The sequence below is a fragment of the Pseudomonas sp. NPDC087612 genome, assembly GCF_044743505.1.
Classification (GTDB): domain Bacteria; phylum Pseudomonadota; class Gammaproteobacteria; order Pseudomonadales; family Pseudomonadaceae; genus Aquipseudomonas.
The window spans coordinates 56,616-114,286 of record NZ_JBIUWO010000005.1 but is presented as its reverse complement, the minus strand read 5'-3'; the positions used below and the strand labels follow the sequence as shown (position 1 = coordinate 114,286).

At 63.1% G+C, this 57,671-nt stretch carries 46 protein-coding genes and 2 pseudogenes (2 of these 48 cut by a window edge); 21 read left to right on the top strand and 27 right to left on the bottom strand.

Annotated features, from left to right (window positions below; translation table 11 throughout):
• The 10 genes from gcvT to arcD (ACIOVF_RS11670) all read right to left on the bottom strand — a co-directional run.
• Positions 1 to 427, bottom strand: the beginning of a protein-coding gene (gcvT, locus tag ACIOVF_RS11715; protein WP_401289576.1) for a glycine cleavage system aminomethyltransferase GcvT. Its footprint begins 698 nt before the window's first position; 427 of the gene's 1,125 nt are visible here — the first part of the coding sequence; the start codon lies at positions 425 to 427; its stop codon lies beyond the left edge, outside the window.
• A 28-nt stretch (positions 428 to 455) separates the two neighbouring features.
• On the bottom strand, positions 456 to 1,832 hold the full coding sequence (locus ACIOVF_RS11710; RefSeq protein WP_195885742.1) for an L-serine ammonia-lyase: 1,377 nt from the start codon (positions 1,830 to 1,832) through the stop codon (positions 456 to 458).
• Positions 1,833 to 1,932: 100 nt separating this feature from the next.
• Positions 1,933 to 4,788 carry an aminomethyl-transferring glycine dehydrogenase gene (gene gcvP, locus ACIOVF_RS11705; protein ID WP_401289573.1) on the bottom strand — a complete coding sequence of 952 codons (2,856 nt, stop codon included), beginning with the start codon at positions 4,786 to 4,788 and terminating at the stop codon, positions 1,933 to 1,935.
• A 9-nt stretch (positions 4,789 to 4,797) separates the two neighbouring features.
• Positions 4,798 to 5,181 (bottom strand): glycine cleavage system protein GcvH, encoded by a 384-nt coding sequence (gene gcvH / locus ACIOVF_RS11700; protein ID WP_045196405.1) that lies wholly within the window; start codon positions 5,179 to 5,181, stop codon positions 4,798 to 4,800.
• 274 nt (positions 5,182 to 5,455) lie between these two features.
• The gene (locus tag ACIOVF_RS11695; protein WP_093387118.1) at positions 5,456 to 6,964 is read right to left on the bottom strand and encodes a sigma-54-dependent transcriptional regulator; all 1,509 of its coding nucleotides are present in this window, start codon (positions 6,962 to 6,964) and stop codon (positions 5,456 to 5,458) included.
• Positions 6,965 to 7,057: 93 nt separating this feature from the next.
• Positions 7,058 to 7,423, bottom strand: coding sequence for a DUF5064 family protein (locus ACIOVF_RS11690; RefSeq protein ID WP_213602313.1), 366 nt, complete (start codon positions 7,421 to 7,423; stop codon positions 7,058 to 7,060).
• A gap of 54 nt (positions 7,424 to 7,477) precedes the next feature.
• Entirely contained in the window at positions 7,478 to 8,407 is a 930-nt protein-coding gene (gene arcC / locus ACIOVF_RS11685; RefSeq protein ID WP_093387115.1) for a carbamate kinase, read from the bottom strand.
• Between the two features lie 131 nt (positions 8,408 to 8,538).
• Entirely contained in the window at positions 8,539 to 9,549 is a 1,011-nt protein-coding gene (locus ACIOVF_RS11680) for an ornithine carbamoyltransferase (protein WP_045196413.1), read from the bottom strand.
• Between the two features lie 78 nt (positions 9,550 to 9,627).
• A complete protein-coding gene (arcA, locus tag ACIOVF_RS11675; RefSeq protein ID WP_045196415.1) occupies positions 9,628 to 10,884 on the bottom strand; it encodes an arginine deiminase in 1,257 nt (418 codons plus the stop codon).
• Positions 10,885 to 10,917: 33 nt separating this feature from the next.
• Entirely contained in the window at positions 10,918 to 12,345 is a 1,428-nt protein-coding gene (arcD, locus tag ACIOVF_RS11670; protein ID WP_045196417.1) for an arginine-ornithine antiporter, read from the bottom strand.
• Positions 12,346 to 12,787: 442 nt separating this feature from the next.
• Here arcD (ACIOVF_RS11670) and arcD (ACIOVF_RS11665) point away from each other — a divergent pair, with 442 nt between their 5' ends.
• Complete coding sequence (gene arcD, locus ACIOVF_RS11665) at positions 12,788 to 14,215, top strand: arginine-ornithine antiporter (protein WP_045196419.1); 1,428 nt, start codon at positions 12,788 to 12,790, stop codon at positions 14,213 to 14,215.
• Between the two features lie 15 nt (positions 14,216 to 14,230).
• On the opposite strand, the gene ACIOVF_RS11660 is transcribed toward arcD (ACIOVF_RS11665), so the two are convergent.
• The 9 genes and pseudogenes from ACIOVF_RS11660 to gap form a co-directional block, all read right to left on the bottom strand.
• On the bottom strand, positions 14,231 to 15,589 hold the full coding sequence (locus tag ACIOVF_RS11660) for a CoA transferase (protein WP_401289563.1): 1,359 nt from the start codon (positions 15,587 to 15,589) through the stop codon (positions 14,231 to 14,233).
• 49 nt (positions 15,590 to 15,638) lie between these two features.
• Positions 15,639 to 16,394, bottom strand: a complete 756-nt coding sequence (locus ACIOVF_RS11655) for a methyl-accepting chemotaxis protein (RefSeq protein WP_371128687.1) — start codon at positions 16,392 to 16,394, stop codon at positions 15,639 to 15,641.
• A 102-nt stretch (positions 16,395 to 16,496) separates the two neighbouring features.
• A pseudogene (locus tag ACIOVF_RS11650) lies at positions 16,497 to 17,567 on the bottom strand (HAMP domain-containing protein); the annotation flags it as partial.
• Between the two features lie 298 nt (positions 17,568 to 17,865).
• Positions 17,866 to 18,291 carry a YbaN family protein gene (locus tag ACIOVF_RS11645; protein ID WP_045196600.1) on the bottom strand — a complete coding sequence of 142 codons (426 nt, stop codon included), beginning with the start codon at positions 18,289 to 18,291 and terminating at the stop codon, positions 17,866 to 17,868.
• 60 nt (positions 18,292 to 18,351) lie between these two features.
• Positions 18,352 to 18,966: a biliverdin-producing heme oxygenase gene (locus ACIOVF_RS11640; RefSeq protein WP_093387105.1), complete on the bottom strand. Its 615-nt coding sequence runs from the start codon at positions 18,964 to 18,966 to the stop codon at positions 18,352 to 18,354.
• Between the two features lie 134 nt (positions 18,967 to 19,100).
• Entirely contained in the window at positions 19,101 to 21,695 is a 2,595-nt protein-coding gene (locus tag ACIOVF_RS11635) for a TonB-dependent receptor (protein WP_401289560.1), read from the bottom strand.
• A 119-nt stretch (positions 21,696 to 21,814) separates the two neighbouring features.
• Positions 21,815 to 22,777: a FecR domain-containing protein gene (locus ACIOVF_RS11630; RefSeq protein ID WP_045196429.1), complete on the bottom strand. Its 963-nt coding sequence runs from the start codon at positions 22,775 to 22,777 to the stop codon at positions 21,815 to 21,817.
• 93 nt (positions 22,778 to 22,870) lie between these two features.
• Entirely contained in the window at positions 22,871 to 23,383 is a 513-nt protein-coding gene (locus ACIOVF_RS11625; RefSeq protein ID WP_045196431.1) for an RNA polymerase sigma factor, read from the bottom strand.
• Between the two features lie 84 nt (positions 23,384 to 23,467).
• The gene (gap, locus tag ACIOVF_RS11620) at positions 23,468 to 24,469 is read right to left on the bottom strand and encodes a type I glyceraldehyde-3-phosphate dehydrogenase (RefSeq protein WP_401289556.1); all 1,002 of its coding nucleotides are present in this window, start codon (positions 24,467 to 24,469) and stop codon (positions 23,468 to 23,470) included.
• Positions 24,470 to 24,738: 269 nt separating this feature from the next.
• Between gap and edd the strand changes: the two genes are divergently transcribed.
• The 10 genes from edd to ACIOVF_RS11570 all read left to right on the top strand — a co-directional run bounded on the left by edd (position 24,739) and on the right by ACIOVF_RS11570 (position 36,538).
• Entirely contained in the window at positions 24,739 to 26,565 is a 1,827-nt protein-coding gene (gene edd / locus ACIOVF_RS11615) for a phosphogluconate dehydratase (protein ID WP_045196435.1), read from the top strand.
• Entirely contained in the window at positions 26,562 to 27,515 is a 954-nt protein-coding gene (locus tag ACIOVF_RS11610; RefSeq protein WP_401289553.1) for a glucokinase, read from the top strand. Before edd ends, ACIOVF_RS11610 begins: the two co-directional genes overlap by 4 nt.
• Before the next feature lie 40 nt (positions 27,516 to 27,555).
• Positions 27,556 to 28,254: a response regulator gene (locus ACIOVF_RS11605; protein WP_401289967.1), complete on the top strand. Its 699-nt coding sequence runs from the start codon at positions 27,556 to 27,558 to the stop codon at positions 28,252 to 28,254.
• Positions 28,235 to 29,692 carry an ATP-binding protein gene (locus ACIOVF_RS11600; protein ID WP_401289550.1) on the top strand — a complete coding sequence of 486 codons (1,458 nt, stop codon included), beginning with the start codon at positions 28,235 to 28,237 and terminating at the stop codon, positions 29,690 to 29,692. Before ACIOVF_RS11605 ends, ACIOVF_RS11600 begins: the two co-directional genes overlap by 20 nt.
• Positions 29,693 to 29,837: 145 nt before the next feature.
• Positions 29,838 to 31,097 (top strand): ABC transporter substrate-binding protein, encoded by a 1,260-nt coding sequence (locus ACIOVF_RS11595; RefSeq protein ID WP_045196441.1) that lies wholly within the window; start codon positions 29,838 to 29,840, stop codon positions 31,095 to 31,097.
• A gap of 135 nt (positions 31,098 to 31,232) precedes the next feature.
• Positions 31,233 to 32,141, top strand: a complete 909-nt coding sequence (locus ACIOVF_RS11590; RefSeq protein WP_401289546.1) for a carbohydrate ABC transporter permease — start codon at positions 31,233 to 31,235, stop codon at positions 32,139 to 32,141.
• Positions 32,134 to 32,979 (top strand): carbohydrate ABC transporter permease, encoded by an 846-nt coding sequence (locus tag ACIOVF_RS11585; RefSeq protein WP_401289543.1) that lies wholly within the window; start codon positions 32,134 to 32,136, stop codon positions 32,977 to 32,979. The genes ACIOVF_RS11590 and ACIOVF_RS11585 overlap by 8 nt, the downstream gene beginning before the upstream one ends.
• 5 nt (positions 32,980 to 32,984) lie before the next feature.
• Positions 32,985 to 34,139: an ABC transporter ATP-binding protein gene (locus ACIOVF_RS11580; protein WP_045196447.1), complete on the top strand. Its 1,155-nt coding sequence runs from the start codon at positions 32,985 to 32,987 to the stop codon at positions 34,137 to 34,139.
• A 54-nt stretch (positions 34,140 to 34,193) separates the two neighbouring features.
• Positions 34,194 to 35,540, top strand: coding sequence for a carbohydrate porin (locus ACIOVF_RS11575; protein WP_195885754.1), 1,347 nt, complete (start codon positions 34,194 to 34,196; stop codon positions 35,538 to 35,540).
• Between the two features lie 143 nt (positions 35,541 to 35,683).
• Complete coding sequence (locus tag ACIOVF_RS11570; RefSeq protein ID WP_045196451.1) at positions 35,684 to 36,538, top strand: D-hexose-6-phosphate mutarotase; 855 nt, start codon at positions 35,684 to 35,686, stop codon at positions 36,536 to 36,538.
• On the opposite strand, the gene hexR is transcribed toward ACIOVF_RS11570, so the two are convergent.
• Positions 36,531 to 37,391 (bottom strand): DNA-binding transcriptional regulator HexR, encoded by an 861-nt coding sequence (hexR, locus tag ACIOVF_RS11565; RefSeq protein ID WP_176794343.1) that lies wholly within the window; start codon positions 37,389 to 37,391, stop codon positions 36,531 to 36,533. The genes ACIOVF_RS11570 and hexR overlap by 8 nt on opposite strands.
• 213 nt (positions 37,392 to 37,604) lie before the next feature.
• Here hexR and zwf point away from each other — a divergent pair, with 213 nt between their 5' ends.
• The 5 genes from zwf to ACIOVF_RS11540 all read left to right on the top strand — a co-directional run bounded on the left by zwf (position 37,605) and on the right by ACIOVF_RS11540 (position 42,134).
• Positions 37,605 to 39,074: a glucose-6-phosphate dehydrogenase gene (zwf, locus tag ACIOVF_RS11560; protein WP_045196455.1), complete on the top strand. Its 1,470-nt coding sequence runs from the start codon at positions 37,605 to 37,607 to the stop codon at positions 39,072 to 39,074.
• Positions 39,061 to 39,774 carry a 6-phosphogluconolactonase gene (gene pgl / locus ACIOVF_RS11555; protein WP_401289538.1) on the top strand — a complete coding sequence of 238 codons (714 nt, stop codon included), beginning with the start codon at positions 39,061 to 39,063 and terminating at the stop codon, positions 39,772 to 39,774. Before zwf ends, pgl begins: the two co-directional genes overlap by 14 nt.
• 17 nt (positions 39,775 to 39,791) lie before the next feature.
• Entirely contained in the window at positions 39,792 to 40,466 is a 675-nt protein-coding gene (locus tag ACIOVF_RS11550; protein ID WP_195885758.1) for a bifunctional 4-hydroxy-2-oxoglutarate aldolase/2-dehydro-3-deoxy-phosphogluconate aldolase, read from the top strand.
• Between the two features lie 172 nt (positions 40,467 to 40,638).
• Positions 40,639 to 41,370 carry a monalysin family beta-barrel pore-forming toxin gene (locus ACIOVF_RS11545; protein ID WP_401289534.1) on the top strand — a complete coding sequence of 244 codons (732 nt, stop codon included), beginning with the start codon at positions 40,639 to 40,641 and terminating at the stop codon, positions 41,368 to 41,370.
• Between the two features lie 56 nt (positions 41,371 to 41,426).
• Positions 41,427 to 42,134, top strand: coding sequence for a monalysin family beta-barrel pore-forming toxin (locus ACIOVF_RS11540; RefSeq protein ID WP_045196460.1), 708 nt, complete (start codon positions 41,427 to 41,429; stop codon positions 42,132 to 42,134).
• 66 nt (positions 42,135 to 42,200) lie between these two features.
• Here the strand turns inward: ACIOVF_RS11540 and ACIOVF_RS11535 are convergent, their stop codons facing one another.
• The 7 genes and pseudogenes from ACIOVF_RS11535 to ACIOVF_RS11505 form a co-directional block, all read right to left on the bottom strand.
• The gene (locus ACIOVF_RS11535) at positions 42,201 to 43,553 is read right to left on the bottom strand and encodes a hypothetical protein (protein WP_401289531.1); all 1,353 of its coding nucleotides are present in this window, start codon (positions 43,551 to 43,553) and stop codon (positions 42,201 to 42,203) included.
• A 4-nt stretch (positions 43,554 to 43,557) separates the two neighbouring features.
• Positions 43,558 to 44,997 (bottom strand): DUF6384 family protein, encoded by a 1,440-nt coding sequence (locus ACIOVF_RS11530; protein WP_401289528.1) that lies wholly within the window; start codon positions 44,995 to 44,997, stop codon positions 43,558 to 43,560.
• The gene (locus ACIOVF_RS11525) at positions 44,997 to 46,136 is read right to left on the bottom strand and encodes a merozoite surface protein 3b (protein ID WP_401289526.1); all 1,140 of its coding nucleotides are present in this window, start codon (positions 46,134 to 46,136) and stop codon (positions 44,997 to 44,999) included. Before ACIOVF_RS11525 ends, ACIOVF_RS11530 begins: the two co-directional genes overlap by 1 nt.
• A gap of 158 nt (positions 46,137 to 46,294) precedes the next feature.
• Complete coding sequence (leuA, locus tag ACIOVF_RS11520) at positions 46,295 to 47,968, bottom strand: 2-isopropylmalate synthase (RefSeq protein ID WP_045196464.1); 1,674 nt, start codon at positions 47,966 to 47,968, stop codon at positions 46,295 to 46,297.
• Between the two features lie 311 nt (positions 47,969 to 48,279).
• The gene (locus ACIOVF_RS11515) at positions 48,280 to 49,104 is read right to left on the bottom strand and encodes a M23 family metallopeptidase (RefSeq protein WP_045196466.1); all 825 of its coding nucleotides are present in this window, start codon (positions 49,102 to 49,104) and stop codon (positions 48,280 to 48,282) included.
• A gap of 3 nt (positions 49,105 to 49,107) precedes the next feature.
• Positions 49,108 to 50,487 (bottom strand): exodeoxyribonuclease VII large subunit, encoded by a 1,380-nt coding sequence (gene xseA, locus ACIOVF_RS11510; RefSeq protein ID WP_045196605.1) that lies wholly within the window; start codon positions 50,485 to 50,487, stop codon positions 49,108 to 49,110.
• A 146-nt stretch (positions 50,488 to 50,633) separates the two neighbouring features.
• Positions 50,634 to 51,506 (bottom strand): annotated as a pseudogene (locus ACIOVF_RS11505) (LysR family transcriptional regulator); the annotation flags it as partial.
• 114 nt (positions 51,507 to 51,620) lie between these two features.
• On the opposite strand from ACIOVF_RS11505, the gene ACIOVF_RS11500 reads away from it, so the two are divergent.
• From ACIOVF_RS11500 to ACIOVF_RS11480, 5 genes are all read left to right on the top strand, one after another.
• Positions 51,621 to 52,391: a sulfite exporter TauE/SafE family protein gene (locus ACIOVF_RS11500; protein WP_045196607.1), complete on the top strand. Its 771-nt coding sequence runs from the start codon at positions 51,621 to 51,623 to the stop codon at positions 52,389 to 52,391.
• 18 nt (positions 52,392 to 52,409) lie between these two features.
• Complete coding sequence (locus ACIOVF_RS11495; RefSeq protein WP_401289522.1) at positions 52,410 to 52,967, top strand: sugar ABC transporter ATPase; 558 nt, start codon at positions 52,410 to 52,412, stop codon at positions 52,965 to 52,967.
• An 85-nt stretch (positions 52,968 to 53,052) separates the two neighbouring features.
• On the top strand, positions 53,053 to 54,522 hold the full coding sequence (guaB, locus tag ACIOVF_RS11490) for an IMP dehydrogenase (protein WP_045196472.1): 1,470 nt from the start codon (positions 53,053 to 53,055) through the stop codon (positions 54,520 to 54,522).
• A 126-nt stretch (positions 54,523 to 54,648) separates the two neighbouring features.
• Positions 54,649 to 56,226 carry a glutamine-hydrolyzing GMP synthase gene (gene guaA / locus ACIOVF_RS11485; protein ID WP_401289519.1) on the top strand — a complete coding sequence of 526 codons (1,578 nt, stop codon included), beginning with the start codon at positions 54,649 to 54,651 and terminating at the stop codon, positions 56,224 to 56,226.
• A gap of 132 nt (positions 56,227 to 56,358) precedes the next feature.
• Positions 56,359 to 57,671, top strand: partial view of a membrane-targeted effector domain-containing toxin gene (locus ACIOVF_RS11480; RefSeq protein WP_401289516.1) — the 5' portion only. Its footprint extends 1,276 nt past the window's final position; the window shows 1,313 of its 2,589 coding nt (coding positions 1-1,313); the start codon lies at positions 56,359 to 56,361; its stop codon lies off the right edge, out of view.

The window sequence follows — 57,671 nt, the reverse complement described above, 5'->3', positions numbered from 1 at the left end:
ACAGTGGCTGGATCTGGCACTGATCGCCGATATGTTTGCGCAAATGGGCCAGGTCTTGCTCTTTGCAGGCCGCGTTGACCACCAGGAACAGTTCGTCGTTGCCCAGGTTGGCGACCATCAGGTCATCGAGGATGCCGCCGTGTTCGTTGGTGAACATGGCATAGCGCTGCATGCCCACCGGCAGGTCGATGATGTCGACCGGCACCAGGGTTTCCAGGGCCTTGGCTGCAGCGGCGCCGCTCAGGCGGATCTGGCCCATGTGCGAAACGTCGAACAGGCCGGCCTGCTCGCGGCTGTGCAGGTGTTCTTTCATCACTCCCAGCGGGTACTGGACCGGCATGTCGTATCCGGCGAACGGCACCATGCGGGCGCCCAGTTCCAGGTGCAGGGCGTGCAGCGGGGTCTTGAGCAGTGTTTCGGTGGACATTGATGACTCCTTGGGGCTTGAGAGGGTGTCAGCATTCGATGATGTTGACGGCCAGACCGCCGCGGGCGGTCTCCTTGTATTTGCTTTTCATGTCGGCGCCGGTCTGGCGCATGGTGCGGATGACCTTATCCAGCGAGACGAAGTGCTGGCCGTCACCGCGCAGGGCCATGCGCACCGCGTTGATGGCCTTGACCGAACCCATGGCGTTGCGTTCGATGCAGGGCACCTGGACCAACCCGCCGATCGGGTCGCAGGTCAGGCCCAGGTTGTGTTCCATGCCGATTTCGGCGGCGTTCTCGACCTGCTGCACTGTGCCGCCCATCACTTCGCACAGGGCGCCGGCGGCCATCGAGCAGGCAACGCCGACCTCGCCCTGGCAACCGACTTCGGCACCGGAGATCGAGGCGTTTTCTTTATAGAGGATGCCGATGGCGGCGGCGGTGAGCAGAAAGCGCACCACGCCGTCGTCGTTGGCGCCCGGGATAAAACGCATGTAGTAGTGCAGCACTGCCGGGACGATGCCGGCGGCGCCATTGGTCGGCGCGGTGACCACCCGCCCGCCAAAGGCGTTTTCTTCGTTGACGGCCAGGGCATACAGGTTGACCCAGTCGAGCACCGACAGCGCGTCGCGCAGGCTCGCCTCCGGGTTGCTGCACAGCTGGCGGTACAGTGCGGCGGCGCGGCGTTTGACCTTGAGCCCGCCAGGCAAAATACCTTCGTTGCGGCAACCGGCAGACACGCAGTCCTGCATGACCTGCCAGATGTGCAACAGGCCGCTGCGGGTGTCGCTTTCCGGGCGCCAGGCGGCTTCGTTGGCCAGCATGACCTGGCTGATCGACAGGTGCTGCGCGGTACAGTGGCCAAGCAGCTCCTTGGCGGTCTTGAACGGATAGGGCAGCACGGTGCTGTCTTCGACGATGCGATCGGCGCCGGCGGCGTCCTCGTCGACCACGAAACCACCGCCCACCGAGTAATACTCGCGGCTGCGAATCTGCAAGCCGGCGGCGTCAAAGGCACGGAAGATCATGCCATTGGGATGGAAGGCCAGGGGTTTGCGGATCATCGCCAGGTGCTGCTTTTCAACGAAGTCGATTGCATGCTCGCCGAGGAGGTTGAGCCGGCCGCTGCTGCGGATGGCCTGCAGGCGTGCGGGGATGCTTTCGGTGTCGACGCTGTCCGGGTGTTCGCCTTCAAGGCCGAGCAGTACGGCCTTGTCGCTGCCGTGGCCTTTACCGGTGGCGCCGAGCGAGCCATAGAGCTCGGCCTTGACGCTGACTGTAGCGGCCAGCAGGCCGTCGCGACGCAGGCCTTCAGCAAAACGCGCAGCGGCGCGCATAGGGCCTACGGTATGGGAACTGGAGGGGCCGATGCCGATCTTGAACAGGTCGAAGACGCTTAGTGACATGGTCGTACCCTCGTTGTGATGAAGGCTATCGCGGGGCAAGCCCGCTCCCACAGGGAATGAGGGTCTCACTGTGGGAGCGGGCTTGCCCCGCGAAGAGGCCTCAGACGTCCTGATAGCTCTCGATCGACGGGCAGGCACACACCAGGTTGCGGTCGCCGAACACGTTGTCAACGCGGCCGACCGGTGGCCAGTACTTGCCTTCGACCAGCGACGCCAGCGGATACACCGCCTGCTCGCGGCTGTACGGGTGGCTCCACTCACCGGCGATTTCGGCGGCAGTGTGCGGGGCGTTCTTCAGCGGGTTGTCGTCCTTGTCCAGGCTGCCGCTTTCGACCGCGCGAATCTCTTCGCGGATGCGGATCATCGCCTCGCAGAAGCGGTCCAGTTCTTCTTTAGACTCGCTTTCGGTCGGTTCGATCATCAGCGTGCCGGCCACCGGGAACGACATGGTCGGGGCGTGGAAGCCGAAGTCGATCAGGCGTTTTGCCACGTCATCGACGCTGATGCCGCTGCTGTCCTTGATCGGGCGCAGGTCGAGGATGCACTCGTGCGCCACCAGGCCATTGCTGCCGGTGTACAACACAGGATAGTGCTCTTCCAGGCGGCGGGCGATGTAGTTGGCGTTGAGGATGGCCATTTGCGAGGCACGCTTGAGCCCGGCGCCACCCATCATGCGGATGTACATCCAGGTGATCGGCAGGATGCTGGCGCTGCCGAACGGTGCGGCGCAAACCGCGCCCTGCTTGTTGTCCATGTGCGCATGGCCCGGCAGGAACGGCGCCAGGTGCGATTTGACGCCGATCGGGCCGACGCCCGGGCCGCCACCGCCGTGGGGGATGCAGAAGGTCTTGTGCAGGTTCAGGTGCGAAACGTCGCCGCCGAACTTGCCCGGGGCGCAGAGGCCGACCATGGCGTTCATGTTGGCGCCGTCGATGTACACCTGGCCGCCGTTGTCATGGATGATCGCGCAGATCTCGCCAATGGCTTCTTCGAACACGCCATGGGTCGAGGGGTAGGTGATCATCAGCGCGGCAAGGTGTTCGCGGTGTTCGATGGCCTTGGCGCGCAGGTCGTCGATGTCGACGTTGCCGCGGGCATCACAGGCGGTGACCACCACGCGCATACCGGCCATGTGCGCGGTAGCGGGGTTGGTGCCGTGGGCCGAGGACGGGATCAGGCAGATATCGCGGCGCGCTTCGCCACGGCTCTGGTGATAGGCGCGAATCGCCAGCAGGCCGGCGTATTCGCCCTGGGAGCCGGCGTTGGGCTGCAGCGAAACGGCGTCGTAGCCGGTGGCGGCGCAGAGCATGGCTTCCAGCTCGCTGGTCAGTTGCTGGTAACCCTGGCTCTGCGCGGCCGGGGCGAACGGGTGCAGGCTGCCGAACTCGGCCCAGGTCACCGGGATCATTTCGCTGGCGGCGTTGAGCTTCATGGTGCACGAGCCCAGCGGGATCATGGTGCGGTCCAGCGCCAGGTCCTTGTCAGCCAGGCGGCGCAAGTAGCGCATCAGCTCGGTTTCGCTGTGGTAACGGTTGAACACCGGGTGCTCGAGAATCGCCGACTGGCGCAGCAGCGTGCGTGGCAGTTGTGCCTGAACGCTGGCAGCGAGGGTGGCGAAGTCCGGGCTGGCCTTGCCAGCGGCGAACAGCTGCCACAGGGCTTCGACGTCGGCCTGGGTGCTGGTTTCATCCAGCGACAGGCCCAGGCGCTGGGCGTCGATCTGGCGCAGGTTCAGGCGTTGGGCGCGGGCCTGGTCGTGCAGAGCGGCGGTGCTGCTGCCGGTGGCCAGGGTCAGGGTGTCGAAGAAGTGTTCCACTTCGACCTGTACACCCAACTGTTGCAGGCCGGCCTTGAGGATCGCGGTCAGTGCGTGGGTACGCTCGGCGATCTGCTTCAGGCCCTGAGGGCCGTGGTACACGGCGTACATGCTGGCGATGTTGGCCAGCAATACCTGGGCAGTGCAGATGTTGCTGGTGGCTTTCTCGCGGCGGATATGTTGCTCGCGGGTCTGCATGGCCAGGCGCAGTGCGGTCTTGCCGAAGCGGTCGATCGACACGCCGACCAGGCGGCCGGGCATGTCGCGCTTGAATGCATCGCGGGTCGAGAAGAAGGCGGCATGCGGGCCACCGAAGCCCAGCGGTACACCAAAGCGCTGGGCGCTGCCGATGGCCACGTCGGCGCCGAATTCGCCCGGCGGGGTCAGCAGGGTCAGGGCCAGCAGGTCGGCCGCCACGGCGACCAGGGCATTGGCCGCGTGGAAGCGCTCGACCAGCTCGCGGTAGTCGAAGACTTCACCACTGCTGGCCGGGTATTGCAGCAGGGCGCCGAAGAAGGCGCTGACATCGCTCAGCTCACGCTCGTCGCCGACGACAACCTCGATACCCAGCGGTTCGGCACGGGTGCGCAGCACGTCCAGGGTTTGCGGGTGGCAATGCACCGAGGCGAAGAAGGCGTGGCTGCCATTGTTCTTGCTCAGGCGTTTGCAGAAGGTCATGGCTTCGGCAGCGGCAGTGGCTTCGTCGAGCAGGGAGGCGTTGGCGATCGGCAGGCCGGTGAGGTCGCTGATCAGGGTCTGGAAGTTCAGCAGCGCTTCCAGGCGGCCCTGGGAAATCTCTGGCTGGTAAGGGGTGTAGGCGGTGTACCAGGCCGGGTTTTCCAGCAGGTTGCGCAGGATCGGCGCCGGCGTGTGGCAGTTGTAGTAACCCTGGCCGATGAAACTCTTGAACAGCTGGTTGTCGCCGGCGATGGCCTTGAGTGAGGCCAGCGCCTGGGCTTCGCTTTGCCCGGCGCCCAGCTCAAGGACGCTGGTGCCCTTGATGCTGTCGGGGATGACCGCGGCGCTCATGGCCTCCAGCGAGTCAAAACCGAGGGTGGCGAGCATGTGCTGCTCGTCGTGCTGGCGCGGGCCGATGTGGCGGGCGATGAATTCGTTGGCAGTGCCGAGGTTGATGGTCATGGCGGTTCCTCAGGCGTCAGCGTTGGCTTTGATCAGGCGGTCGTAGGCGTCCTGGTCGAGCAGTTGCGCGACGGCGCCGGCGTCGGCGGGGATGAAACGGAAGAACCAGCCTTCACCCAGCGGGTCTTCGTTGACCCGTTCGGGGTTGCCTTCGAGCTGGTCGTTGACCGCTACCACTTCGCCGGTCAGCGGCATGTACACGCCGCTGGCAGCCTTGACCGATTCGACGGTCGAGGCTTCGGCGCCTTGCTCGTAGCGTTGCAGCTCTGGCAGTTGCACGTAGACCACATCGCCCAGGGCGTTCTGGGCGAAGGCGGTGATCCCGACAGTGACGCTGCCGTCAGCTTCGCTACGCAGCCATTCGTGATCTTCGGTAAAACGCAACTCGCTCATGGAAACTCCTCAAGGGCCGCAGGGGACGGCTGTGGGCATGGCTCAGGTGAGCCCAGGGATGGGTAATGCCATAGCAATATTGCGGCCATATCTAAAATATCGTTTTAAAACAAATAGTTAGATAATTTACGGAAAGAGAATAAATAACCGGTGTAGCGAAATCGCTACACCTAGGGGTGAGAAAAAAAGCTCAAGTGGATCAGAACCTTGCACTGTGGCCCTGAAACTGTGCTGTATCGATATCGTTACGATGTAGTGATTTCGCTACAGCTGTTCAGGGCTTGGCCGGGATGCCGTACTTGCGCAGGCGATGGGCGATGGCGGTGTGCGAGGTTTGCAGGCGGCTGGCTAGCTGGCGGGTCGAGGGGTAGCTGCTGTAGAGCTTTTCCAGCAGGTTGCGCTCGAAGTCTTCCACGGCCTGTTCAAGGCTGTCGACTTCAGCGTCATGGCCGCGAGCCACCGAGGTGCCGGCAATGTCCAGGTCGCCGATGTCCACCAGGCTGCTTTCGCTGATGGCCGCGGCGCGGAAGATCACGTTCTGCAGCTGGCGCACGTTGCCCGGCCAGCGGTTGCCCAGTAGCGCCGGGTAAGTGGCCGGGGCCAGGCGGCACAGCGGGCGCTGGATCTGGGTGCAGGCCTGCTGCATGAAGTAGCGCGCCAGCAGGAGGATGTCCTGGCCACGTTCGCGCAACGGTGGCACCTGCAGGTTGAGCACGTTCAGGCGGTAGAACAGGTCTTCGCGAAAGGTGCCCTCGGCGACCATTTTTTCCAGGTCGCGGTGGGTGGCGCTGAGGATCCGTACATTGACCTTGACCTCGCGATCACCGCCGACCCGGCGAAAGCTGCCATCGTTGAGAAAACGCAGCAGCTTGGCCTGCAGGTACGGTGACATCTCGCCGATCTCGTCGAGGAATACCGTGCCCTGGTTGGCCAGTTCCATCAGCCCCGGCTTGCCGCCACGTTGCGCGCCGGTAAAGGCACCGGGGGCGTAACCGAACAGCTCGCTTTCGGCCAGGTTCTCCGGCAGCGCCGCACAGTTGAGGGCCAGGAAGGGCGCACTGTGACGGCTGCTGATGGCGTGACAGGCGCGGGCCACCAGCTCCTTGCCGGTGCCGGTTTCACCGTTGATCAGCAGCGGCGCGTCCAGAGCTGCAACGCGCAGGGCGCGGGCCTTGAGGGTGCGGATCGGCGGGGAGTCGCCGAGCAGGGCATCGAAGCCCTCGGCGTGATCATGGTGCAGCGCCGACAGCCGTTCGCCAATGCGGTTGGGCTGGTACAGGGTCAGCAGGGCGCCGGCGTTGGTGATCGGCGTGGCGTCGAGCAGCAGGGTCTGGCCGTTGAGGGTCACTTCGCGCAGGGGTAGGTGAAAACCCTGTTCGATCAGCGCTTCGAGCAAGCCTGGGTCGCCAAACAGGTCGGCCACCGAACGGTCGGACGGTTCCTGCCCGCACAACGCCACCAGCGCCGGGTTGGCCAGCAGCACGTGACCGGCGCTGTCCAGGGCCAGTACCGGATCGCTCATGGCCGCGAGCAGGGCATCAAGCTGCAGGTGACGGCGCTGGCCGGGGAGGATGTCGACCACTTGCACGGTCTGCACGCCCTGCACGTTGAACAGCGCGTCGTGCAGCTCTTCGAGCACGTGGGGGCTGAGGGTCGGGGCGTCGATGTAGACGTTCGGCGGCACCATCTCCACGGCGTCCAGGTTGAGGTTGCGGGCGCCGAGCAGGGCCAGCACTTCCTGGGTGATACCGACGCGGTCGATGAAACTGACGTGGATGCGCATGGGGGAGGGGGTCAAGGCTGCCGAAGGCGGCCAGTATGCTGTTCAGCGCAATCGCGGGGCAAGTCGGTTCGCCCCGCGATGAGGCCGGTAGGGCTATTCGAAGTGCTCGGGATTGACCGGGTCGCCCGACTTCACCTCCAGCTTCTCGCGAATGTCCTCGAACATCAGGTCGTAGATCTTGTGCCCTGAGCCCAGGCTCTCGAATTTCTTCGGCGACGGCATGTAGCTCTGTGCCTTGCGCGTGGCAACACTCAGGAAGCTTGGCAGTACCTCTTCCTTGCTCAGGAAGAACTTTTCCTCCACGGTCTTGCCTTCGATGCTCCCATGCATGTGGAAATCAATGCCGTGTTTGTTGGCTTCCCGGACTACTGCGTACTCGATATTCAGGTCGTAGCTGTGATCAGCCTTGTTCAGCGCAGTGCGCTCGATATGCACGTGACCGGGTTTGAACTGGGCCATGATGGAATCCTCCGCAAAGGTGAAAACGGCGGGCCCAAGGCCCGCCAACTGCATTCAACGGTAGCTGATTCCCGGCTTGGCGGTGGAAACCCGGGTACCGGCGGTACCCTTGACGATATCCTCGATGTCGGCCAGCGAACCGATGACCGCCACTTTGCCGGTATGGCGGGCAAAGTCGCAAGCGGCCTGGACTTTCGGGCCCATGGAGCCGGCGGCAAAGCCGAGGCGTTCGAGCTCGTCAGGGTGCGCCTGGGCAATCGCCTTCTGGCTTGGCTTGCCATAGTCGATGAATGCCGCGTTGACGTCGGTGGCGATCACCAGCAGGTCGGCTTCGAGCTGTTCGGCCAGCAGCGCCGAGCACAGGTCCTTGTCGATCACCGCCTCGATGCCCTTGAGCTTGCGATCGGCGTCATACATGGTCGGGATACCGCCACCGCCGGCGCAGATAACGATGCTGCTCTTTTCCAGCAGCCATTTGATCGGGCGGATCTCGAAGATGCGCTTGGGTTTCGGGCTGGCGACCACACGGCGGTATTTGTCGCCGTCGGCCTTGACCACCCAGCCTTTTTCCTTGGCCAGGCGCTCGGCGTCTTCCTTGCTGTAGACCGGGCCGATGAACTTGGTCGGGTCCTTGAAGGCCGGGTCGTTGGCGTCCACTTCGACCTGGGTCAGGAGGGTGGCGAACGGTACTTCGAAGTCCAGCAGGTTGCCCAGCTCCTGCTCGATGATGTAGCCGATCATGCCTTCGGTTTCGGCACCGAGCACGTCCAGCGGGTAGGCTTCATCAGGTTTGTAGGATTGCGCCTGCAACGACAGCAGGCCGACTTGCGGGCCATTGCCGTGGGCGATGACCAGCTCGTTGCCCGGATGGATCTTGGCGATCTGCTCGGCGGCGATGCGGATATTGGCGCGCTGATTGTCTGCAGTCATGGGTTCGCCACGGCGCAGCAGGGCGTTGCCGCCCAATGCAACAACGATACGCATGATGATGTCCTTCTAGGAAAGGGAGATGCCACCCTGTAGGAGCGGGCTTGCCCCGCGATGGCGGTGCATCTGCTGCACCGCGGTGACGCTATCGCGGGGCAAGCCCGCTCCCACAGAGACTGGCAGCTGGATTACAGGTCAGCCAGGGTCGACACCAGGATCGCCTTGATGGTGTGCATGCGGTTTTCCGCTTGCTCGAAGGCGATGCAGGCTGGCGACTCGAACACGTCGTCGGTCACTTCAATGCCGTTGGCCAGGTTCGGGTACTGCTCGGCGATCTGTTTGCCGACCTTGGTGTCGGAGTTGTGGAACGCCGGCAGGCAGTGCATGAACTTGGTGCGCGGGTTGCCGGTGGCTTTCATCAGCTCGGCGTTGACCTGGTACGGCAGCAGTTGCTGGATGCGTTCGCCCCAGGCTTCAACCGGCTCGCCCATCGATACCCAGACGTCGGTGTGAATGAAGTCGACGCCCTTGACCGCAGCTTTCGGATCTTCAGTCAGGGTGATGCGCGCGCCGCTTTCTTCCGCGTATTTCTTGCACCGGGCGACCAGGTCATCGTGCGGCCACAGGGCTTTTGGCGCGCAGATGCGCACGTCCATGCCAAGCTTGGAGCCGACCAGCAGCAGCGAGTTGCCCATGTTGTTGCGCGCATCGCCCAGGTAGGCGTAGCTGATCTCGTGGATCGGCTTGTCGGCGTGCTCACGCATGGTCAGCACGTCGGCGATCATCTGGGTCGGGTGGTATTCGTCGGTCAGGCCGTTGAACACCGGTACGCCGGCGAACTTCGCCAGTTCTTCGACGATTTCCTGCTTGAAGCCACGGTATTCGATGGCGTCATACATGCGCCCGAGTACCCGGGCGGTGTCCTTCATGCTTTCCTTGTGGCCGATCTGCGAGGAGTTCGGGTCGATGTAGGTGACGTTGGCGCCCTGGTCATAGGCAGCTACTTCGAAGGCGCAACGGGTGCGGGTCGAGGTCTTCTCGAAGATCAGCGCAATGTTGTTGCCTTTGAGGTGCTGCTGCTCGGTGCCGGTGTACTTGGCACGTTTAAGGTCGCGGGACAGGTCCAGCAGGTAGCGCAACTCGCGAGGGGTGTGGTGTTCCAGGCTCAGCAGGTTACGGTTGTGGATGTTGAACGCCATGATGTTTCTCCTGTTCTTGTGAACGGAAAGCGGTAATCGGCCCGCCTGCACCGGCAGGTGCAGGCGGTTGATGGTCGTCTAGTAGTCGATAGGGTCGCGCACGATCGGGCAGGTCATGCAGTGACCGCCGCCGCGGCCACGGCCCAGTTCGCCGGCGCTGATGGTGATGACTTCGACGCCTGCCTTGCGCAGCAGGGTGTTGGTGTAGGTGTTGCGGTCGTAGCCGATGACCACACCTGGTTCAACCGCCACCACGTTGTTGCCGTCGTCCCACTGCTCGCGTTCGGCGGCGAAGCTGTTGCCACCGGTCTCGACCACGCGCAGTTTCTTCAGGTTCAGCGATTCGGCGACCACGTCGAGGAACGTCTTGTTCTCGCGGCGCACGTCCAGGCCATATGGCTTGCTGCTGTCCGGGCGAATGACGAACGGCACGATTTCCTTGACCACTTCCGGGAAAACCGTGACCAGGTCGCGGTCGCAGAAGCTGAACACGGTGTCCAGGTGCATCGCTGCACGGGATTTCGGCAGGCCGGCGACCACCACTTTTTCCACCGCGCCTTTGGCAAACAGCGATTGCGCCAGTTGGCCGATGGCCTGGCGCGAGGTGCGCTCGCCCATGCCGATCAGGACCACGCCATTGCCGATCGGCATGACGTCGCCGCCTTCGAGGGTGGCCTTGCCGTGGTCCTGGTCCGGGTCGCCGTACCAGATTTCAAAGTCGGCCGCGGTGAACTCGGGGTGGAACTTGTAGATGGCGGTGGTCAGCAGGGTTTCCTGACGTCGCGCCGGCCAGTACATCGGGTTGAGGGTCACGCCGCCGTAGATCCAGCAGGTGGTGTCGCGGGTGAACTGGGTGTTGGGCAGTGGGTCGAGCAGGAAGCTTGAGTGGCCCAGGTAGTCGCGGTACATCTTGATCACGCCGGCGCCTTCGCTTTCCGGCAGGTCTTCACCGGCCACGCCGCCGATCAGGAATTCGGCCAGTTTGCGCGGCTCCAGGCCTTCGAGCCAGCTGCGCACTTCGTTGGTCAGGCCGACACCGACGGTGTCCGGGGTGATCTTGCGGTCGAGGATCCATTTCAGCGCTTCGGGGTTCTGGATGGTCTCGGTCAGCAGGTTGTGCATTTCCAGCACTTCGATGCCGCGCTCACGCATTTTGGTGACGAAGTCGAAGTGGTCGCGTTTGGCCTGGTTGACCCAGATAACGTCATCGAACAGCAGTTCGTCGCAGTTGCTCGGGGTCAGGCGCTGGTGCGCCAGGCCAGGGGAGCAGACCATCACTTTGCGCAGTTTGCCGGCTTCGGAATGTACGCCGTACTTAACTTTATCCGTGGACATGGTTCATTTCCTCCAAGTTGCGAAAACGGGTGGTTACAGAGTCAGGAAGCCGTCGTACAGGCCATAGGCAGCCACCAGGGCACCAATGACTACGGCGGCGAAGATCAGCTTCTCCACGTTGGTAAAAATCGGTTGGCCGACCTCGCGCTTGGCCTTGGCAAACAGGATCACGCCAGGGGCATACAGCAGGGCCGAAAGCAGCAGGTATTTGACGCCGCCGGCATACAGCAGCCAGACCGCGTAGAGCAGGGCGATGGCGCCGATGACCAGGTCTTTCTTGCGTTCGGCCAGGGCCTGTTCGTAGGTTTCGCTGCGTACCGCGAGCAGGAAGGCATAGGCCGCCGACCACAGGTAAGGCACCAGGATCATCGAGGTGGCGAGGTAGATCAGCGACAGGTAGGTACTGGCCGAGAACAGGGTGATGACCAGGAAGATCTGCACCATGGCGTTGGTCAGCCACAGGGCGTTGGCCGGCACGTGGTTGGCGTTCTCGCGGCGCAGGAACTCCGGCATGGTGTGGTCTTTGGCGGCGGCGAACATGATCTCGGCGCACAGCAGTACCCACGACAGCAGAGCCCCGAGCAGCGAGATGATCAGGCCGACGCTGATCAGCACCGCACCCCAGTGGCCAACCACGTGCTCAAGCACGGCGGCCATCGACGGGTTCTGCAGCTTGGCCAGCTCCGGTTGGGTCATGATGCCCAGCGACAGCACGTTGACCAGCACCAGGAACAGCAGCACGGTGATGAAGCCGATGACCGTGGCCTTGCCGACGTCCGAGCGTTTTTCTGCCCGGGCCGAGAAGATGCTCGCGCCCTCGATGCCGATGAACACCCAGACGGTGACCAGCATCATGTTGCGCACCTGGTTCATCACGCTGCCCAGGTCCGGGTTCATCGAGCCCCAGATGTCAGCGGTGAAGATATCCAGCTTGAAGGCGAACAGGGCGATCAGCACGAACAGCGCCAGCGGTACGACCTTGGCTACGGTGGTGACCAGGTTGATGAAGGCCGCTTCCTTGATCCCGCGCAATACCAGAAAGTGCACGGCCCAGAGCAGCACCGAGGCGCCAATCACCGCTGCCGGGGTGTTGCCCTCGCCAAAGATCGGGAAGAAGTAACCGAGGGTGCTGAACAGCAACACGAAGTAACCGACGTTGCCCAGCCAGGCACTGATCCAGTAGCCCCAGGCTGAAGAAAAGCCCATGTAATCGCCGAAACCGGCCTTGGCGTAGGCGTATACCCCGCCGTCCAGGTCAGGCTTGCGATTGGCCAGGGTCTGGAACACGAAAGCCAGGGTCAGCATGCCGATGGCGGTGATGCCCCAACCGATCAGAACAGCGCCTACATCAGCACTTGCGGCCATGTTTTGCGGCAGCGAAAAGATCCCGCCGCCGATCATCGAGCCGACAACAAGTGCAACCAGCGCACCAAGTCGTAGTTTTCCGGGAGCGTCTGACATTGAATAACTCCGTACCAGGAGAAGAGATGACGCTAGAATAAATCCAGCGGCGAAGTCATTAGCTGATTCAGGTCAGTTCATGAGGACATTCCATTGCAGATCAATGACTGAAACAGCCTCCCGGAGTCTGCCGATCGCAGTACTGCAAGCCTTGTCAACTGGCACCTCCATGGCGTTTTAGAGCAATCGCTCTTGCGGGGCTGCGAGAATTGAAGCTAGTCCGTTTTGGGCGAATCGCAAATTTTCTCTGAGAATTTTTCTTATTAGCTTGAAGAAGCGCGAATTGTGCACAAAACTCACCATTTAGTTCGTCAGGCATAGACGCGCTAGTTATGAGCAGAAAGCGCTTAGTGGTTTAATATATATAGACGCTTAGAGTCAGATTATATTTAACTCAGGGTGTACCACTGGCGTTACAAACACGAGACAGAAGGGGATCTGCATGTCCGAACCTGGACAGAAATTACGCCTGGGGGCGTTGATCGCCTTGGTGGTCGGCTCGATGATCGGCGGCGGGATCTTTTCGCTGCCGCAAAACATGGCTGCGCGTGCCGACGTCGGCGCCGTACTGATCGGCTGGGGCATCACCGCGGTGGGCATGCTGGCCCTCGCCTTCGTGTTCCAGACCCTGGCCAACCGCAAGCCGGAGCTCGACTCCGGCGTGTATGCCTATGCCAAGGCCGGGTTTGGCGAGTACATGGGCTTTTCTTCGGCTTGGGGCTACTGGATCAGCGCCTGGCTGGGCAACGTCGGCTACTTCGTGCTGTTGTTCAGCACCCTGGGCTTCTACTTCCCGGTGTTTGGCGAGGGCAATACGCCGATCGCCATCGCCTGTGCCTCGCTGCTGTTGTGGGCCGTACACTTTTTGGTGCTGCGCGGCATCAAGGAGGCGGCGTTCATCAACCAGGTGACCACGGTGGCCAAGATCGTGCCGTTGGTGATGTTCATCGTCATCGCCGCGGTGGCCTTTCGCGCCGACATTTTTACCCGGGACATCTGGGGCTTGAGCAACCCGAAATTCGGCGGCGTGCTCGACCAGGTGCGCAACATGATGCTGGTGACGGTGTTCGTGTTCATCGGCATCGAGGGCGCCAGCGTCTACTCCGGGCGGGCGGCGAAGCGCTCGGACGTCGGCAAGGCCACGGTGATCGGCTTTATCGGCGTACTGGCCTTGCTGGTGCTGGTCAACGTGCTGTCGCTGGGGGTGATGACCCAGCCGGAGCTGGCGGCCTTGCAGAACCCGTCGCTGGCGTCGGTGCTTGAGCATATCGTCGGGCCCTGGGGCGCCTTGCTGATCAGTATCGGCCTGGCGGTATCGCTGCTGGGGGCGCTGCTGTCATGGGCCTTGCTGTGCGCCGAGATCCTCTTCGCCACCGCCCGCGACCAGACCATGCCGCGCTTTCTGGCCAGGGAAAACGCCAACCACGTGCCGGCCAATGCGCTGTGGCTGACCAACGTGATGATTCAGCTGTTCCTGCTGATCACCCTGTTTTCCGCCGGGACCTACACCAGCCTGATCTACCTGGCCTCGTCGATGATCCTCGTGCCGTACCTGTGGTCGGCGGCCTACGCGGTGTTGCTGGCGGTGCGCGGCGAGTCGTATGAAGGCCACCCCGGCGCACGGCGCAAGGACCTGCTGATTGCCGGTATCGCGCTGATCTACGCGATCTGGCTGCTGTATGCCGGTGGGCTGAAGTACCTGCTGCTGTCGGCGCTGCTGTACGCGCCAGGGGTGATCCTGTTTGCCCGGGCCAAGCACGAGCAGGGCCAGGCGCTGTTTACCACCTGGGAGAAGCTGATCTTCGCCGCCGTGCTGGTGGGCGCGGGGTTGGCGGCCTATGGCTTGTACAGCGGGATGTTGAGCCTTTAATCAGTGCCGGCACATTCACCAACAGGCAGCAGCAGAACCCAGCTCACAAGCCCCCTGCTGCCAATCCAACGGTGCCCCTTCGACCAGCAGCGGCGCCTTCAGCCGCTGCGCCAGCCCCCAGGGCGTCTGCTCCAGCTGCGGGTTCAGATCCGCTGCCGTCTCAGCCTGTAACGGCAAATCCGCTGCCAGCGTCCCCTGATCGATCAACAGCTTTGCCGTGCGCGCCAGCGACAGGCGCAGGGTTGCCCCGCAACCGCTGCCCAGGCGTTCGCTGTAGGCCTTGATCGCCGCAGCCGCCATCAGGTACCCGGTGCCATGGTCCAATGCCTGCACCGGCAACGGCACGGGCTTGTCGGCCTGTTGCCAGCGCATGCCTTCACAAGCGATGCCGCAGCTCATCTGTACCAGGCTGTCGAAGCCCCGGCGCTGTTGCCAGGGGCCGCTCCAGCCGTAGGCGTTGAGGCTCACATCGATCAGCCCGGGGTTGAGCTGGCGGCGCTGTTCGCTGGCATACCCCAGTCGTTCGAGGGCATCGGCGCGGTAACCATGCAGGAGAATATCGGCTTCACTGAGCAGGCGTTCAAACACCCGTCGATCATCCCCATCGTGCAAGTCCAGGCGCGCACAACGTTTACCCAGGGTCACCTCGGCAACCACCGCCGGTTCCTCCCAGCCTGGCGGGTCGATCCGCAGCACCTGCGCGCCGAAGCCTGCCAGCAGGCGACTGGCTGTGGGGCCGGCGAGGATGCGGGTCAGGTCCAGCACCTTGACCCCGGCCAGAGGTCGGACGGCGTTACCGGTCCAGCGTCTTTTTGTAAAGGCCGGAGCCCGTTGGTGATGAATCAACGGCTCGGCATTCACTGCCAGGCCCTGAGGATGGGCCGACCATTCGGACCAGTTGCGCATTTGCGCGGCGCAACCGCCAGCGGTGACTATCGCGCTTTCCAGCTCATGAGCGCGCCAGCGCGCAACCAGATCAGCCATGTGTGCGCGGTCAGCCGCACGGCCCACTACCTGCTGGGCGGCGGCGCGATGATGAGCTGCGTTGGTATGCAGGCGAATCCAGCCATCCTCGGCGCGGTAGTCACCGGCAATCGGGTCCCACAAGGGCGGTGTGCTCCAGCCTTGCGGGCGCAGGCTGGTGGCGAACCAGAACGAGCTCAGGCGGCGGTCAACTTCAACGCCAGGCGGTTGCTCAAGCTGGCGCTGCAGCAGTTCGGCGATTGCCAGGCCACAGGCGGCAATGCTGCTGCTGGCAAGCTCGGTGACGGCGAAAGTCGAAGGCAGGGCGCCGTTGCCGCGAAAGCGCAGGCTATTGCGCAGTGCCGTTGGCAGCTGCAGTTCGGCGACAAGGGTGTCGAGTAGCGCGGTCATCAATGGCCCTCCAGCAGAAGGGCCATTGCAGACCATCAGCGGCGCCAGGTCAAACCCGGAACTGATCCATCAAGGCCATCTGCTGCGACGACAGGGTGTTGAGCTGGCTGCTCACCTGCGCAGATTCCGCGGCCTGTCCGGTCAGGGTTTCGGTTACCCCGCGGATCGCCGAGACGTTGCGGTTGACCTCTTCGGCCACCGCGCTCTGTTGCTCGGCGGCACTGGCGATCTGCAGGTTCATGTCGCTGATCACCGTGACCGCCTCGCTGATCTTGTCCAGCGCCTGCACCGCCTGGTGGATCTGCCCGGCGTTTTCCTGGGCCTTGCCGTGGCTTGAATGCATGGTCGCCACCACCTCGCGGGTGTTGCTCTGGATGCGCTCGATCACCTGGCGGATCTCTTCGACCGAGTCCTGGGTACGGCGCGCCAGGTTGCGTACTTCGTCGGCAACCACGGCAAAACCACGGCCGCTTTCACCGGCGCGGGCGGCTTCGATCGCGGCGTTGAGCGCCAGCAGGTTGGTCTGCTCGGCAATGCTGCGGATCACCTCCAATACCGAGCCGATCTGTTCGCTGTTCTGCGCCAGGGTTTCCACTTCGCCAACGGCTTTGCTGACCTGTTCGGCGAGTACAGTGATGTCGCGGGTGCTGCGCTCGATGATCGCCATGCCGTCCTTGGCCGAGCGGTCGGCACCGCGGGCGGCGTCGGCGGCACTGGCGGCGCTGTTGGCGACGTCGTGGGCGGTGGCGCTCATCTCATTGGAGGCGGTGGCCACCTGGTCGATCTCGCGAAACTGCACCTGCATGCCTTCGCTGGTGCGCTGGGCAATTGCCGAAGACTGGTCGGCAGTGGCCCGGGCCTGGGTGATGCTCTGTTTGATCTGGGCGATGGTCGGCTGCAGCTTGTCGAGAAAGCGGTTGAAGCCGCCGGTCAGCCGCCCCAGCTCGTCCTTGCGCGCATAGCGCAGGCGCTGGGTGAGGTCGCCGTCGCCGCTGGCGATGTCTTCGAGCATGCTCGCTACGCTGTTGAGCGGGCGGGTCACGCCGGTGGCGGTCAGCCACATCAGCAGCAGGCCGCCGAGGCCGGCCAGGGTGGCGAATAGCACCACTTTGAGGGTACCGCTGGTGCGGGCCTCTTCAAGGGTCGCCTGCAGGCTGATGGCGTCGGCCAGCAGCACCTGCTTGGGCAGGTCGATAAGGATGCCCCAGGGTTTGCTGTCGGCAATCGGCTGCACCGGATTGACGGCGCGGATGGTATCGCCTTGTTCAAGGATCAGTGGCTGGTTGCCGGCGAGCTTCTGCAGCGCCTGCTGGCCGTCCTGGTCGATGGCCTTGCCGACCTTGCCGGCATCGTCGCTGTTGGCCGCCAGCAAGCCGCTGGGGGCGACGATCATCAGGTGGCCGGCGCCGTTGAACAGCTCCTGCTGGGCCTTGGCGGCAGCCGCCTGCAGGGCATCGAGAGAAATATCCACACCGGCCACGCCGATCACCTTGCCGTTGTGCAGCAGCGGCATGGTGATGCTGGTCATCAGCATCTGCTTGCCGCCGACGGTGTCGGAGTAGGGCTCAAGCAGGCAGGAGCGCGCGCTGTTGCGCGAGCAGGTGTACCAGACGTTGTAGGGCGTGCCGCTGAGATTGATCTCGGTCTTGTTCAGGTCGACATCGCTGATCACAGTGTTCAGCGCCTGACCCTGGGCGCGGCTCCAGTAGCTGGCAAAGCGCCCGCTCTCGTTGCTCAGGCGTTTGGCGTCGTTGGCAAAGGCACTGTCGCCGCCGTCCAGGCCGTCGGCCTCGAAGGCCAGCCACACGCCCAGCACGTCGGGGTTGCGCTTGAAGCTGGTGGCCAGGCTCTGGTTGATCGCTTCACGCAGGTCGCCAGCGCTCAGGCCGCGCTCGCGAGCCAGTTGCTGTAAGTCCTGGACCTGGTCGGCGAGGGCGGTGATGACGGTCTGGCTGTCGCTGAAAGTACGCCGCAGCATCTCGGCCTTTTCGCCGGCGCGGGCCTGCAGCAGGGCCTGGACATTGCGGGTGAGCATGGTGGTGCTGGCGTCGCCGACCAGCTCATCGCTCTGGTGCGATTGATACAGGTTGATACCGACGACGAGTGCGACCACGCCAAGCAGGCAGAGGCCGGAGAGCAGGACGATTTTCAGGCGGATCGAGAGCGTGTCGAACATGGACGTACTCGCTAAAAGGCAGGCCGGTAGAGGACCGAGCCACGGGCGGGCTCGATTCGCTACATCCTTTTAGCGATAACAGTTCATCGGCCTTATAGCCTTAGCCATGAGTGCTCGCCGATGAACGGTCGGCAAGGCTCAAGGGCGCGGTTTCTGGCCGCGACCAGATCCACAGGTTACCCAGGCTCATGCCGGCGATGGCGAGAAACACCGGCCAGCGGTGCTCGAGAAACACCAGCATCAGGCCAGCGCACAGCAGCATGCTGACAGTGGCGCTGACCTTGGCCCGGCGCTGGATTACCTTGCCGTTGCGCCAGTTGCTGAGGATCGGCCCGAACAGCCGGTGGTTTTCCAGCCAGGCGCTCAGGCGCGGCGAGCTGCGGGTGGCGGCCCAGGCGGCGAGGAGGATGAACTCGGTGGTGGGCAGGCCGGGAATCACGATCGCTACCAGGCCGATGCCCAGGCTTACGTAAGCCAGCAGGCCGAAGAGCAGGCGCGAGAGTTTTGAAGCGGCTGGGCGGGTCATGGGCTTGTCGGTGTGCACGGGCAAGGCCCGGTTACCACGAGGGTAACCGGGTACGGCGCATCAGGCCAGTTCGGCTTTAGGCGCAGTTGCGTAAGCGTGTTTGAGCAGCTCGGTGAAACGCTCGAAGGCGGCCACGGCGCCTTGCTCGGCCTTGGCTTCTTCTTCGGCGCTCAGTTCCAGGCCGTCGAGGATGCGCGTGAACTGCTTCCAGCCTTCAGCGCGGCCACCGGCCGGCTCGCCCAGGTGACGGGCACCGAAGCTGTCCGACAGGCCCAGGCCGACGGCACGCTTGATCAGGAAGGCGGCGCCGAGCTTGGAGCCTTCGGAGACGAAGATCCAGCCCATGGCTTCACCCAGGCTGGGGTTTTGCAGGGCGCCGGCGAAGTCGGCGGGGATCTCGGTGTTCAGGTCAGCCAGGTCCAGGCCGGCCTGTTCGGCGCGGCAGCGTGCGGCGAGGTCAGGGACGATGGCGATCAGCGCCGGGTCGGTGTACAGCGCCTTGAGCTCGGACTGGAACAGGTACTGGGCAACCACGAAGCGGGCGAAGCTCTCGCGGGTTTCGAACGGCGCGTGGGATTTGACCAGGGCGTCCAGCTCGGTGTGCGGGGCGTGGGTCAGCTGGTTCAAGCGTTGCGAGCGCAGGCTGGCGCGTTCGGCGGTGGTAGCGGCGGTCATGGTGATTCCTTGCGAAATGGGCGTGCCTGATGACTAGACGAATGAGAAGACGCGGGACAGTAAAAAAACCTCACCTGTGGGGGGGCTGCATTTGCAGCCCATCGCGGGTCTAGCCCGCTCCTACAGGTGGCTGATCAGATGTCCCAGACCAGGTTGATGGCGAAATTACGGCCTGGCATGGTCAGGCGGTCGAGGTTGGCGGGGGCGGTCACTGCCGCTTCACCGAGGCCGTCGTAGCCGCGCACGTCATCCCACTGCCAGTACTTCTTGTCGGTCAGGTTGTAGAGGCCGGCGTTGACGGTGATGTCATCGCTGACTTTGTAGAACCCGGTCAAATCGAGTACGCCGTAACCCGGGGTGCGGAACTGCTTGCTGGTGCCGTCGGGGGCGAAGAAGGTGGTGTCGTCGACGCGATCCTTGCGCTTGACCAGGGTCCAGCTCAGCAGCGCGCCGTATTGCTCTTGCTCGTAACCCAGGCCCATCACCGCGGTCAGCGGGTTGACGCTGTTGAGCGGCTGGCCGGTGTCGTCGTTGCGGCCATGGGCGTAGGCCAGCGAGCCCTGGGTGTAGAGGCCGTGCGGCGCACCGAAGGCGTCGAGGTTCAGGCGGCCCTTGAACTCGGCACCCTTGATGGTGGCGTGCTTGATGTTGTTGGCTTCGAAGGTCTGGCCGAGGTTGCTGCCCTGCACGGCGTCTTCGTTGATGAAGTCGCGGTACTTGTTGTAGAACACCGCGACATCGAAGTTACCCGCTTCGAAGTTACCGCGCAGGCCGGTCTCGTAGCTCTTGCTCTTTTCCGGTTCGAGGTTGGAGTTGCCGCGCACGCTGTAGCCCAGGCCCGGGTTTTCGAAGCGGCCATACAGCGCCTTGGCGGTCGGCGTGCGGAAGCCTTCGGCGTACTGGCCATACCAGGTGTAGTTGTCGTTGAAGGCGTAGGTCAGGCCGAACTTGGGCGAGACCCGGTGCCATTTCTTCGCATCGTCATCAACCGGGTCGGTAGGGCTGGCGCCAACCCCACGCAGGAACTCGTCGGTCATGTGCGGCTTGAGTTCGGTGTAGTCGTAGCGCGCGCCTGGCAGGAAGGTCCACTGGTTCCAGCGGATTTCATCCTGGGCGAACAGGCTGTAGGTGTTGACGGTCGGGTCAGGGAAGTCGCTGACCAGTGCCTGGCTGTCACTGGCGCTGATCTGGCCGATGAAGCGGCAGGCGCCGCCGACGTTCAGGCAGGTGCCAGTGCCGCTGCGCGAACCGGTGACCTTCTGGTGCTTGAGGGTGGTGCCGTAGGTCAGCAGGTGCTCGGTGGCGCCGATGCTGAAGGCCTTGTCCAGCTGGGCGTCGAACACCCACTGGCGGTCCTTGTAAGTGGTCTGGCGGTCACGGAACACCTGGCGACCGGAGGCGAAGTAGAGCTCTTCGGTACGCTGGTCGGTCTTGCCGATCTGGTAGTTCAGGCTCCACTTCATGTTGTCGGCCAGCACGCTACCGAGTGCGAATTCATGGTTAATGCCGAAGCGCTCGCGGGTCACGGTGTCGTTGCCGGTGCGGTCGCGGTACGAGTTCATCGCGCCGAAGCCAGGAATGAACGGCCCGCCCACGGCACTTTTCTGTTTGAGGTCGCGGTCGTCCTTGTAGTTTTCATAGGTGAAGGCCAAGCGTGCGTCGTCGGCGTAGTTCCAGCCGGCCTTGGCGAGGATGTTGGTGGTGCGCACATCTTCCGGGTTGGCGGCGGTGCGCGCCAGGCCGGTGCCGCCGTGGCTGCTGTAGGACTCGGTTTCATGGCCGTTGCGCTGGCTCAGGTGCAGCAGGCCGTCGAACTCGCCCTGGCGGCCGGCAACGGTGGCCGAGTTCAGCCAGCTCTCATCTGCCGAGCTGTAGCCAGTCTTCAGGCGTGCGCCGACGTCCTGGCCGGGCTTGATGATGTCGTCGGGGTCGAGGGTGAAGTAGCTGACCGCGCCGCCAATGGCGTTGCTGCCGTACAGCACCGAGGCCGGGCCACGGAGGATCTCCACGCGCTTGACGATTTCAGGGTCGACGTAGTTGCGCTGGGTCTGGGCGTAGGGGCCGAAGAAGAAGCTGTCGGGGATCGACACGCCGTCGATCTGGGTCAGCACCCGCTCGCCGTCGATACCGCGGATGTTGTAGCCGTTCAGGCCGCTGCGCTGGCCGGTGCCGCTGACCGAAACGCCAGGCTCGTAACGCACCAGTTCCTTGATGTTGTTGACGTTCTGGCGGTCGAGTTGTTCGCGGGTCTGCACGCTGACGGTGCTCGGCACCTGGCTGACGTCCTGGGCGCTGCGGGTGGCGCTGACGGTGATCTGCTGCAGGGCGATGGCCTTGCCGGCGCTGCGTTCGATCACCACGTTGGCGCTGCTCAAGGTGCGGTAGCTCAGGCCGGTGCCGGCCAGCAGGCGCTGCAGGGCGGCCTCAGGCTTCAGTGAGCCATGCACGCCCGGCGAGGCGACGCCTTCGGCCAGTTCGGCAGAGAAGCCCACTTGCCAGCCGGTGACCGAGGTAAAGGCATTGAGCGCTGACACCAGCGGCTGTTGGCTGATGGCAAAGCGGTAGTCGCCCATGCGCGGGGCACTGGCCTGGGCCGGCTCAGCGGCCAGCGCCGGCAGGCTGCAGGCACCGCTGGCGAGCATGGCCAGGGTCAACAGGGAGAGCGTGCAACGGTGCAGGCCGGGGGTACGTGAAGTGGCTGAAGATCGACGAGTGAAACCAGTGGACATCGAAAGCGCTCCCTGTCGCGCAAATGTTATAGGTGCTGGCTGATTCAAAAATAAGAATCAGTTGCATTAGCTATAACGAGACGTAACAGCGTCAGGGATCGCGTAAAAAAACTTTTGCCTCAGTTGAGAATCACCAGCGCCGGGTACTCATGCAGCTGCGCCGAGGTGATGTGGGCCAGAGCGCGCAGGGTTTCCAGCGGCTGGTCGAGGCGGTAGTTGCCGGTGACCGCGACGTTCGCCAACTGTTGGTTGCTGTTGATGATCCACCCCGGGTAGTAGCGGCGCAATTCGGCCAGTACCTGGTTCAGCGGGCAGTTTTCGAACACCAGCCGGCCCTGGACCCAGGCCAGGTCTTTTTGCGCATCCAGACGCCCGCGCTGGCCAAAGCCATTGGGGCCGACGCTGATGCTGTCGCCCGCCGACAGGCGAATGCGCTGGTCGCTGCTGGCCTGCAGGTCGACATCGCCGCGTTGCACCCGCACCTGGGCTTCGCCGTTGAGGTAGCGCACGGCAAAGTCGGTGTCGCGCACACTGGCGCGCAACGGGCCGGCTTGCAGCTCCAGGGGCGGTTGGGCGCCAGCGGGAATCTCGAAATAGGCCTCGCCCTGCAGCAGCCGGGCAACCTGGCGGTTGTCGCGCAGGTCGCTGGCAAAGGCCGAATTGGTGTTGAGCAACACCTTGGAGCCGTCGTCCAGTTGCAAGCGCTGGCGTTCACCGACCACGGTCAGGTGATCGGCCTGAAGGCGCACCGGCAGGTTGCCGACGGTGAAAATCCCCACCAGCAGCACAGCGGCTGCGGCCAGGGGCTTGTAGTGCGGGCGGATGCGTGAGCGCAGGCTGCGACGCTGCACCTGGTGCAGTTGCCCGGCTGCCTGGCGCAAGGGCGCGCCGTTCCAGATGGCCTCGGCCTCGACATAGGCGCGGGCATTGGCCGGGTCAGCCTCGAGCCAGGCTTCGAAGGCCTGGGTGTCTTCGGCGCTGGCACATTGCAGGCGGATCAGCCAGTCCAGGGCCTGGTCCATGGCCTGGTCACTGGCAGCTTGGCCAGGCGGCGCGGGGCGAGGAGGGGGACTGTCGGTCACGGGTGGGTCCTTGGCGGGGCTGACGCTTTTTGCGAATGATCCGGGGTATCCATGGGGATGGCAAGGTTTTAGCTGCGATCCACGACGGGCTGTTTACTTCAGCCGGTCGGCTACCCCTACACAGATGGCCATGATCAGTTTCAGTTCCTTCTGAACCGTGCTTGCCGACACGTTCAACTGTTCGGCGATTTCCAGGTAACTGGCGCCGTGCAGGCGGCTGAGGATGAAGATGCGTTGCTGGCGCTCGGTCAACTGGGCGAGGCTGACACTCAGGCGCTTGAGCAGTTGTTCGGCGTGGGCGGCGTCTTCGGCGCTGCTGCTGGGGGCGGCGACGTTGTGCAGAATTTGCTCGGGCACGTCCTCGACCAGGTTGCGCGACTGCGCCCGGCGCGCGCGCAAGTGATCAAGGGCGAGGTTGCGCGCAGTCTGGAAAACGAAGGGTTCCAGGTGCTCGATGGGGCGTTCGCCAAGGGCACGGGTAACCCGCAGGTAAGTCTCCTGCAACAGGTCTTCGGCAGTGCTGGGGTTATCCACCATGCGCTGCAGGGTGCGCAGCAGGCTGACCCGCTGGGCGAGGAAAACGACGTTGAACTGGGACTGACTCACAGCGGTACCCGACCATGGCGTGGCGAATGATAATGCTTATCATCAACGCTTTGGTCAAGTACTGCCTCCTGCGAGGTTGTGATCCTAGCGGGCGTTGCACAGTGCCAGGCAGTTATCCAGCATGCGGTTGGAGAAGCCCCATTCGTTGTCGTACCAGGCCAGTACCTTGAGCATGCGCCCGTTGGCGCGGGTGTGGTTGGCGTCGAAAATCGACGACAGCGGGTTGTGGTTGAAGTCGCAGGACACCAGCGGCAGGCTGTTGTAGCCCAATACCTTGGAGTGCCGGCTGGCCTCCTTGAACAGCGCGTTGACGGCCTCGGCCGTGACCTCGCGCTCAAGATTGACGGTAAGGTCGACCAGCGACACGTTGATCACCGGCACCCGCACGGCCATGCCGGTGAGCTTGCCGGCCAGTTCCGGCAGCACCAGGCCCACGGCTTCGGCGGCGCCGGTCTTGCTCGGGATCATCGACTGGGTTGCCGCCCGGGCGCGGTACGGGTCGCTGTGGTAAACGTCAGTGAGGCTCTGGTCGTTGGTATAGGCGTGGATGGTGGTCATCAGCCCCTGCTCGATGCCGAACTCGCGGTGCAGCACCTGGGCCAGCGGCGCCAGGCAGTTGGTGGTGCACGAAGCGCTGGAGATGATCTGGTGCGAAGGGCGCAGGATGTCATGGTTGACCCCGTACACCACGGTGGCATCCGCGCCCTTGGCCGGCGCCGAGATAATGACTTTGCCGGCCCCGGCAGTAAGATGGGCGGCGGCCTTGGCGCGTTCGGTGAATAACCCGGTGCATTCGAACACCACATCGATGGCTTCGGCTTTCCACGGCAATTCCGCCGGGTTGCGGATGGCGCTGACGGCGATGCGGTCGCCGTTGACGGTAATACTCTCGTGATCGGATTCAACCGTGGCAGCAAAGCTGCCGTGGACGCTGTCGTATTTGAGCAGATGGGCATTGATCGCGCTGTCGCCCAGGTCGTTGATGGCGACGACCTGCAGGTCCTGACGGTAGCCTTGGGTATAGAGTGCGCGAAGGATGTTGCGGCCGATGCGGCCAAAGCCATTGATTGCGATACGAAGGGTCATGGAGCTACCTCTGGCAGACCGGGTGAAGCCCGTGGCAATTGAAGTTTTGCTTCACTGCATCTGATTTTGTTGTTGGAATTACAAGATTATTCGTAAAAAAATAGAAAACAAGCCTTTTTGCTGGCAATATTTTATTCAATCTACAACGAGCGATCGGCCAAGCCGTCCCTCCCGCAACGCATCGCCCCTGCCCTTGAGCCTAGGCCGCGATCGTTGATAAGGGAAACCGCCGCAGAGGTCGCAACCACCGATAGCCTGGAGTCCAGTACATGCATCCGCGCATTCTTGAGGTCACCCAACGGCTGATCGCCCGCAGTCGCCCCACCCGTGAACGCTACCTTGAGCTGATTCGCGGGGCCGCCAGCGACGGGCCGATGCGCGCCAAGCTGCAATGCGCCAACTTCGCTCACGGTGTCGCCGGTTGTGGCAGCCAGGACAAAGACAGCCTGCGGATGATGAACGCGGCCAACGTCGCCATCGTCTCCGCCTACAACGACATGCTCTCGGCGCATCAGCCCTACGAGCATTACCCCGAACAGATCAAACAGGCGCTGCGCGAGATCGGCTCGGTCGGCCAGTTCGCCGGCGGCGTGCCGGCCATGTGCGACGGCGTCACCCAGGGTGAGCCGGGCATGGAGCTGGGCATCGCCAGCCGCGAAGTGATCGCCATGTCCACCGCCATTGCCCTGTCGCACAACATGTTCGACGCGGCGCTGATGCTCGGCATCTGCGACAAGATCGTCCCCGGCCTGCTGATGGGCGCGCTGCGCTTTGGCCACCTGCCGACCGTATTCGTCCCCGGTGGGCCGATGCCGTCAGGCATCTCCAACAAGGAGAAAGCCGATGTGCGCCAGCGCTACGCCGAAGGCAAGGCCAGCCGCGAAGAGCTGCTGGAATCGGAGATGAAGTCCTACCACAGCCCCGGCACCTGCACCTTCTACGGCACCGCCAACACCAACCAGCTGTTGATGGAAGTGATGGGCCTGCACCTGCCGGGCGCCTCCTTCGTCAACCCCTATACGCCGCTGCGCGACGCCCTCACTGTCGAGGCTGCGCAGCAAGTCACGCGCATGACCAAGGCCAGTGGCAGCTTCATGCCGCTGGGCGAGATCGTCGACGAGAAATCCCTGGTCAACTCCATCGTCGCCCTGCACGCCACCGGCGGCTCGACCAACCACACCCTGCACATGCCGGCGATTGCCCAGGCCGCCGGCATCCAGTTGACCTGGCAGGACATGGCGCAGCTTTCGGAAGTGGTGCCGACCCTGTCCCACGTCTATCCGAACGGCAAGGCCGATATCAACCACTTCCAGGCTGCCGGTGGCATGGCCTTCCTGATTCGCGAACTGCTCGATGCCGGTTTGCTCCACGAAGACGTCAACACCGTCGCTGGCCACGGCCTGCGCCGCTACACCCGGGAGCCGTTCCTTGAGGCCGGCAAACTGGTCTGGCGCGAAGGCCCGCAGGCCAGCCTCGACGAGGCGATCCTGCGCCCCGTGGCGCGGGCGTTCTCGCCCGAAGGCGGTCTGCGGGTGATGGAAGGCAACCTCGGTCGCGGGGTGATGAAGGTGTCCGCCGTCGCCGCCGAGCACCAGGTGGTCGAAGCCCCGGCACTGGTGTTCCATGACCAGCAAGCACTGGCCGATGCCTTCCAGGCCGGCCAGCTTGAGCGTGACTTCGTCGCCGTGATGCGCTTCCAGGGCCCGCGCTGCAACGGCATGCCCGAGCTGCACAAGATGACCCCGTTCCTCGGCGTGCTGCAGGATCGTGGTTTCAAGGTCGCGCTGGTAACTGACGGGCGCATGTCCGGTGCTTCGGGGAAAATCCCCGCAGCCATTCACGTCTGCCCCGAAGCCTTCGACGGCGGCCCGCTGGCGCGCTTGCGTGACGGCGATATCGTCCGCGTCGATGGCGTCGCCGGCACCCTGACGGTGAAACTCAGTGCCGCAGAGCTGGCCGATCGTCAACTGCCCGCCGCGCCGACCGGCAACGACCTGGGTTGCGGCCGCGAGCTGTTCGGCTTCCTGCGTACCGCCCTGAGCCCGGCCGAGAAGGGCGCCAGCGCCTTCACCTCGGCGCTGGAGACACTCAAATGAAGCGTGCACTGGTCGGCGATATCGGCGGCACCAATGCACGCTTTGCTCTTTGGGAAGACAACCGCATGCATGCGGTGCAGGTCTTTGCCACGGCCGACTACACCAGCCCGGAACAGGCCATCGGCGCTTATCTGGCCGCCCAGGGCCTGGCCCGCGGCGAGCTGGGCGCAGTGTGCCTGGCGGTGGCCGGGCCGGTCGATGGCGACGAGTTTCGCTTTACCAACAACCACTGGCGCCTCAGCCGCGAGGCGTTCTGCAACACCTTGCAGGTCGAGCGCTTGCTGCTGATCAACGATTTCACTGCCATGGCCCTGGGCATGACCCGCCTGCAGGCGGGCGAGTACCGCAGTGTCTGCCAAGGCGCGCCGGATCCAGGCCGCCCGGCGCTGGTGATCGGTCCGGGCACCGGCCTTGGCGTCGGCACTTTGCTGAGCCTGGGTGATGAGCGCTGGATGGCGCTGCCGGGCGAGGGCGGGCATGTCGACCTGCCGGTGGGTAATGCCCGCGAAGCGCAGATACATCAGCAGATCGCCAACGAAATCGGCCATGTCAGCGCCGAGACCGTGCTCAGCGGCGGCGGCCTGTTGCGCTTGTACCAGACCATCTGCGCCCTCGATGGCCAGCCTGCGCCATTGCAGAGCCCGGCGGCGATCACCGACGCGGCGCTGGCCGGCGAGCCGGTTGCCCTGGCGGTGATCGAGCAGTTCTGCCGGTTCCTTGGCCGGGTGGCGGGCAACAACGTGCTGACTCTTGGCGCGCGAGGCGGGGTGTTTATCGTCGGCGGCATCATTCCGCGCTTTGCCGAGCTGTTTTTGGCCAGCGGCTTTGCCGCCAGTTTTGCCGACAAGGGCTGCATGAGTGGCTACTTCAAGGATGTCCCGGTATGGTTGGTGACCGCCGAATTCTCCGGCTTGCTCGGGGCCGGCGTGGCGTTGCAACAAGCCGGTTGAGCGGTGGAGCAAGGAGTGATTCGTGAGCAAGTCGATACTGATGGTCGACGACGACCAGGACATCCGTGAACTGCTGCAGGCCTACCTGAGCCGCGCCGGTTTCAGCGTCCAGGCGGTGGCCGACGGCCGTGGCTTTCGCCAGGCCCTGGGCGCCAGCGACTGCGACCTGGTGATCCTCGACGTGATGCTGCCCGACGAAGATGGCTTCAGCCTGTGTCGCTGGGTGCGCCAGCATCCGCGCCTGGCGCAGGTGCCGATCATCATGCTCACTGCCAGCTCCGACGAAGCCGACCGGGTTATCGGCCTGGAACTGGGCGCCGATGATTACCTGGGCAAACCCTTCAGCCCGCGCGAACTGCAGGCGCGGATCAAGGCGCTGCTGCGCCGTGCCGGCTTTGGCCAGGAGCGCTATGGCGGCGACGTGCTGGCCTTCGATGACTGGCGCCTGGATACCATCAGCCACCGGCTGTTCCACCGCGACGGTGAAGAGGTGATTCTGTCCGGCGCCGATTTTGCCTTGCTCAAGCTGTTCCTCGATCACCCGCAACAGATCCTCGACCGCGACACCATTGGCAACGCCACCCGTGGCCGCGAGCCGATGCCGCTGGACCGCATCGTCGACATGGCGGTCAGCCGCCTGCGCCAGCGCCTGCGTGACACCGAAAAGCCGCCACGCTTGATTCGTACCGTGCGCGGCAGTGGTTACTTGCTGGCGGCCAATGTTGCGCCTGCGCACTGACGGGCGCTGGCGCCTGCCGCTGCCGCGCTCGCTGCTGGGGCGCATGCTGCTGTTGACCTTGCTGGTAGTGCTGTTGGCGCAAGCGCTCTCGAGCCTGATCTGGCTGTCGCAACTGCGCGCCAGCCAGATGCAAGGCCTGGTTGCCAGCGCCCGTAGCCTGGCCCATTCGATGAGTGCCAGCGTCAGCTATTTTCGTTCGCTGCCGGTAGCGTACCGGCCGATGGTGCTCGACCAGTTGCGCAGCATGGGCGGCACCCGTTTCGTCGTGTCCCTCAACGATAAACCCCTGGACATGCAGGTACTGCCCGCCACGCCGCGCAAGGCCGCGGTGATCGATGCCGTCGGCGAGGTGCTGCACCAGCGCCTGGGGGCGCAGCTGGAAATTTCCATCCAGTTCGTCAGCCCGCAAGACCTGCGAATCTTCAACAGCGGCCTGAAACTCGATGAGCTGCCGCGCTCCTGGGCCCACTATGCGCTGACCCTGGAGCCGATCAACCCGCCGGTGCTGGTGACCCAGATCCACCTCGCCGAAGACGAATGGCTGTACATTGCCTCGCTGCTGCCCGAGCCCTATACCAGCCTCGAAGAGCAGGGTCTGCCCAGCCAGCAGCTGTGGTTCATCGTCCTCACCAGTTCGTTCCTGCTGCTGTTCATCGGCCTGCTGGTGCACTGGCAGAGTCGCCCGCTCAAGCGCCTGGCCCTGGCTGCGCGGGAGATGTCGCTGGGCGCTGATGTCGAGCCGGTGACCGAAGGCGGCGGCAGCGAAGTGGAGGAGGTGGGCCGCGCCTTCAACGCCATGCGCGAACGCATCAGCCGCTACCTGACCGAGCGCAGCCAGTTGTTCAGCGCCATCTCCCACGACCTGCGCACACCGATCACGCGCTTGCGCTTGCGGGTCGAGCTGCTCGACGACGAGCCGTTGCAGGCCAAGTTCGGCCGCGACCTCGATGAGCTGGAGATGCTGGTCAAGGGCGCGCTGCAGTGCGTGAAGGACACCGACATCCACGAGAACATCGAGCGAATCGACCTCAATCAGGTGCTCGAATGCCTGGTCGAGCCGTACCTGGGCAGTGGCCAGATCACCCTCGAAGGCCGAGCCCTGGCGCCGTATCCGGGCAAGCCGCTGGCGCTCAAACGCTGCATCGGCAACCTGATCGACAACGCCTTGAAGTACGGCGAGCGCGCCCACCTGCGCATCATCGACAGCGACAGCGGCTTCGTCCTGCAGGTCGATGACGAAGGCCCGGGCGTGCCCGAGCAGCGCCAGGAGCAGGTGTTCGAGCCGCACTTTCGCCTGGCCGGGCAGCAGCAGGGCTATGGCCTGGGCCTGGGTATTGCGCGCAACATCGCCCACAGCCACGGCGGCGAGGTGAGCCTGCGCAACCTGCGTGAAGGGGGCCTGCGGGTGACCTTGAGCCTGCCGCGCAGCAATGACTGACACCCTCATTCGGGCGAATGTCACCAGCTGGTGACATTCGCGCATCCCTTCGTTACCTGCAGCCCCCGTGCCGCTGGTTAGACTCCGATGCAAGCGCAAGCACCACGACTTGCACCTGCATAACAACAAGAAAAGGTTTCTCTCGATGAATGCGATCAATCGCCTCGCCGCTGTCATTTCCCTCGCCTCCTTGTTGCCCCTCAGTGCAATTGCCGCCAACGGTACCGTTGAAGTCACTCATTGGTGGACTTCCGGTGGTGAAGCCGCAGCGGTGAAAACCCTCAAGGAACAAGTCGAGAAAGACGGCTTCACCTGGAAGGACAACGCCGTCGCCGGTGGCGGTGGCGCCGCGGCCATGACCGTACTGAAAAGCCGCGCCGTGGCCGGCAACCCGCCGGGCGCCGCCCAGATCAAGGGGCCGGACATCCAGGAATGGGGTGCGCTGGGCCTGCTCACAGAACTCGACGATGTCGCCAAGGCCAACAACTGGGATGCCCTGCTGCCGAAGAAAGTCGCGCAGATCATGCAGTACGACGGCCACTATGTGGCGGTGCCGGTGAACATTCACCGGGTCAACTGGCTGTGGATCAACCCGCAGGTGTTCGACAAGGCCGGGGCCAAGGTGCCGACTACCCTCGATGAGCTGTTCGTTGCCGCCGACAAGCTCAAGGCGGCCGGTTTCATCCCGCTGGCCCATGGTGGTCAGCCGTGGCAGGACAGCACGGTCTTCGAAGACTTGGTGCTGAGCATTCTCGGGCCCAAGGGTTATCACCAAGCCTTTGTCGAACTGGATGAAAGCACCCTGACCGGCGAGAAGATGGTCGAGGTATTCAAGACCCTGCAACGCCTGGGCACCTACATGGACCCCAACCGCGCCGGGCGTGACTGGAACATTGCCGCCGCCGAGGTCATCAACGGCAAGGCCGGCATGCAGATCATGGGCGACTGGGCCAAGAGCGAATGGACCGCCGCCGGCAAGGTGGCGGGCAAGGACTACCAGTGCGTGGCCTTCCCCGGTACCCAGGGCAGCTTTGCCTACAACATCGACTCGCTGGCGATGTTCAAGCTCAAGAACGAGGACGACATCAAGGCCCAGAACGACCTGGCCAAGGTCGCCCTGGAGCCGCAGTTCCAGACCGTCTTCAACCAGAACAAGGGCTCCCTGCCGGTACGCCAGGACATGGACATGAGCCTGTTCGACGCCTGTACGCAAAAGTCGGCGGTGGACTTCAAGGAAGCGGAAAAAGGCGACGGCCTGCAACCGAGCATGGCCCACAACATGGCGACTTCGCTGGCGGTGCAGGGGGCGATCTTCGATGTCGTCACCAACTTCTTCAACGACCCCAAAGCCGACCCGGCGACAGCGGTCAAGCAGCTGAGTTCGGCGATCAAGTCGGCTAAGTGATGGTGTAGGCAACGACTCTGCGGGGCTTCATCGCTGGCAAGCCAGCTCCCACAGGGTCGGTGCATGCAGTCCATTGTGGGAGCTGGCTTGCCAGCGATGCGGTGCGCAGCGCCGCCCTTCAACCGAGACTTTCTGATGAGCACTGTTGCCACACTCAACAAGGCCTCACCCCTGGACGCCCTGCAGCGCTGGTTACCGAAACTGGTGCTGGCGCCAAGCATGCTGATCGTCCTGGTGGGCTTTTACGGCTACATCCTCTGGACCTTCGTCCTGTCCTTCACCAACTCAAGCTTCATGCCCAGCTACAAATGGGTGGGCCTTGCGCAGTACGCACGGCTGATGGAGAACGACCGCTGGTGGGTGGCGAGCAAGAACCTGCTGCTGTTCGGCGGCATGTTCATCGCCATCAGCCTGGTGATCGGCGTGCTGCTGGCGGTGCTGCTCGACCAGCGCATCCGCCGCGAAGGCTTCATTCGCACCATTTACCTGTACCCCATGGCGCTGTCGATGATCGTCACCGGCACCGCCTGGAAGTGGCTGCTCAACCCCGGCCTGGGCCTGGACAAGATGCTTCGCGACTGGGGCTGGGAAGGCTTTCGCCTGGACTGGCTGGTGGACCCCGACCGGGTCGTCTACTGCCTGGTGATCGCTGCCGTGTGGCAGGCCTCGGGCTTTGTCATGGCGCTGTTCCTGGCCGGCCTGCGCGGCGTCGATCAGTCGATCATCCGCGCCGCGCAGGTCGATGGCGCCAGCCTGCCGAGCATCTACCTGCGTATCGTTTTACCGAGTTTGCGCCCGGTGTTTTTCAGCGCGCTGATGATCCTTGCGCACATCGCCATCAAGAGCTTCGACCTGGTCGCGGCGATGACCGCAGGCGGCCCGGGCTATGCCTCGGACCTGCCGGCGATGTTCATGTACTCCTTCACCTTCAGCCGCGGGCAGATGGGCATGGGCTCGGCCAGCGCGATCCTGATGCTCGGCGCGATCCTGTCGATCCTGGTGCCTTACCTGTATTCGGAACTGAGGAGCAAGCGCCATGACTAGGTCCCTTGCTCCCCGCTCGTTGAGCTTCAGCCGCCTGGCGATTTACTCGACCCTGATCCTGGCCTGCGCGCTGTACCTGATCCCGCTGGTCGTGATGCTGCTGACCAGCTTCAAGTCGCCGGAGGACATCCGTACCGGCAACCTGCTGAGCTGGCCCGAGGTAATCACCGGCGTCGGCTGGATCAAGGCCTGGGACACGGTCGGCGGCTACTTCTGGAACTCGGTGAAGATCACCGTGCCGGCGGTGGTGATCTCGACCCTGCTCGGCGCGTTGAACGGTTACGTGCTGTCGATGTGGCGCTTCCGGGGCTCGCAGCTGTTCTTCGGATTGCTGTTGTTCGGCTGCTTCCTGCCGTTCCAGACCGTGCTGCTGCCCGCTTCGTTCACCCTCGGCAAGCTGGGCCTGGCCAGCACCACCACTGGCCTGGTGCTGGTGCATATCGTCTACGGGCTGGCCTTTACCACGCTGTTTTTCCGCAACTACTACTGCAGCGTGCCGGAGGCGCTGGTGCGTGCGGCGCGGCTCGATGGCGCGGGGTTTTTCACCATCTTCGGGCGCATCCTGCTGCCGATGTCGGTGCCGATCATCATGGTCTGCCTGATCTGGCAGTTCACCCAGATCTGGAACGACTTTCTCTTCGGCGTGGTGTTCGCCAGCGGCGATGCGCAACCGATCACCGTGGCCCTGAACAACCTGGTCAACACCAGCACCGGGGTCAAGGAATACAACGTCGACATGGCGGCGGCGATGATCGCCGGGTTACCGACCCTGTTGGTCTATGTGCTGGCTGGCAAGTATTTCCTGCGCGGGCTCACGGCCGGCGCGGTCAAGGGGTAAACACAATGGCAACGCTTGAACTGCGCAACGTCAACAAGAGCTACGGCAGCGGCATGCCGGATACCCTGAAGAACATCGAGCTGTCGATCGACTCCGGCGAGTTCCTGATCCTGGTCGGGCCGTCCGGCTGTGGCAAGTCGACCCTGATGAACTGCATCGCCGGCCTTGAACAGATCAGCGGCGGGGCGATCCTGGTGGATGATGCCGACATCAGTGGCATGAGCCCCAAGGACCGCGACATCGCCATGGTGTTTCAGTCTTACGCGCTGTACCCGACCATGAACGTGCGCGACAACATCGCCTTCGGCCTGAAGATGCGCAAGATGCCCGCCGCCGCCATCGATGAAGAAGTGGCGCGGGTGGCCAAGCTGCTGCAGATCGAGCACCTGCTGGCACGCAAGCCCGGGCAACTGTCCGGCGGCCAGCAGCAGCGCGTGGCCATGGGCCGGGCGCTGGCGCGGCGGCCGAAGATCTACCTGTTCGACGAGCCGCTGTCCAACCTCGACGCCAAGCTGCGGGTGGAGATGCGCACCGAGATCAAGCTGATGCACCAGCGCCTGAAGACCACCACGGTGTACGTCACCCACGACCAGATCGAGGCCATGACCCTGGGCGACAAGGTGGCGGTGATGAAAGACGGGCTGATCCAGCAGTTCGGCACCCCGCAGCAGATTTACAACGACCCGGCCAACCTGTTCGTCGCAAGCTTCATCGGTTCGCCGCCGATGAACTTCATTCCCCTGCGCCTGCAGCGCAAAGACGGCCGCCTGCTGGCCCTGCTCGACAGTGGCCAGGCGCGTTGCGAGCTACCCTTGGGGTTCAATGTCGCGGGCCTGGAGGAGCGAGAAGTGATCCTCGGCATTCGTCCCGAACAGATCGCCCTGGCCCCGGCCCAGGCCAACGGCTTGCCGAGCATTCGTGCCGAAGTGCAGATCACCGAGCCCACCGGGCCGGACCTGCTGGTGTTCGTCACGCTCAACCAGACCAAAGTCTGCTGCCGCCTGGCCCCGGATGTGCCAACCCAGGTCGGCGACACCCTCAACCTGCAGTTCGACCCGGCGCGGGTGCTGCTGTTCGATGCCGCCACGGGTGAGCGCCTGGGTGTTGCCGCACCCGCGCAGACAAGTCAGGACAATGTCGCCCAATTCAAGGGCCGCTGAATACGTTATAGAACGTAGAAACCCATCGAGAACAATAAAACGAGGAAACAAGGGATGGATCACTTCAAGCGTATCAAGCCGCTGGCGCCGCTGACCCTGCTGGCGGCCCTGGGCGTCAGTTGCGGGGCGCAGGCGGCCGGCGCCTTTGCCCCGGAGTCGAAATGGATGAGCGGCGACTGGGGCGGTACCCGCACCGAATTGCTGGAGAAGGGTTACGACTTCACCCTCGATTACGTCGGCGAGGTGGCCGGTAACCTCAATGGTGGCTACAACGACGACAAGACTGCCCGTTACAGCGACCAGTTCGCCCTCGGTGCGCACCTGGACCTGGAGAAGATCTTCGGCTGGCACGATGCCGAGTTCAAGCTGGCGATCACCGAGCGTAGCGGGCGCAACCTGTCCAACGACCGCATCAGCGACCCGCGTGCCGGCCAGTTCAGTTCGGTGCAGGAAGTCTGGGGCCGTGGCCAGACCTGGCGCCTGACGCAGATGTGGGTCAAGCAGAAGTATTTCGATGGCGCCCTGGATATCAAGGTCGGCCGTTTCGGTGAAGGCGAGGATTTCAACAGCTTCCCCTGCGACTTCCAGAACCTGGCGTTCTGCGGCTCGCAGGTGGGTAACTGGGTTGGCGGCATCTGGTACAACTGGCCGGTCAGCCAGTGGGCCATGCGGGTCAAGTACAACATCACCCCGGAGTTCTTCGCCCAGGTCGGCGTGTATGAGCAGAACCCCTCCAACCTTGAGACCGGCAACGGCTTCAAGCTCAGCGGCAGCGGCACCAAGGGCATGATCCTGCCGGTGGAGCTGGTCTGGTCGCCGCAGGTCAACGGCCTGCCGGGCGAGTACCGCCTGGGTTACTACTACAGCACGGCCAAGGCCGATGACGTCTATGAAGACCTCAATGGCCAGCCCCAGGCATTGACCGGCGCCGCCTTCAAGTCGCATTCGAGCAAGCATGGCTGGTGGGTGGTGGCCCAGCAGCAGGTCACTGCGCACAACGGTGATGCCAACCGCGGCCTGAGCCTGTTCGCCAACTTCACCGTGCACGACAAGGCCACCAACGTGGTCGACAACTATCAGCAGGTGGGCATGGTCTACAAGGGCGCCTTCGATGGCCGGCCCAAGGATGACATCGGCTTTGGCGTGGCGCGCATCCACGTCAACGATGACGTGCAGGACAGGGCAAAACTGCTCAACCAGCAGAGCGGTATCGCGGATTACAACGACGCCGATTTCGTGCCGATCCAGAAGACTGAGTACAACGCCGAACTGTACTACGGCTTCCACGTTACCAACTGGCTGACCGTGCGGCCGAACCTGCAGTACATCAAGAGCCCGGGTGGGGTGGATGAGGTGGATAACGCGCTGGTCGCCGGGTTGAAGATTCAGTCGTCGTTCTGAGGCGATATGTTGTAAATTTACGCATATTGCGACCGCTGTGCGGTCGATCGCTGGCAAGCCAGCTCCCACATGGATTGCGCAGAACCTGTGGGAGCGGGCTTGACCCGCGATGAGGCCCTCACTAACAACAAGAGTTTCCCGCCATGCCAGAGCACCCGCTACAACGTTTCTTCACTTCGCAGAGGCCCAGGCCGACCTTCGAGTGGGAGCGTTACCAGCAGCGCGATGTGCTGATCATCGATCACCCGCAATGCCAGGCAGTATTCAGCCGTCAGGGCGCGCAGTTATTGCACTTCCAGCCCCAGGGCGAGCGCCCCTGGCTGTGGTGTGCGGCGCAGTGGCCGCAAGTCGGCGCCATTCGTGGTGGCGTGCCGGTGTGCTGGCCTTGGTACGGCCGTCACCCCAGCGAGGACATGTGGCCGGCCCATGGCTGGGCGCGCCTGCTTGACTGGAAGCTGATTGACAGCAGCGAAGACGCAGACGGCGTGACCCTCAAGTGGCGCCTGCAACTGTGCGACTGGCAGGTCGACCTGCTGGCCAAACTGGGCAAGCGCATGGAGCTGCAACTGAGTACCGAGCACCAGGACAGCCAGCCTTGTCAGTTGAGTCATGCTCTGCTGGCCTACTGGCGTATTAGTGACGTTTCCGAGATAGCGCTGTCTGGGCTAGAAAACATTGAGGGTTACGACCGTTTGAACCGTCAGGCCTGCCGGCAGAAGGGCGCCTTGAAGGTCCATGGCGGTTGCCAGCGGGTATTCCCCAATGCGGCGACCCTGCAGTTGCACGACCCAGCCTGGCAGCGCCAGTTGTGCATCGATACCGGTGACAGCGAGGACACCGTGGTCTGGCACCCCGGCAGCCGGCCGTTGATGGGCGTCAGTGGCAGCGAAACCCTGGGCTTCGTCTGTGTCGAGGCGGCCAGCGGCAGCAGTGACAGCCTGAGCCTGGCGCCGGGTGAGCAAGCACACCTGCGGCTGCAGGCGCACTTGCTCAGTTGAGTTCGTCGTCGATCGGGTAGCGGCTGGCGTTGAGGCTTTCCTTGATCTTGCGCAGGTGCGGCTGGAAGTCGACGCCGCGGCGCAGAGTCATGCCGGTGGCCAGCACGTCGAGCACGGTCAGCTGGATGATCCGCGAAGTCATCGGCATATAGATGTCGGTGTCTTCGGGCAGCGGGATGTTCAGGCTCAGGCTGCTGGCCTTGGCCAGTGGCGAGTCGGCGGCCGTCAAGCCGAGTACCGAGGCGCCGTTTTCCCGGGCCAGGCGCGCGACTTCGACCAGCTCGCGGGTGCGCCCGGTGTAGGAGATGATCACGAACAGCTCGCCGGTGTGGGCCACCGAGGCCAGCATGCGTTGCATCAGCACATCGGCATGGGCCGACACTGCCAGGTTGAAACGGAAGAACTTGTGCTGGGCATCGAGTGCCACCGGCGCCGAGGCGCCGAGGCCAAAGAAGTGAATCTGCCGGGCTTGGATCAGCATGTCGACGGCGCGGCTGACCAGCTGTGGATCAAGTTGCTGGCAGGCACTGTCCAACGAGGCGATGGCGCTGCCGAAGATCTTTTGGGTGTAGGAGGCCGGGTCGTCATCGGCTTCCACCGCCCGGCTGACATAGGCGGCACCACTGGCCAGGCTCTGCGCCAGTTGCAACTTGAGCTCGGGGTAGCCGCTGACGCCGAACGAGCGGCAGAAGCGGTTGACCGTCGGCTCGCTGACCTTGGCGGCCTGGGCCAGGGCGGCGATGCTGAAGCGGGTGGCTTGCTGGGGGTTGAGCAGGATGACTTCGGCGACTTTGCGCTCAGCCTTGTTCAGCTCTTCGAGGCGGCCCTGGATCTGCTCCAGGAGGTTTCGCACGCGGTCCATGGGTGTTTTCCTTGGGTCGTTGAGACAGCCGGCTGGCGACAGCAGCGGGCTTTTGACACGGTGGCCTATCGTACTGATGGCATGGATGGCACACCACTTGAATCTGTCCATTGAGTAAAATGTTGTGGTTTTTACTACATTATTCCTTGAAAACTGCGATTGAAAACGGTATTTCTACGTCAACTTGATAAAAGAACCAACATCATGGCTTCGATCAGCGTTGAACCCTGCACCTTTGCCCTGTTTGGCGCCCTCGGCGACCTGGCCTTGCGCAAGCTGTTCCCGGCGCTCTACCAGCTCGACCGGGCCGGCCTGCTGCACGCCGATACCCGGGTGCTGGCCCTGGCTCGCGAGCCGGGCAGTGTCGCTGAGCACCTGGCGTCGATCGAGGTGCACCTGCAGGAGTTCGTGCCTGCCGGGCAAATAGAGGCGCCGGTTCTGCAGCGTTTTCTCGCCCGACTTAGCTACCTGCACGTGGATTTCCTCAAGGCCGAGGACTACCAGGCCCTGGCCGAGCAGGTCGGCAGCGACAGCCAACTGATCGCCTATTTCGCCACCCCGGCGGCGGTGTATGGCGGCATCTGCGAGAACCTCGACAAGGCCGGCCTTAGTGCCCGTACCCGGGTGGTGCTGGAAAAGCCCATCGGCCATGACCTGGAGTCCTCGCGGCGGGTCAATGACGCCGTGGCCCAGTACTTTCCGGAAAATCGCGTTTACCGCATCGACCATTACCTGGGCAAGGAGACGGTGCAGAACCTCATCGCCCTGCGCTTTGCCAACAGCCTGTTCGAAACCCAGTGGAACCAGAACTCGATCTCCCACGTGGAGATCACCGTTGCCGAAAAGGTCGGCATCGAAGGGCGCTGGGGCTATTTCGACAAGGCCGGGCAATTGCGCGACATGATCCAGAATCACCTGCTGCAGCTGCTTTGCCTGATTGCCATGGACCCGCCCAGTGACCTCTCTGCCGACAGCATCCGCGACGAGAAGGTCAAGGTGCTCAAGGCCCTGGCGCCGATCAAGGGCGAGGGCCTGAGCACCCAGGTGGTGCGCGGCCAGTACATTGCCGGCTACAGCGAAGGCAAGCCGGTGCCCGGCTACCTGGAAGAAGACAATGCCAACGCCCAGAGCGACACCGAAACCTTCGTCGCCCTGCGTGCCGATATCCGTAACTGGCGCTGGGCCGGGGTGCCGTTCTACCTGCGTACCGGCAAGCGCATGCCGCAAAAGCTGTCGCAGATCGTCATCCACTTCAAAGAAACCCCGCACTACATCTTCGCCCCGGAACAGCGTTTGCAGATCGGCAACAAGCTGATCATCCGCCTGCAGCCGGACGAAGGCATCTCGCTGCGGGTGATGACCAAGGAGCAGGGCCTGGACAAAGGCATGCAGCTGCGTAGCGGGCCCTTGCAGCTGAATTTTTCCGACACCTGGCGTAGCGCGCGGATCCCCGATGCCTACGAGCGGTTGTTGCTGGAAGTGATGCGCGGCAATCAGAACCTGTTTGTGCGCAAGGATGAAATCGAATACGCGTGGAAGTGGTGCGATCAGCTGATCGCCGGCTGGAAACAGTCGGGGGACGCGCCCAAGCCCTATGCCGCCGGTTCCTGGGGGCCGATGAGCTCGATTGCACTGATTACCCGCGATGGGAGGTCCTGGTATGGCGATATCTGAACTGCAACTGCCGGCAAACGTCGCGGCACATGATTTCAACACCGCGCCGCAATTGGCCGAAGGGCTGGCCAAGGACTTGGCCGGGCGCCTGAATACGGCTATTGCAGCTAAAGGCCAGGCCACCCTGGTGGTGTCCGGCGGCCGCAGCCCGGTGGCGTTCTTCGCCGCACTGCTCAAGCAGCCGCTGGACTGGTCGAAGGTACTGGTGACACTTGCCGATGAACGCTGGGTACCGGTGGAACATGCCGACAGCAATGCCGGCCTGCTCAAGCGCCACCTGTTGACCGGCCCTGCTGCCAAGGCGCGGTTCCTCAGCCTTTATCGCGCTGCTGGCAGCCTTGACGCCGCAGCGCTGGAAGCCGACCAGGCCCTGGCCGAACTGCCAGCGATTGACGTTCTGGTACTGGGCATGGGCGACGATGGCCATACCGCCTCGCTGTTCCCCAACAGCCCGAACCTTGCCGAAGGTCTTGATCCGAACAGCGCCCGCCGTTGTCTGCCGATGCTGGCGCCGAGCGTGCCGCATCAACGCCTGAGCATGACCCGGGCGCTGCTGGCGAGCGCCGGTTTTACCGCCTTGTCGGTGCAAGGCCCGGGCAAACTCGCTACCCTGCGCGCCGCACTGGCGGGCAATGACCTGGCCGAGATGCCGATTCGTGCCTTCTTACAAGACCCTCTGGATATTTACTGGTGCCCATGAGCCAAGGATCCGCCGTTATGACCACGCATGAACTGAAACAGCCGGGAGCTTCCATGGCCGACAAGATTGCCCGGATCGATCAGATCTGCACCCAGGCGCGCATTCTGCCGGTGATCACCATCGCCCGCGAAGAAGACATCCTGCCCCTGGCCGACGCCCTGGCGGCCGGCGGTATCAAGACCCTGGAAGTGACCCTGCGCTCCTCCCATGGCCTCAAGGCCATCCAGGTCCTGCGCGAGCAGCGCCCCGAGTTGTGCATCGGCGCGGGCACGGTCCTGGACCGCAAGATGTTTGCCGCCGTGCAAGCGGCCGGCGCGCAGTTCGTGGTCACCCCGGGCATCACCCAGGATTTGCTCGAGGCCGGCGTCGACAGCGACATCCCGCTGCTGCCAGGTATCAGCACGCCGTCGGAAATCATGCTGGGCTATGCCCTCGGCTACCGGCGCTTCAAGCTGTTCCCGGCCGAAATCAGCGGCGGTGTAGCGGCGATCAAGGCCTATGGCGGCCCGTTCGGCGACGTGCGTTTCTGCCCCACCGGCGGGGTCAACCCGGGCAATGTGAAACAGTACATGGCCCTGGCCAATGTGATGTGCGTGGGCGGTACCTGGATGCTTGACAGCAGCTGGATCAAGAATCACGACTGGGCCCGTATCCAAGCCTGCAGCGCCGAGGCCCTGGCACTGCTGGACTGAAACCGAATTCGTTGTGTGCTACACGGCTTTGAGGTGCGCTTGGTCGGCGCACCTTTTTTTTGCCGGTGATTTTTCGATGTTGCTGGCGTTGTAGGGAAGGGCGTCCGGCTGTCGCGATTGTCGACCGCGCCGTACGGTTAAGAGGCTGCACGACTTTTAACTGAGGTGCGTTATGCAAGAAGAAGTACATGAAGCCATCGGCTTCCCGCTCAAGAGCGGGTCGTACGAAATTGAACGCTATCTGATTGGCGATCGAAATTCCAATCGAGGCTGCTGGGTGAGCGGGCAGTCAATCTACGGCGAAGTCAGCTTCAAAGGGCGTAAATGGCCGACTATCAGCCGGCCGGTTTTTGCCTATCTGGCCTATGTTGATACGCGAGTGATACAGGCTACTGGCAATCAGAGCTTAGAAGTCAGCGCTGCTCAGGGGCATCACCTTTGGTTCTTCAAGGGCACGGCAAAAGACTGTTCTGTGGCGCCGGCGATTGATCAAGTCAATGCGTTTTCCAATCTTCAAACCGGGATGGATTCCGAGCAGGCCTGGGCACCTGCACGGCCGCAAAAACAATCGTTACTCGTCCCGGGTAGTGCGACCTACTTGGTTTATCAGGTAGCACTGGTCTATGCCCATCGCGTATTCGCTGCTGCTGACACTATCGGTGGCCTGTTCAGTCCCAAACATGCGTGCGTCGTGCGCACGGGTGGGAAAAACGACTTGATACTGCTTTCTTCGGTGGCAACCAGTCGGCTTTGCGCCAACGAGCAGGTGCAAGGCGCGCAGCCGCCTCTGTCCAGAGACGACCTGTTCAAACTGATACTGCTCGATAACTACTCCACGGCTGGCGATGCTGGCGCCTGGAGTTTTGATATGGACGCTCTTGTGGATCCACGAAAACGCTACTGATCAACAGGCGTACCTGGATATTACCGACGATAATCGTTTCGACAAGGAATTCACCGATGAATCAGCAACCGGAAATACGCAACTTGCCTTTCAAAGAGGGCGCCTACGAAATTGATCGCTACTTGTTTGCAGAAGGCGCATCCAATTATGGATGCTGGGTAAATGGCCTGACCGTGGAAGGGGACGTCAGCTACCTGGGCTCCTCTTGGAATGTTCAGACGCGACCCATCTTCGCCTACCTGGAATACCTCAGGCCGCTGGTTAACAAGCTCAGTGTCGAGCAGACGTTCAAAGTGACTACCCAGCAAGGGATGAGCAAAAGTTACGCAACCGCCGTCTCGAAAACCTACGGCGCCGGGATTAAGTTGGGGGCGATCAGGCTGGGGGCGGAGATTACTGAGTCCAGTGTCTACGGTGAGGCCTTTTCCGAGTCCAGCACTGACGAGTGTTCGTTGTCGGTTCCTGCCCATGCGACGAACTATGTATATCAAGTCAACATGGTCTATGCGCACAAGATGCTGGCGGGCGGTAGGTTTAAACAGGTGGCGGATAACAACCTCGTCGATCTGGTCGTTGATGAATATGATCGCGTGGTTCGAGAAGACCTGGTCTTTCTGACTTCGTTTGCTACGCAGAAAATTGTCATGTTGCCCAGCGACGAATCCATCAATCCCATCAGCTGGGAGCAGATCAAAAAAGCGGTCCTGTTTGAGGGCTACCAGCACTATAGCGAGCAGGGCGATATCGGTTTCTGGGGTTTCTGACTACCTCAAAGACTGATGGCCAGCATGCCGGTCACGCCTGAAATACGGGCAAGACCGGCATAGCACTTAGAAGCTGTCGCTGGTGCTGAAGCTGCCACCACCGCTGCTGCTGGAGGTGGAGAAGTCACTGGAGCTTGAGCTCGAACTCGAACTGCTGGAGCCGGAGCTCGACCAGCTGAATGACGAAGAGCTGCTCGACGAAGAACTGCGCGGCACCAGGCGTCGGCCACTTTGCAGCACGGTTTCCAGCGCGTGCAGGCTGAGGTCGCGGGTCATGTAGTCGGCCAGCAGGCGCTCGATGCTCAAGGTCGTGCTGTAGGTATAGTCGCTGTCCCGGTAATAGTCGGTGCGCAGCGCCCGCTCCAGTTCCTTGGCTCGCTCATAATTGTGCAGGGCGCGGTCGTGCTGTTCGCGCAGCTCCGGCAGGCGGTCCTGGACGTCACGCAGGCGCGGGTAAAGCTCCTTGAGCTGCGCGGCGATCTTGTCGTCGTTGCTGTCCGGGGTCTTTTGTACTTCGACCAGCAGTTGCTCGATGGTCTGCGCCTGCAGGCGTTCGGTGATGTTCTGGCGGATCCGCAGGTAATGCGGGTCCTGCTTGCCGGCAAAATTGGCCAGTTGCTGGTGCTGCTCGTTGGCCCGGGCTTTGGCGGCGACGATGTGCTTGTTCAGGGTGACGTCTTCGCGGCTCAGCGGGTCCATGCCTGCGGCTGTGCGCGCCTGGGCCAGGTGCTGGTCGACTGCCTCCTGCAACCCGGCTATCAGGCTCAGGCGCTCACCTTGCAGCTCTTCGTTGCGGGTCTGCATGGCCCGCAGGATCAGCTCGTTGTTGCGGTTGCTGGCAAAGTTGACGCGCTTGGCCAGCGTGTTGTCGAGCCAGCGGTGGAGAAAATTGTGGCGATACTGCTCAGTGCCATAGTCACGCTTGAGCAGGTGGTAGTAGATCGGGTTGGCGCTGTACGAAGGCAGCTTGTCGACGCACTCCTGGCGAATTTCCTGGTAGCCGGTATTGGCTTCACTGTTGGCCTCTTGCGCGGCCAGCAACTGCTCGCCCAGCTCACACCAGGCCGGTTCGAGTGCCAGCTGCTGCTTGACCTGGCGGTCGATGCTTTCAATCTGGCTGCGCACCGCGTGCTGGGCGGCCAGCGACTCGGCGATATCGGTTTCGAGCCGGGCAAGTTCGGCGCGCGATTGCGCTTCGGCGTCCTGGCGTGCCTGCAGTTGCTGCAGGGTGTCCTGATCGAGGGCCGGGCGATGTTCAAGCTTGAGTGTGGCGATGTTGCTCAGGCGGGTGAGAATGTCCTGTTCCAGGCGCGCTTCCTGACTGCTCAGGGCCGACAGCAACTGCTCGGCGCTACGCAGCAAGGCCTCGCAACTGCGAGCGTTCTGCGCCACGGTGCCGGTGAGGGTAGAAGGGGTCATGTGTTCACCAGTCCATGATCATGTCAGGGTTGCCCGTGGTGCGCTGGTTGAAGCGCAGGGTCAGCGAGTTGGCAGCCTTGCTGCCCATCATGCGGTTATCGACATGGCCATCGTCGAGCTTGTCCGCTTTGACCTTGAGGTATTCGGCCTGGCTGACGCGCACGGCGAACAAACGAGTCCAGCGCTGCTTGCCGGTTTCGGCGCTGGTAACCGGCACCTCGACGCTGATGCCACCTGCGTCGGTAGCCTCGACCACCAGGAACCAGCTCTTGCCCTTGTCGGTGTCTTCGCCGCGGTTGCAGCCGGCGGGGTCGTAGCAACGTTCGACCCCGGACTTGATCCCGGTGCGGTCGACGATCTGCACAGTCAATGGCACGGCGGCAAAGTCGAGCATCTGCTTGAGGTGCTCGAGCTGATAACGGGCCTGGGGGACGTTCTGCTCATGCAGGGCATTGTTGGCTTGTGCCAGCAGCGCTTGCAGTTGCGCGCGGTCACCGGCGGCCAGCGGCATCGCTTGCAGGCGCTGCTGCAACTGATCGCGCAGGGTGCTCTGTTCCAGCCAGTAGGCGATGCGCTCGATCTCAAGATCCAGTTTGGCCACTTGCTGGCTGGCCGCTTTGAGCGTATCGCCATCGTTAACCTGCAGCAGTTGCCGGTCAGCCGATTCGGCAAGCGCCTTGAGCGTGGGGAACGGCTTCAGGCCTTCGAGGTAGGCTGGCATCGCCAGCAGCCTGGCCAGGTTATCGCGCTGCGGGTAGATACCCTCCACCGTGGTAAAGGCTGCGCGGGCCGAGGAAACGGCCTTGCGGGCCTGTTCGATCTGCGCCTCATGCATCGTGACCAGGGTCTTGACGTTGTCGCGGTTGGCCTTGTTGACGAACTGCGGCACATCGCTGGCAAAACTCTGCTCCAGCGGCGGCAAGGTTTGCCGGACCTGATCGAGGATGCGGCTGACAGCGGCATCGGGCTGGGCCTGCGCCTTTTGCTGCCACTGCTTGAGCTGCTCGTGCTTGAGCTGGATGTCAGCGCGCACGTCTTCATCGTGGTGGCGCAGGTCGCGGGCGCTGTTTTCGATTTCGACGGTAATGCCGCTGTCATGGACAATACGTGTGCACTGGGTGATCAGCGCTGCGGCGATGATCGCCAAGACCAATTTGAACAGTTGGCTGCGCGCCATCGACGCCTTGCTCAGCAGCTTTTGCCGCCAGCTCAGCGGTGGGGCCTCGAACATCAGGCGGCGGGCGAAGAACTCGCGCACGCCTTGTTCGATCAAGGCCTCATCGAAGGCGATGTTGTGGCTTTGGTAATAGCTCCGGATGCGCGCCGCGACTTCGGCGCGGCGCTTGGGCAGGTTCAGGTGTTCCTGGACCTGCATTTGCTGATGGCGCAATTCGTCGACGAACGCCATCGCTCCGAGCTGTTCGGAGAGTGGAATACTGCTCATCAGGCCGCCTTGCTGAGCAGCGCGGCGAACTTACGTTTGGAATCCTCGACGGCAGCGGCAATGTCGCGTGATGCGTTGCTCGACTCGGCCCGGTAGGTTTCAGTGAGGCTGTGCATGTCGTTCTGGAACGACAGCGTGGCATCGGCCAGGGCTCGAACCGAGTCGACCTTGATGGTCGAGCCGTAGCTGGCCTTGACCGCAGCTTCGAGCTGCTGGTTGCCGGTAGTGCCCAGGGCTTCGAGGCCCTTGCTGATGCCATCGGTGGTGGCATTGAGGGTATGAGTGGCTTCGGCCAGGCCGCTGTTGGCGGTGAACGAGACCGCAAGGCCGGTGAGCACCACCTCGTTGGTCGAGAAGAACGAGACCATGCGCTGGTACTGGCGTTCCTTGATCACGTGCACCTGGTTGATGCGGGCGAAGACCATCTCGGCGGTGTTGTAGCCGACCTTGAGGTCGTCGGCGATGTCCTTGACGATCTGATAGCGCTTGTCTTCGTCCTGCAGGGCGCGCACGGCTTCGTCGCGGCGCAGCTCAAGGGCGGAGCGCTGGGCAGGCTCGGCCGACTCGGCTGCGGCGACTTGCTGGTTGGCTGCATTAAGCTCGACCGTGCGCTGCTCCAGGGCTTGGCCGGCAATCGTCAGTACCTGCTGGGCCTCGACCTCGGCGGCTTTCATGGCCATGCGAAAATCCAGGTAGGACTCGAGGATCACCGTCTCGCGGCTGATCTGGTCGTTGGCCGACTTGCATACTTGCAGGTAGTTGTCGCGAATATCGTTGAAGCGGCTGGGGATCGAGCCACGGCGTACATTCATCCACGCCAGCTTGAGTTTCTCCATGCTGTCCAGGCGCCCGTCGTCCATCCAGCCGGCCATGGCGGCGGCGTCTTCGCGAATCGAGGTAAAACTCTGGGTGATGTCCATGAAACGGGTGGAAATGTCCATGCCCTCGATCTGCTCGCGGACCATGCTGTTGAAGGCGGTGGCTTGCTGCAGCACGGCGGCGATCGAGGTGACCTTGCTGCTGTCGTATTGCGCCACACGGTCGAGCAGTACCAGTACGGGAGCGTCCTGGACCGGACGAACGAGGTTGATGCCGATGGTGCGCAGGCCGCTCAGTGCCCGCTCGAGGTAGTTGCTCATCGAGTGTCCTTTCATGATGTGCGCGCAGCGCAAGGTAAAGCGAGGAGGGGAGTATACCGGGGGTTGCCAGCAAGCTGACCGACGATTTTTATTGCACGCAAACGAAAGTGCCCGCCTCCGGAGGGAGGCGGGCACTCGGTTGCAGCTCAGTTCAGGGCTCAGGCCGCCTTGGCCGCCTGCTGGCTCAGCGAACGGTTCAGCGCACTGAACAGCGCCTTGAAGCTCGCGGTGGTGATGTTTTCATCGATACCCACGCCGTGCACCGGACGACCACCGGCCACGCGCAGTTCGATGTAGGCCGCGGCCTTGGCGTTGGTGCCGGCGCCGATGGCGTGCTCGTTGTAGTCCATGATCTCGACGGCGATCGGCAAGCCGGCCACCAGGGCTTCAAGGGCGCCGTTGCCCTTGCCGCGCCAGTGCAGGGTGGTTTCGCCTTCACCGGCAACTTCCACTTCCACCGCGCTGTGGCCGTTCTCTTCCTGCAGGCGATGGCTGACCAGCGCGTACGGCGCGTTGGCCTGCAGGTACTCGCGGTGCAACAGCGAGTGGATCTGCTGGGCGGTCATCTCCAGGCCCAGGCGGTCGGTTTCACCCTGAACCACCTGGCTGAACTCGATCTGCATGCGCCGTGGCAGGCTGATGCCGTATTCCTGTTCGAGCAGGTAGGTGATACCGCCTTTGCCCGACTGGCTGTTGACGCGAATCACTGCCTCGTAGCTGCGGCCGATGTCGGCCGGGTCGATCGGCAGGTACGGCACTTCCCACTTGGCATCGTCTTTCTGCTGGGTGAAGCCTTTGCGGATGGCGTCCTGGTGCGAGCCGGAGAACGCGGTGTGAACCAGGTCGCCGACATACGGATGACGCGGGTGCACCGGAATCTGGTTGCACTCCTCGACGACCTTGCGCACGCCGTCGATGTCGGAGAAATCCAGCTCGGGGTCGATGCCCTGGGTGTAGAGGTTCAATGCCAGGGTCACCAGGTCGACGTTGCCGGTACGCTCGCCGTTGCCGAACAGGCAGCCCTCGACACGGTCGGCGCCGGCCATCAGGCCCAGCTCGGTGGCGGCAACGCCAGTACCACGGTCGTTGTGGGTGTGCAGGCTGATGATCACACTGTCGCGGCGGTTGACGTTGCGGCCGAACCACTCGATCTGGTCGGCATAGATGTTCGGCGTCGAGACTTCGACGGTAGCCGGCAGGTTGAGGATGATCTTGTGCTCAGGGGTCGGGTTCCACACCTCGATCACGGCGTCGCAGACTTCCTTGGCGAACTCAAGCTCGGTGGCGCTGAAAGTCTCCGGCGAGTACTGGAAGGTCCACTGGGTTTGTGGCTGCTGGGCGGCATATTTGACGAACAGTTTAGCCGCGTTCACGGCGATGTCCTTGACGCCTTGCTTGTCCTGGTTGAAGACAATGCGGCGGAACGACGGGCTGGTGGCGTTGTACAGGTGGACGATGGCCTTTTTCGCCCCGCGCAGCGATTCGAAGGTGCGCGCGATCAGGTCTTCACGGGCCTGGGTCAGCACCTGGATGGTGGTGTCGTCCGGGATGTGGCCGTCTTCGATCAGGGTGCGAACGAAGTCGAAGTCGGTTTGCGAAGCAGATGGGAACGAGGCTTCGATTTCTTTCACGCCAACGCTGACCAGGGTCTTCCAGAAGCGCAGTTTCTTTGCCGCATCCATGGGCTCGATCAACGACTGGTTGCCATCACGCAGGTCCGAGCTGCACCAGATCGGCGCCTGGGTGATGGTCTTCGAAGGCCAGGTGCGGTCCGCCAGGTTGACGGTCGCGAAGGCGCTGTATTTTTTCGAAGGGTCTTTGAGCATGGTCATGAAAGCAATCCTTGAATGTGCGGCCTTGAAAGGGGCCCGCCGAACGAAAACGAGATGAAAAGGCGAGGCGACGCGATTCAGCTTGGTAGTCGTGCACTGACCAGGCAGAGGCTGCGGTGTTGACGAAGCAGGATGAGGGTCTGAAAGGTTTTCATGGCTTCAACCCTAACCAGTGGGGTTAAAGATGGCAAGCCTTGAGAGAAAATTGAGAGAAATGCTTAAAAAACCAGTTTTGTCGAGATTTTATGGCGATTTACAAATAAAAAGACCGCGCCAGTTGCGCGGTCTTTTTGATTGGCGCAAGCCAGGCCTCAGGGCTGGAAGGCGCCGATGAAGATCGCCGGATCGACCCGCGCATCATTGAGGCTGACGTTCCAGTGCATGTGCGGGCCGGTGGCGCGGCCGGTCGAGCCGACGCGGCCCACCACGGCGCCGCGGCTCAGTTGCTGGCCGGGTTTCACGTCGATCTTCGACATGTGGCAGAACATGCTGATGAAGCCCTGGCCGTGGTCAACGAACACGGTGTTGCCGTTGAAGAAGTAATTGCCGATGAGGATCACCTTGCCGTTGGCCGGGGTCTTGATCGGCGTGCCGGCGGGTACGGCGAAATCCAGGCCGGCGTGCGGGTTGCGTTCTTCGCCATTGAAGAAGCGGCGCACGCCGAACTTGCTCGACAGCGGGCCGTTGACCGGCTTGTCGAGGATCAGGTTGCTCGGCAGGGTGGGGCTGAAGCTGCGGTAGGCCTTGATCTGCTCGGCCAGCTCGGCGTCGATGCGCTTGAGGTCGGCAGGGTCGGGGTTGACCTGGCGTTTGTTCTTCAAGGTGATGCGCTGTTCCGGGTACTTCTTGCTGCCCACGTTGAAGCTAAGGGTACGGCTGCCCTGGGTGAGCTGCGCGGTGCCGGGCTTTTGCGTCAGTGGCAGGCCGACGATGGCCAGCCAGGTGTCCTGTTCCCTGACCACCAGCACTGGCTTGCCATCAAAGCGCGCGCTGGGTGGCGTGGCGGCCGGGCCCAGGTCGACGACGGCGACGCCGCCGGGTACCGGCTTGTTCAGTTGGCGGGTGATGTAGCTGGCCTGGGCGCTGCTGGCGAACACCAGGCACAGGAGCAACAGCGGGGCAAATAGACGCGGCATGGTTCAGTCCAGTAAAGAGAGCGTGACCGGGGTCAGGTGGTTGTCTTCGACCCGCACCAGCAACTCGCCCTCGCCCAGGCGGGCGGTCAGGCGCTGGCCGTTGTGGGTCTGGGCGGCATTGCGGATGGCCTGGCCGCGCTCGTCGAGCAAGATGCTGTAGCCACGGCCCAGGGTCGCCAGCGGGCTGACCACGTGCAGGGTCTGGACCTGCGCCTGCAGACGCTGGCGGCGGTCCTTGAGGGTTTCGCGCATGGCTCGCGGCAGGCGTTCGGCGAGGCTGTCCAGGCGTTGCTTGAGCAGCGCCAGGGTGCGTCCGGGGTGTTGCGCGGCCAGGCGCGTGTCCAGGCGGGCGAGGCGCTCGCGGCGCTGGTTCAGGCGCTGCTCGAAGGCGCGGCGCAGGCGCATGTCCAGGTCGTCCAGGCGTTGGGCCTGCTGGCGCAGGCGTTCGCCCGGATGGCGCAGGCGCCGGGTCAGGCTGTCCAGGCGCAGGCGGTCGTGCATCAGGCGGCTCTGGATGCGTAGCAACAGGCGGCGCTTGAGGCTGTCGATGCGCCGTTGCAGGTCGCTGCTGTCCGGGGCCAGCAGTTCAGCGGCGGCAGACGGCGTCGGGGCGCGCACGTCAGCGACGAAGTCACTGATCGAGACATCGGTTTCATGGCCGACGGCGCTGACGATCGGCGTCTGGCAGGCGGCGATGGCGCGGGCCACGGCCTCTTCGTTGAAGCACCAGAGGTCTTCCAGCGAGCCGCCACCGCGGGCCAGGATCAGCGCGTCGAAGCCGCGACTGTCGGCCAGTTGCAGGGCGCGGACAATCTGGATGATGGCTTCGCGGCCTTGCACGGCGGTCGGGATCAGGGTCAGCTCGACCTGCGGCGCACGGCGGCGGAACACGCTGATGATGTCGCGGATCACCGCGCCGGTGGGCGAGCTGACGATGCCAATGCGCTGCGGGTGAGCGGGCAGGGCGCGCTTGTTTTCGGCACTGAACAGGCCTTCGGCGCCGAGCTTTTCCTTCAGCGCTTCGAAGGCCAGGCGCAGGGCGCCGTCACCGGCCGGCTCGACAGTATCGAGGATCAGTTGATAGTCGCCACGGCCTTCGAACAGCGAGACCTTGCCGCGCACCTTGACCGCCAGGCCGTCGCGCAGGGCCTGGCGCACCCGCGCCGCGTTCTGGCGGAACAATGCGCAGCGCACCTGGGCACCGCTGTCCTTGAGGGTGAAGTAGACATGACCGGAGGCCGGGCGGGCGAGGTTGGAGATCTCGCCTTCGACCCAGACATTGCGGAACACGTCTTCCAGCAGCACCCGGGCGCGGCCGTTGAGTTGGCTGACGGTCAGGACTTCGCGGTCCAGGCCGAGTCTTTCGAAGGGGTCTTTGATCATGGGTTGCATCATAAAGGATTGTGGAGCTGGGGTGGCAGTGGCTCGGCGGTGTCTTCATCGCTGGCAAGGCCAGCTCCCACAGGAGCTGTGTACTCCGGCCCATTGTGGGAGCCGGCCTTGCCGGCGATGGGCTGCGCAGCAGCCCCCATATGCAGGATGAACTGCTCAACCAAAGCCCCGGCATCGCGCCGATAGGCCAGGGCCACCGTACTGCGGCAACCCTCATCGGCCAGGGCAATGAAACGCAGCGAAGCCGGGGCAATCTCCTCCATGCACTGCGGCAACAACGCCACCCCAAAACCTGCCTGGATCAACTGCAGCTGAGTGGTCTTGCGCGACACCACGCGCGCCGATTGCGGAAAGAACCCTGCACCCATGCACAATTCGGCAGACAGGTAGCTCAAACCGCCACGCTGGCGATGGGGGATGGAGATAAAAGGCTCGTCACGCAGCTGCGCCAGGCAAACGCTGCTTTCTTCAGCCAATGGATGACCCTCGGCGACCGCCAGCAACAAGGGTTCTTCGAACAATGGCCGGATACAAAGCCCTTCGTGCTGACGCAACACCGGCAAGCGCAGCAGGCCGAGCTCCAGGCGACCCTCGGCCATTTCCTCAAGCTGCGCCTCGGACGACTGCTGGGCGATTTCCATGGACACCCCCGGGTTGTCATGCAGATAGCCACTGAGCCGCGCCAGCAACTGCCCGCTCAGCGGCACGGTGCTCGAGTGACTCAGGCGCAGGCTGCCGCGCACGCCCTGGCCGACCTCACGGGCCAGGCGCTGGGCTTTTTCCAGGTCCACCAGCAAGGTCCGCGCCCGCGGCAAAAAGGCTTGGCCCGCAGCGGTGAGGCGCGGCTGGCGGGCGGTGCGCTCGAACAGCAGGGTGTCGAGTTGCGACTCCAGCTCCTTGACCTGACGGCTCAGCGCCGACTGGGCGATGAACAGCCGCTCGGCCGCAGCACTGAAGCTGCCGCTCTCGGCAATTTCGACGAAGTAACGCAACTGGCGAGTGGAAATCATTGCAGCTATGCCGTTTCAAGATGACTGACTAGGTAATTGCATATTAGTCGGCATGGCTAGTGGCTGGCTAAAGTTTCCACACCTCCGCTGGTGAAGACCGTCATGCTTTCCACCCTGTTTGCCCAATTACCGTTTACCCCGCTCGACTGGTTGCCGATCCTGCTGGGTATTGGCGCCGCCTATGTCGTCTTCGGCATCGCCGGCTTCGGTACCGCGCTGGTGGCCGGCCCGGTGCTGATCAACTTCATGCCGCTGTCGCGGATCATTCCGTTGCTGGTGCTGCTGGATTTCGTCGCCGCCTTCGGCAACTGGCTGCCGGCGCGCAAGGCGGTGGCGCGTCCGGAACTGATGCGCCTGCTGCCATGCATGGCGCTGGGCTGCACCTTTGGCGTGGTGTTTCTGCTCAAGCTCAAGTCCGACGTGTTGCTGTTATTGATGGGGCTGTTTATCAGCGCCTATGCCCTCTACAGCCTGGCGGTGAAGGTCAGGCCGGCGCAGCTGTCGGCGGCCTGGTCGGTGCCGATGGGGACGGCGGGCGGCCTGTTCGGTGCCTTGTTCGGCAGCGGCGGCTTTCTATATGCGCTCTACCTCAACGCCCGGTTGCCCTCCAAGGAGCAGGCGCGGGCGACCCAGAGCGCGCTGATCAGTTGCAGCACTGTGGTGCGTCTGAGCCTGTTCCTGATCGCTGGCGTATATGCCGACCTGCCGCTGTTGCTGCTGGCCCTGTGCCTGGCGCCGATGATGCTGGGCGGTGTGTACCTGGGCCGGCGCCTGACCCTGAATATGTCGCGTGAGACCTTCGTGCGCCTGGTCACCTGGCTGGTGCTGGCCAGCGGCATTGCCCTGATCGGCCGCTACCTGAGTGAGGTAAACTGGCATCTTTGAACCTGTTTGGCCGCTGTGATGACAAACCAGAGCATTATTGTCCCGAAGATTTCCACCGTCCCCGTCCATGAGGCCCGCGCCCGAGCGATCCTGCGCTGGCTGGTGCGCGAGAAAGTCATCGAGGAGCAACTGAGCACCTGCGGCAGCACCGGTAGCCGTATGGCCTACGCCATCGCCGAGGGCGCACGCAAAGTCGTCGAGCGGCCCGAACTGCTGCCGTTCGGCCAGCCGGTCAACGGCCTCGAGGTGATCACCAAACGCTGCATCTATACCCCCACCGAGGGCTTTCTCGAAGAAGCCGGCTGCGCCGAGTGCCGCAAGGAAGTCGGCGTGGCGCTGTTCGAGAGCCTGGAAGACTGGATGCCCGGGCGCACGGAAAACTTCGTTTGCCCGCTGTGCGGCCATGAAGACGACATCAACGGTTTTCTGTTCCTGCAACCCTGTGCGTTTTCCAACCTCGGTTTCATCTTCAATAACTGGACTGCGGCGGGGTTCAGGCAGGGTTTTCTGGATAACTTCGCCGATTGGCTGGACCAGCCGGTGGCCGTGGTGCAGGTAAGCCGCGAAGGTAACTGACCGAAGGCCCATCTTTGCATTGAGCGAAGGGCACTGGATGAGTATAATGGCGCGCTTCCATTTTTCCCGCCCGGGAGCCCCCGCGATGCTGCGTATCAGCCAAGAAGCCCTGACCTTCGACGACATTCTCCTAGTGCCTGGTTATTCAGAGGTGCTACCCAATGAAGTCAGTCTCAAGACCCGTTTGACCCGTGGCATCGAGCTGAATATTCCGTTGGTTTCCGCCGCCATGGATACCGTGACCGAAGCCCGCCTGGCCATTGCCATGGCCCAGGAAGGCGGCATCGGCATCATCCACAAGAACATGACCATCGAGCAGCAGGCTGCCGAAGTGCGCAAGGTCAAGAAGTTCGAGGCTGGCGTGGTCAAGGACCCGATCACCATCGAGGCTGACGCCACGGTCCGTGACCTGTTCGAACTGACCCGGCTGAACAACATCTCCGGCGTTCCGGTGCTGCACAATGGCGACCTGGTCGGCATCGTCACCTCCCGCGACGTGCGCTTCGAAAACCGCCTGGACGCCACCGTCCGTGAAGTGATGACGCCTAAAGAGCGCCTGGTCACGGTCAAGGAAGGCGCCGACAAGAACGAAGCCCGCGAGTTGCTGCACAAGCACCGTATCGAGCGCGTACTGATCGTCGACGACAAATTTGCCCTCAAGGGCATGATGACCGTCAACGACATCGAAAAAGCCAAGGCCTACCCGCTGGCCAGCAAGGACGACCAGGGTCGCCTGCGCGTCGGTGCCGCGGTCGGTACCGGCAAAGACACCGGTGATCGCGTGTCGGCACTGGTTGCCGCCGGCGTTGACGTGGTGGTGGTCGACACCGCTCACGGTCACTCCAAAGGCGTGATCGATCGCGTTCGCTGGGTAAAAGAGAACTTCCCGCAGGTTCAGGTCATCGGCGGCAACATCGCCACCGGCGCTGCTGCCAAGGCCCTGGCCGAAGCCGGCGCTGACGCCGTCAAGGTCGGTATCGGCCCGGGCTCGATCTGCACCACGCGTATCGTCGCCGGTGTCGGCGTGCCGCAGATCAGCGCCATCGCCAATGTTGCCGCGGCCCTCGAAGGCACCGGCATCCCGCTGATCGCCGATGGCGGTATCCGCTTCTCCGGTGACCTGTCCAAGGCCATCGTAGCCGGTGCCTCGGCAGTGATGATGGGTTCGATGTTCGCCGGTACCGAAGAGGCCCCGGGCGAGATCGAGCTGTTCCAGGGCCGTTCCTACAAGGCTTACCGCGGCATGGGTTCGCTGGGCGCCATGTCCCAGGCCCAGGGTTCTTCCGACCGTTACTTCCAGGACTCTTCGGCCGGTGCCGAGAAGCTGGTGCCGGAAGGTATCGAAGGCCGTGTGCCCTACAAGGGCACCCTGACCGCGATCATCCACCAGCTGATGGGCGGCCTGCGTTCCTCGATGGGTTACACCGGCAGCGCCAACATCGAAGAGATGCGCACCAAGCCAGAATTCGTGCGCATCACCGGTGCCGGCATGGCCGAGTCCCACGTGCATGACGTTCAAATCACCAAAGAAGCGCCAAACTATCGGGTCGGCTAACGCCTCCAGCGGCAAGTGACAAGCTTCTAGCTCCAAGCGGTAGTTGCTCTGCAGCGGCTACCGCGTAATTCCCGAACAACTTGCGGCTTGCAGCGTGAAGCTTGCAGCTGCATCAGAGATTGAGTCATGGCCCTCGACATTCACGCTCACCGCATCCTGATCCTCGACTTCGGTTCCCAGTACACCCAGCTGATCGCCCGCCGCGTGCGCGAAATCGGCGTGTACTGCGAACTGCACCCGTTCGACATGGACGATGAAGCGATTCGCGAATTCGCCCCGCGCGGCATCATCCTCGCCGGCGGCCCCGAGTCCGTGCACGAAGCCAACAGCCCACGCGCGCCACAGGCGGTCTGGGACCTGGGCGTACCGGTATTCGGTATCTGCTACGGCATGCAGACCATGGCCGAACAGCTGGGCGGCAAGGTTGAAGGTTCCGAGCTGCGTGAGTTCGGTTATGCCCGCGTCGACGTAGTCGGCAAGAGCCGCCTGCTCGACGGCATCGAAGACCACGTTGACGCCGATGGCGTGTTCGGTCTGGATGTGTGGATGAGCCACGGTGACAAGGTCACCCGCATCCCGGAAGAATTCCACATCCTGGCCAGCACCCCGAGCTGCCCGATCGCCGGCATGGCCGACGACACCCGTGGCTACTACGGCGTGCAGTTCCACCCGGAAGTGACCCACACCAAGCAGGGCGGTCGCATTCTCTCGCGCTTCATCCTCGACATCTGCGGTTGCGAAGCGCTGTGGACCCCGTCGCACATTGCTGAAGACGCCATTGCCCAGATCCGCGCCCAGGTCGGCAGCGACAACGTCCTGCTCGGCCTGTCCGGCGGCGTTGACTCCTCGGTGGTTGCAGCGCTGCTGCACAAGGCCATCGGCGACCAGCTGACCTGCGTATTCGTCGACAACGGCCTGCTGCGCCTGCACGAAGGCGAGCAAGTGATGGCCATGTTCGCCGAGAACATGGGCGTCAAGGTAATCCGCGCCAACGCCGAAGAGCAGTTCCTGACCAACCTGGCCGGCGAAGCTGACCCTGAGAAGAAGCGCAAGATCATCGGTCGCACCTTCATCGACGTATTCGATGCCGAGTCGAACAAGCTGCACAACATCAAGTACCTGGCCCAGGGCACCATCTACCCGGACGTGATCGAGTCGGCTGGCGCCAAGAGCGGCAAGGCCCACGTGATCAAGTCGCACCACAACGTCGGTGGCCTGCCGGAAGAGATGAACCTCAAGCTGGTCGAGCCGCTGCGTGAGCTGTTCAAGGACGAGGTCCGTCGCCTTGGCCTGGAGCTGGGCCTGCCGTACGACATGGTCTACCGTCACCCGTTCCCGGGCCCGGGCCTGGGCGTACGCATCCTCGGTGAAGTGAAGAAGGAATACGCCGACCTGCTGCGTCGCGCCGACCACATCTTCATCGAAGAACTGCGCAAGGCCGACTGGTACCACAAGGTCAGCCAGGCCTTCGTGGTGTTCCAGCCGGTGAAATCGGTGGGCGTGGTCGGTGACGGCCGTCGTTACGCCTGGGTCGTGGCCCTGCGTGCGGTCGAGACCATCGATTTCATGACCGCGCGTTGGGCGCACCTGCCTTACGAGCTGCTGGAAACCGTCAGCGGCCGGATCATCAACGAGATCGAAGGCATCTCCCGCGTCACCTACGACGTGTCGAGCAAGCCGCCAGCGACCATCGAGTGGGAATGATCCCGCCGGTTGCTTGAGAAAGCGCCATGTCCCCTCGGGGCATGGCGCTTTTTTTTGTCGCGATAACTATCTAATGCCGCGGTTCAACGCTGTCTCGCACAGTGGGTCTCCCTTGCACCGGAGGCTATCGTCATGAATGAACCATCTTTTTCCGTGTTACTGCACAACGACCTGTCAGCCATTGCCCTGCGAGTTGTGCAAGCTTTTCCCGATCTGCACAACGAGGCTCGTGAGGCTGCAAAAAGCTTGCTGCGCACCGAAGGCAACCTGATCGCAGATCCGGATCGCATCTACTGGCACCGTTTCTCTGGAGCGGCCAGTAGCAGCAGAACGTTTACGGGCTGGGAGCATTACGGAACGCCTGATCAATCCATGACCTTGACGGAGCTGGTGATGCGCCGCTTTCGCGTCAGTGATCAGGACAACGCCGATTTACTTCTCCTGTACGGCGGCTTCTATACCGACGGACCCGGAGCGCGACGGTTCGATGAAACCAACGAAGTACGCCTGGATCCACAGAAGGTGCTCAATGCCCTGTGGCAACTGGACTTCGGCGCGGCCTTCCAACGACGCAGGACGGCATTCTGGAGCGATCACGGCGCTGACGTTCGCACACTGAGCAAGCTCAACTACCTGTCCGAAGCCCTGCAGGCCGGCTTGAGCGGGCAACTGAACGAACAGCAGTTGCAACTGGTGTTCGATGCCGTCGGTTTCGACAGCAGTGTCATGCCGCAATTGCGGCATTTTGAACAGGCGAAGCCGCCCGCCGCCGGGATTCATATCGCGACACTGAGCCTGGCCGGGCAGCTGTCAACTGATGTGGTCTGGTTGCAGGGGGCGGGCGGTCAGCATGTGCTCTATTTGCCCGGTGCGACGCCGTCCTTTCAGGGGTTCAGCCGCCAGCAAGAGGTGGCTGGGTGGTTATTCGGCTGGCTGCAGGCGCCTGCCAGCAGCGAACAGCTGTTGGTGCATTTCTCCAGTGATCCGCAGCAGAGGCAGCGCGATCAGTTCGACAGTTGGGCGAAGGGTAGCCTCCAGGTATTTGCCAGCCAGGTTCAGCGTGCGCCGATCACAGGGGAGGTGTTCACCTGGATGCGCGACAACGCCAGGCACCACATGGAAGTCGAAACCGATGCCGCCTTGCGCACCAATGCCGAACTGCGTGCGCAGTTGTGGGTGGGCTACCTGGGCGTGGCCTCGCGCCTGCTCGGTGCCGTGGCGCCTGCCGGTTGGCCGTTGGCACTGCTGGCGGTCGCTGTAGGTACTGCGAGCCTTGCGTTGAACGTCGAGCAGGCGGTCGATGGCGACAACCCCAAAGAACGTCGGGCGGGCTTGCTCGGGGCCATCCTTGCCGGGGTCGACCTGCTGCTCAACCTGCCGTTTCTGCTGCCGCTGGGGCGCGGTGCGGCGCAAGAGCTGGGCCAGCTTGAAGGCAATGAGATCAT

Excerpts from the sequence above, each read along its gene's own strand:
- ACIOVF_RS11600 (WP_401289550.1), top strand. The coding sequence starts at position 28,235 with ATGTTGCGCCTGCGCACTGACGGGCGCTGGCGCCTGCCGCTGCCGCGC.
- ACIOVF_RS11710 (WP_195885742.1), bottom strand. The coding sequence starts at position 1,832 with ATGTCACTAAGCGTCTTCGACCTGTTCAAGATCGGCATCGGCCCCTCC.
- arcC (WP_093387115.1), bottom strand. The coding sequence starts at position 8,407 with ATGCGTATCGTTGTTGCATTGGGCGGCAACGCCCTGCTGCGCCGTGGC.
- ACIOVF_RS11690 (WP_213602313.1), bottom strand. The coding sequence starts at position 7,423 with ATGGCCCAGTTCAAACCCGGTCACGTGCATATCGAGCGCACTGCGCTG.
- ACIOVF_RS11660 (WP_401289563.1), bottom strand. The coding sequence starts at position 15,589 with ATGACCGCGCTACTCGACACCCTTGTCGCCGAACTGCAGCTGCCAACG.
- ACIOVF_RS11610 (WP_401289553.1), top strand. The coding sequence starts at position 26,562 with ATGAAGCGTGCACTGGTCGGCGATATCGGCGGCACCAATGCACGCTTT.
- gcvH (WP_045196405.1), bottom strand. The coding sequence starts at position 5,181 with ATGAGCGAGTTGCGTTTTACCGAAGATCACGAATGGCTGCGTAGCGAA.
- ACIOVF_RS11695 (WP_093387118.1), bottom strand. The coding sequence starts at position 6,964 with ATGCGCATCCACGTCAGTTTCATCGACCGCGTCGGTATCACCCAGGAA.
- ACIOVF_RS11645 (WP_045196600.1), bottom strand. The coding sequence starts at position 18,291 with ATGACCCGCCCAGCCGCTTCAAAACTCTCGCGCCTGCTCTTCGGCCTG.
- pgl (WP_401289538.1), top strand. The coding sequence starts at position 39,061 with ATGGCGATATCTGAACTGCAACTGCCGGCAAACGTCGCGGCACATGAT.
- ACIOVF_RS11550 (WP_195885758.1), top strand. The coding sequence starts at position 39,792 with ATGACCACGCATGAACTGAAACAGCCGGGAGCTTCCATGGCCGACAAG.
- ACIOVF_RS11575 (WP_195885754.1), top strand. The coding sequence starts at position 34,194 with ATGGATCACTTCAAGCGTATCAAGCCGCTGGCGCCGCTGACCCTGCTG.
- edd (WP_045196435.1), top strand. The coding sequence starts at position 24,739 with ATGCATCCGCGCATTCTTGAGGTCACCCAACGGCTGATCGCCCGCAGT.
- ACIOVF_RS11580 (WP_045196447.1), top strand. The coding sequence starts at position 32,985 with ATGGCAACGCTTGAACTGCGCAACGTCAACAAGAGCTACGGCAGCGGC.
- ACIOVF_RS11585 (WP_401289543.1), top strand. The coding sequence starts at position 32,134 with ATGACTAGGTCCCTTGCTCCCCGCTCGTTGAGCTTCAGCCGCCTGGCG.
- ACIOVF_RS11570 (WP_045196451.1), top strand. The coding sequence starts at position 35,684 with ATGCCAGAGCACCCGCTACAACGTTTCTTCACTTCGCAGAGGCCCAGG.
- guaA (WP_401289519.1), top strand. The coding sequence starts at position 54,649 with ATGGCCCTCGACATTCACGCTCACCGCATCCTGATCCTCGACTTCGGT.
- arcD (WP_045196417.1), bottom strand. The coding sequence starts at position 12,345 with ATGTCAGACGCTCCCGGAAAACTACGACTTGGTGCGCTGGTTGCACTT.
- ACIOVF_RS11540 (WP_045196460.1), top strand. The coding sequence starts at position 41,427 with ATGAATCAGCAACCGGAAATACGCAACTTGCCTTTCAAAGAGGGCGCC.
- ACIOVF_RS11535 (WP_401289531.1), bottom strand. The coding sequence starts at position 43,553 with ATGACCCCTTCTACCCTCACCGGCACCGTGGCGCAGAACGCTCGCAGT.
- ACIOVF_RS11680 (WP_045196413.1), bottom strand. The coding sequence starts at position 9,549 with ATGGCGTTCAACATCCACAACCGTAACCTGCTGAGCCTGGAACACCAC.
- leuA (WP_045196464.1), bottom strand. The coding sequence starts at position 47,968 with ATGACCATGCTCAAAGACCCTTCGAAAAAATACAGCGCCTTCGCGACC.
- gap (WP_401289556.1), bottom strand. The coding sequence starts at position 24,469 with ATGACCCTTCGTATCGCAATCAATGGCTTTGGCCGCATCGGCCGCAAC.
- guaB (WP_045196472.1), top strand. The coding sequence starts at position 53,053 with ATGCTGCGTATCAGCCAAGAAGCCCTGACCTTCGACGACATTCTCCTA.
- ACIOVF_RS11530 (WP_401289528.1), bottom strand. The coding sequence starts at position 44,997 with ATGAGCAGTATTCCACTCTCCGAACAGCTCGGAGCGATGGCGTTCGTC.
- ACIOVF_RS11605 (WP_401289967.1), top strand. The coding sequence starts at position 27,556 with ATGGTCGACGACGACCAGGACATCCGTGAACTGCTGCAGGCCTACCTG.
- ACIOVF_RS11640 (WP_093387105.1), bottom strand. The coding sequence starts at position 18,966 with ATGACCGCCGCTACCACCGCCGAACGCGCCAGCCTGCGCTCGCAACGC.
- ACIOVF_RS11545 (WP_401289534.1), top strand. The coding sequence starts at position 40,639 with ATGCAAGAAGAAGTACATGAAGCCATCGGCTTCCCGCTCAAGAGCGGG.
- arcA (WP_045196415.1), bottom strand. The coding sequence starts at position 10,884 with ATGTCCACGGATAAAGTTAAGTACGGCGTACATTCCGAAGCCGGCAAA.
- ACIOVF_RS11595 (WP_045196441.1), top strand. The coding sequence starts at position 29,838 with ATGAATGCGATCAATCGCCTCGCCGCTGTCATTTCCCTCGCCTCCTTG.
- zwf (WP_045196455.1), top strand. The coding sequence starts at position 37,605 with ATGGCTTCGATCAGCGTTGAACCCTGCACCTTTGCCCTGTTTGGCGCC.
- ACIOVF_RS11525 (WP_401289526.1), bottom strand. The coding sequence starts at position 46,136 with ATGAGCAACTACCTCGAGCGGGCACTGAGCGGCCTGCGCACCATCGGC.
- gcvP (WP_401289573.1), bottom strand. The coding sequence starts at position 4,788 with ATGACCATCAACCTCGGCACTGCCAACGAATTCATCGCCCGCCACATC.
- ACIOVF_RS11590 (WP_401289546.1), top strand. The coding sequence starts at position 31,233 with ATGAGCACTGTTGCCACACTCAACAAGGCCTCACCCCTGGACGCCCTG.
- ACIOVF_RS11495 (WP_401289522.1), top strand. The coding sequence starts at position 52,410 with ATGACAAACCAGAGCATTATTGTCCCGAAGATTTCCACCGTCCCCGTC.
- ACIOVF_RS11655 (WP_371128687.1), bottom strand. The coding sequence starts at position 16,394 with ATGCAGGTGCAGTTTCGCGAGATCGACCAGGTGGCCACCGCCTCCAAT.
- ACIOVF_RS11635 (WP_401289560.1), bottom strand. The coding sequence starts at position 21,695 with ATGTCCACTGGTTTCACTCGTCGATCTTCAGCCACTTCACGTACCCCC.
- xseA (WP_045196605.1), bottom strand. The coding sequence starts at position 50,487 with ATGATCAAAGACCCCTTCGAAAGACTCGGCCTGGACCGCGAAGTCCTG.
- ACIOVF_RS11515 (WP_045196466.1), bottom strand. The coding sequence starts at position 49,104 with ATGCCGCGTCTATTTGCCCCGCTGTTGCTCCTGTGCCTGGTGTTCGCC.
- arcD (WP_045196419.1), top strand. The coding sequence starts at position 12,788 with ATGTCCGAACCTGGACAGAAATTACGCCTGGGGGCGTTGATCGCCTTG.